The 57,299-nt window shown below is 68.5% G+C and carries 48 protein-coding genes (1 of these 48 only partly in view); 25 read left to right on the forward strand and 23 right to left on the reverse strand.

Going from position 1 to position 57,299, the window contains the following annotated elements:
- Window positions 1-3 carry the 3' portion of a DMT family transporter gene (locus tag BLS85_RS13935; RefSeq protein ID WP_218128433.1) on the forward strand. The gene continues 321 nt to the left of window position 1, outside the view, so only the last 3 of its 324 coding nucleotides appear in the window; the start codon falls outside the window, past its left edge; the stop codon is at window positions 1-3.
- 51 nt (window positions 4-54) lie between these two features.
- Window positions 55-333, forward strand: coding sequence for a hypothetical protein (locus BLS85_RS13940; protein ID WP_092787346.1), 279 nt, complete (start codon window positions 55-57; stop codon window positions 331-333).
- Window positions 334-336: 3 nt separating this feature from the next.
- Here BLS85_RS13940 and rfaD read toward each other — a convergent pair whose 3' ends face one another.
- A complete protein-coding gene (gene rfaD, locus BLS85_RS13945) occupies window positions 337-1,326 on the reverse strand; it encodes an ADP-glyceromanno-heptose 6-epimerase (RefSeq protein WP_092787347.1) in 990 nt (329 codons plus the stop codon).
- A 101-nt stretch (window positions 1,327-1,427) separates the two neighbouring features.
- Here rfaD and BLS85_RS13950 point away from each other — a divergent pair, with 101 nt between their 5' ends.
- The 3 genes from BLS85_RS13950 (at window position 1,428) to dksA (ending at window position 3,719) form a co-directional block, all read left to right on the forward strand.
- Window positions 1,428-1,694 carry an accessory factor UbiK family protein gene (locus tag BLS85_RS13950; RefSeq protein WP_092787348.1) on the forward strand — a complete coding sequence of 89 codons (267 nt, stop codon included), beginning with the start codon at window positions 1,428-1,430 and terminating at the stop codon, window positions 1,692-1,694.
- Window positions 1,695-1,955: 261 nt separating this feature from the next.
- Window positions 1,956-3,077, forward strand: coding sequence for a SpbR family protein (gene spbR / locus BLS85_RS13955; protein WP_092787349.1), 1,122 nt, complete (start codon window positions 1,956-1,958; stop codon window positions 3,075-3,077).
- Window positions 3,078-3,302: 225 nt separating this feature from the next.
- Window positions 3,303-3,719: an RNA polymerase-binding protein DksA gene (dksA, locus tag BLS85_RS13960; protein WP_092787350.1), complete on the forward strand. Its 417-nt coding sequence runs from the start codon at window positions 3,303-3,305 to the stop codon at window positions 3,717-3,719.
- A 43-nt stretch (window positions 3,720-3,762) separates the two neighbouring features.
- Here dksA and cobT read toward each other — a convergent pair whose 3' ends face one another.
- Window positions 3,763-4,791 (reverse strand): nicotinate-nucleotide--dimethylbenzimidazole phosphoribosyltransferase, encoded by a 1,029-nt coding sequence (gene cobT / locus BLS85_RS13965; protein ID WP_092787351.1) that lies wholly within the window; start codon window positions 4,789-4,791, stop codon window positions 3,763-3,765.
- 67 nt (window positions 4,792-4,858) lie between these two features.
- On the opposite strand from cobT, the gene cobS reads away from it, so the two are divergent.
- Both cobS and BLS85_RS13975 read left to right on the forward strand, forming a co-directional pair.
- A complete protein-coding gene (gene cobS / locus BLS85_RS13970; RefSeq protein ID WP_092787352.1) occupies window positions 4,859-5,656 on the forward strand; it encodes an adenosylcobinamide-GDP ribazoletransferase in 798 nt (265 codons plus the stop codon).
- Complete coding sequence (locus BLS85_RS13975; protein WP_092787353.1) at window positions 5,656-6,303, forward strand: histidine phosphatase family protein; 648 nt, start codon at window positions 5,656-5,658, stop codon at window positions 6,301-6,303. Before cobS ends, BLS85_RS13975 begins: the two co-directional genes overlap by 1 nt.
- Window positions 6,304-6,564: 261 nt before the next feature.
- Here BLS85_RS13975 and msrP read toward each other — a convergent pair whose 3' ends face one another.
- Window positions 6,565-7,518, reverse strand: a complete 954-nt coding sequence (gene msrP / locus BLS85_RS13980) for a protein-methionine-sulfoxide reductase catalytic subunit MsrP (RefSeq protein WP_092787354.1) — start codon at window positions 7,516-7,518, stop codon at window positions 6,565-6,567.
- 425 nt (window positions 7,519-7,943) lie between these two features.
- Between msrP and BLS85_RS13985 the strand changes: the two genes are divergently transcribed.
- Window positions 7,944-9,947, forward strand: coding sequence for a HAMP domain-containing methyl-accepting chemotaxis protein (locus tag BLS85_RS13985; protein ID WP_092787355.1), 2,004 nt, complete (start codon window positions 7,944-7,946; stop codon window positions 9,945-9,947).
- Between the two features lie 187 nt (window positions 9,948-10,134).
- Here the strand turns inward: BLS85_RS13985 and BLS85_RS13990 are convergent, their stop codons facing one another.
- The 6 genes from BLS85_RS13990 to BLS85_RS14015 form a co-directional block, all read right to left on the reverse strand.
- Window positions 10,135-10,554, reverse strand: a complete 420-nt coding sequence (locus BLS85_RS13990; protein ID WP_092787356.1) for an EVE domain-containing protein — start codon at window positions 10,552-10,554, stop codon at window positions 10,135-10,137.
- A 15-nt stretch (window positions 10,555-10,569) separates the two neighbouring features.
- A complete protein-coding gene (locus BLS85_RS13995) occupies window positions 10,570-10,857 on the reverse strand; it encodes a YciI family protein (RefSeq protein WP_092787357.1) in 288 nt (95 codons plus the stop codon).
- Between the two features lie 38 nt (window positions 10,858-10,895).
- Window positions 10,896-11,183, reverse strand: a complete 288-nt coding sequence (locus BLS85_RS14000) for a YciI family protein (RefSeq protein WP_092787358.1) — start codon at window positions 11,181-11,183, stop codon at window positions 10,896-10,898.
- 87 nt (window positions 11,184-11,270) lie between these two features.
- Window positions 11,271-12,290 (reverse strand): NAD(P)H-dependent glycerol-3-phosphate dehydrogenase, encoded by a 1,020-nt coding sequence (locus BLS85_RS14005; RefSeq protein WP_092787359.1) that lies wholly within the window; start codon window positions 12,288-12,290, stop codon window positions 11,271-11,273.
- Window positions 12,291-12,297: 7 nt separating this feature from the next.
- Window positions 12,298-12,864, reverse strand: coding sequence for a hypothetical protein (locus tag BLS85_RS14010; protein WP_092787360.1), 567 nt, complete (start codon window positions 12,862-12,864; stop codon window positions 12,298-12,300).
- 170 nt (window positions 12,865-13,034) lie between these two features.
- A complete protein-coding gene (locus BLS85_RS14015) occupies window positions 13,035-22,619 on the reverse strand; it encodes a T1SS-143 repeat domain-containing protein (RefSeq protein ID WP_092787361.1) in 9,585 nt (3,194 codons plus the stop codon).
- 598 nt (window positions 22,620-23,217) lie between these two features.
- Here BLS85_RS14015 and BLS85_RS14020 point away from each other — a divergent pair.
- Entirely contained in the window at window positions 23,218-23,919 is a 702-nt protein-coding gene (locus BLS85_RS14020) for a gamma-glutamyl-gamma-aminobutyrate hydrolase family protein (RefSeq protein ID WP_245699241.1), read from the forward strand.
- A gap of 25 nt (window positions 23,920-23,944) precedes the next feature.
- Here BLS85_RS14020 and BLS85_RS14025 read toward each other — a convergent pair whose 3' ends face one another.
- Together BLS85_RS14025 and BLS85_RS14030 are read right to left on the reverse strand one after the other, a co-directional pair.
- Complete coding sequence (locus BLS85_RS14025) at window positions 23,945-24,421, reverse strand: eCIS core domain-containing protein (RefSeq protein ID WP_092787362.1); 477 nt, start codon at window positions 24,419-24,421, stop codon at window positions 23,945-23,947.
- 101 nt (window positions 24,422-24,522) lie between these two features.
- A complete protein-coding gene (locus BLS85_RS14030) occupies window positions 24,523-26,694 on the reverse strand; it encodes a methyl-accepting chemotaxis protein (protein WP_092787363.1) in 2,172 nt (723 codons plus the stop codon).
- A 373-nt stretch (window positions 26,695-27,067) separates the two neighbouring features.
- On the opposite strand from BLS85_RS14030, the gene BLS85_RS14035 reads away from it, so the two are divergent.
- The 8 genes from BLS85_RS14035 to recN all read left to right on the forward strand — a co-directional run bounded on the left by BLS85_RS14035 (window position 27,068) and on the right by recN (window position 34,677).
- Entirely contained in the window at window positions 27,068-27,817 is a 750-nt protein-coding gene (locus BLS85_RS14035) for a YebC/PmpR family DNA-binding transcriptional regulator (protein ID WP_092787364.1), read from the forward strand.
- A 205-nt stretch (window positions 27,818-28,022) separates the two neighbouring features.
- Window positions 28,023-28,526, forward strand: a complete 504-nt coding sequence (gene ruvC, locus BLS85_RS14040) for a crossover junction endodeoxyribonuclease RuvC (protein WP_092787365.1) — start codon at window positions 28,023-28,025, stop codon at window positions 28,524-28,526.
- Entirely contained in the window at window positions 28,523-29,152 is a 630-nt protein-coding gene (gene ruvA / locus BLS85_RS14045) for a Holliday junction branch migration protein RuvA (protein ID WP_092787366.1), read from the forward strand. Before ruvC ends, ruvA begins: the two co-directional genes overlap by 4 nt.
- A gap of 95 nt (window positions 29,153-29,247) precedes the next feature.
- Window positions 29,248-29,478: a hypothetical protein gene (locus tag BLS85_RS14050; protein WP_092787367.1), complete on the forward strand. Its 231-nt coding sequence runs from the start codon at window positions 29,248-29,250 to the stop codon at window positions 29,476-29,478.
- A 36-nt stretch (window positions 29,479-29,514) separates the two neighbouring features.
- Window positions 29,515-30,213, forward strand: a complete 699-nt coding sequence (locus BLS85_RS14055; RefSeq protein ID WP_218128434.1) for an acylneuraminate cytidylyltransferase family protein — start codon at window positions 29,515-29,517, stop codon at window positions 30,211-30,213.
- A 201-nt stretch (window positions 30,214-30,414) separates the two neighbouring features.
- On the forward strand, window positions 30,415-31,632 hold the full coding sequence (locus BLS85_RS14060; RefSeq protein ID WP_092787368.1) for a TsoY family (seleno)protein: 1,218 nt from the start codon (window positions 30,415-30,417) through the stop codon (window positions 31,630-31,632).
- Between the two features lie 366 nt (window positions 31,633-31,998).
- Window positions 31,999-32,844, forward strand: coding sequence for an outer membrane protein assembly factor BamD (locus BLS85_RS14065; protein ID WP_092787369.1), 846 nt, complete (start codon window positions 31,999-32,001; stop codon window positions 32,842-32,844).
- Between the two features lie 138 nt (window positions 32,845-32,982).
- Window positions 32,983-34,677, forward strand: coding sequence for a DNA repair protein RecN (gene recN, locus BLS85_RS14070; RefSeq protein WP_092787370.1), 1,695 nt, complete (start codon window positions 32,983-32,985; stop codon window positions 34,675-34,677).
- Between the two features lie 255 nt (window positions 34,678-34,932).
- On the opposite strand, the gene BLS85_RS14075 is transcribed toward recN, so the two are convergent.
- A complete protein-coding gene (locus tag BLS85_RS14075) occupies window positions 34,933-36,093 on the reverse strand; it encodes a pyridoxal phosphate-dependent aminotransferase (protein ID WP_092787371.1) in 1,161 nt (386 codons plus the stop codon).
- 59 nt (window positions 36,094-36,152) lie between these two features.
- Complete coding sequence (locus BLS85_RS14080) at window positions 36,153-37,487, reverse strand: gamma-glutamyltransferase (protein WP_143027198.1); 1,335 nt, start codon at window positions 37,485-37,487, stop codon at window positions 36,153-36,155.
- Window positions 37,488-37,605: 118 nt separating this feature from the next.
- Between BLS85_RS14080 and BLS85_RS14085 the strand changes: the two genes are divergently transcribed.
- On the forward strand, window positions 37,606-38,964 hold the full coding sequence (locus BLS85_RS14085) for a M48 family metalloprotease (protein ID WP_245699242.1): 1,359 nt from the start codon (window positions 37,606-37,608) through the stop codon (window positions 38,962-38,964).
- Between the two features lie 76 nt (window positions 38,965-39,040).
- On the opposite strand, the gene BLS85_RS14090 is transcribed toward BLS85_RS14085, so the two are convergent.
- Together BLS85_RS14090 and BLS85_RS14095 are read right to left on the reverse strand one after the other, a co-directional pair.
- The gene (locus tag BLS85_RS14090; RefSeq protein WP_092787373.1) at window positions 39,041-39,403 is read right to left on the reverse strand and encodes a hypothetical protein; all 363 of its coding nucleotides are present in this window, start codon (window positions 39,401-39,403) and stop codon (window positions 39,041-39,043) included.
- A 126-nt stretch (window positions 39,404-39,529) separates the two neighbouring features.
- Window positions 39,530-40,270, reverse strand: a complete 741-nt coding sequence (locus BLS85_RS14095) for an aspartate/glutamate racemase family protein (protein WP_143027199.1) — start codon at window positions 40,268-40,270, stop codon at window positions 39,530-39,532.
- A 260-nt stretch (window positions 40,271-40,530) separates the two neighbouring features.
- Here BLS85_RS14095 and BLS85_RS14100 point away from each other — a divergent pair, with 260 nt between their 5' ends.
- The 3 genes from BLS85_RS14100 (at window position 40,531) to BLS85_RS14110 (ending at window position 43,768) form a co-directional block, all read left to right on the forward strand.
- On the forward strand, window positions 40,531-41,541 hold the full coding sequence (locus BLS85_RS14100) for a TRAP transporter substrate-binding protein (RefSeq protein WP_092787375.1): 1,011 nt from the start codon (window positions 40,531-40,533) through the stop codon (window positions 41,539-41,541).
- A gap of 518 nt (window positions 41,542-42,059) precedes the next feature.
- A complete protein-coding gene (locus tag BLS85_RS14105) occupies window positions 42,060-43,364 on the forward strand; it encodes a sulfite oxidase (protein WP_092787376.1) in 1,305 nt (434 codons plus the stop codon).
- Between the two features lie 53 nt (window positions 43,365-43,417).
- On the forward strand, window positions 43,418-43,768 hold the full coding sequence (locus tag BLS85_RS14110; protein WP_092787377.1) for a c-type cytochrome: 351 nt from the start codon (window positions 43,418-43,420) through the stop codon (window positions 43,766-43,768).
- Between the two features lie 90 nt (window positions 43,769-43,858).
- On the opposite strand, the gene BLS85_RS14115 is transcribed toward BLS85_RS14110, so the two are convergent.
- Together BLS85_RS14115 and BLS85_RS14120 are read right to left on the reverse strand one after the other, a co-directional pair.
- Window positions 43,859-44,809, reverse strand: a complete 951-nt coding sequence (locus BLS85_RS14115; RefSeq protein WP_092787378.1) for an AEC family transporter — start codon at window positions 44,807-44,809, stop codon at window positions 43,859-43,861.
- Window positions 44,810-44,856: 47 nt separating this feature from the next.
- A complete protein-coding gene (locus BLS85_RS14120; protein WP_092787379.1) occupies window positions 44,857-45,318 on the reverse strand; it encodes a PaaI family thioesterase in 462 nt (153 codons plus the stop codon).
- A 153-nt stretch (window positions 45,319-45,471) separates the two neighbouring features.
- On the opposite strand from BLS85_RS14120, the gene BLS85_RS14125 reads away from it, so the two are divergent.
- A complete protein-coding gene (locus BLS85_RS14125; protein WP_281242551.1) occupies window positions 45,472-46,014 on the forward strand; it encodes a TetR/AcrR family transcriptional regulator in 543 nt (180 codons plus the stop codon).
- 46 nt (window positions 46,015-46,060) lie between these two features.
- Here the strand turns inward: BLS85_RS14125 and BLS85_RS14130 are convergent, their stop codons facing one another.
- The 4 genes from BLS85_RS14130 to mfd form a co-directional block, all read right to left on the reverse strand.
- Complete coding sequence (locus tag BLS85_RS14130) at window positions 46,061-47,095, reverse strand: glycosyltransferase (RefSeq protein ID WP_092787381.1); 1,035 nt, start codon at window positions 47,093-47,095, stop codon at window positions 46,061-46,063.
- Window positions 47,096-47,142: 47 nt separating this feature from the next.
- The gene (locus BLS85_RS14135) at window positions 47,143-48,417 is read right to left on the reverse strand and encodes a hypothetical protein (RefSeq protein WP_092787382.1); all 1,275 of its coding nucleotides are present in this window, start codon (window positions 48,415-48,417) and stop codon (window positions 47,143-47,145) included.
- Window positions 48,414-49,532, reverse strand: a complete 1,119-nt coding sequence (locus tag BLS85_RS14140; protein ID WP_092787383.1) for an NAD(P)/FAD-dependent oxidoreductase — start codon at window positions 49,530-49,532, stop codon at window positions 48,414-48,416. The genes BLS85_RS14135 and BLS85_RS14140 overlap by 4 nt, the downstream gene beginning before the upstream one ends.
- A gap of 131 nt (window positions 49,533-49,663) precedes the next feature.
- Window positions 49,664-53,107 carry a transcription-repair coupling factor gene (gene mfd / locus BLS85_RS14145; protein WP_092787405.1) on the reverse strand — a complete coding sequence of 1,148 codons (3,444 nt, stop codon included), beginning with the start codon at window positions 53,105-53,107 and terminating at the stop codon, window positions 49,664-49,666.
- A 381-nt stretch (window positions 53,108-53,488) separates the two neighbouring features.
- Between mfd and BLS85_RS14150 the strand changes: the two genes are divergently transcribed.
- A complete protein-coding gene (locus BLS85_RS14150) occupies window positions 53,489-53,899 on the forward strand; it encodes a hypothetical protein (RefSeq protein ID WP_092787384.1) in 411 nt (136 codons plus the stop codon).
- 22 nt (window positions 53,900-53,921) lie between these two features.
- Here the strand turns inward: BLS85_RS14150 and BLS85_RS14155 are convergent, their stop codons facing one another.
- Together BLS85_RS14155 and BLS85_RS14160 are read right to left on the reverse strand one after the other, a co-directional pair.
- Entirely contained in the window at window positions 53,922-54,308 is a 387-nt protein-coding gene (locus BLS85_RS14155; protein WP_092787385.1) for an ArsR/SmtB family transcription factor, read from the reverse strand.
- Window positions 54,309-54,438: 130 nt separating this feature from the next.
- Window positions 54,439-54,912: a flagellar assembly protein FliX gene (locus BLS85_RS14160; protein ID WP_092787386.1), complete on the reverse strand. Its 474-nt coding sequence runs from the start codon at window positions 54,910-54,912 to the stop codon at window positions 54,439-54,441.
- A 476-nt stretch (window positions 54,913-55,388) separates the two neighbouring features.
- Here BLS85_RS14160 and BLS85_RS14165 point away from each other — a divergent pair, with 476 nt between their 5' ends.
- Together BLS85_RS14165 and BLS85_RS14170 are read left to right on the forward strand one after the other, a co-directional pair.
- Complete coding sequence (locus BLS85_RS14165; protein ID WP_176793750.1) at window positions 55,389-56,546, forward strand: flagellar basal body P-ring protein FlgI; 1,158 nt, start codon at window positions 55,389-55,391, stop codon at window positions 56,544-56,546.
- 26 nt (window positions 56,547-56,572) lie between these two features.
- Window positions 56,573-56,917 (forward strand): rod-binding protein, encoded by a 345-nt coding sequence (locus BLS85_RS14170; protein WP_245699243.1) that lies wholly within the window; start codon window positions 56,573-56,575, stop codon window positions 56,915-56,917.
- The last annotated feature ends 382 nt before the right edge of the window (window positions 56,918-57,299 follow it).

Raw genomic sequence — 57,299 nt, forward strand, 5'->3', positions numbered from 1 at the left:
TGACCCGCCCTCTCCCGGTTCGTCCGGGTGGATGCGCTCGCACGGAACCGGGCCATGCGCGAAGAGGATAAAGACGAGAGCGTCACCGGCAAGGGCGCCACGCGGAGCAAACACTGGCTGCGGCCGTCGCGCCTGACCGTCATCGCGGTTTTGTTCTTCGCTGGCATCGGGCTGATTCTGGCGGCCGTCTGGATGCTGGGCGACGTGATCGTGTTCGCCGGGCGCGGCATGTCGATCCTGCTGCTGGGCATGGCCTTCATCATCGCCCTGAACGTCACCGCCATCGTGCTGATGTTGGTGTTGTTGCGCACGCTCAAGGGCCGGGATGAGTGATCCTCACCGATACGGATCGGCCGCGTTTTCCAGAAACTCCGTCACGTACCGCGACACGCCTTCCTCCAACGGCGTGAACGGCCGGTCGTAGCCGGCGGCGCGCAGACGGCCCATCTCCGCCTGGGTGAAGTACTGGTATTTGTCGCGGATGGCCTCCGGCGTATCCCGCCAGGCGAAGGAGGGCTCGCGCCCGAGCGCCCGATAGACCTCCGATGCCAGATCCAGGAAGCTGCGCGCCTGCCCGGTGCCCAGGTTGAACAGGCCGCTGACCCGGGGGGTCTCCAGCAGCCACAGGACCACGTCCACGACATCATCGATCCACACGAAATCGCGCGACTGGCCGCCGTCCGGCACGTCCGGCCGGTGCGAGCGGAACAGAGCAAAGGCCTCGCCGCTCTTGGCCACCGGATGAACCTGGGCGACCACGCTCATCTGCCCGGCCTTGTGGTATTCGTTGGGGCCGAACACGTTGAAGAACTTCAGGCCCACCCACTGCGGCGGCGCGTGCCGGCCGGCGTCAAGATCCTCACGCACCCGCCGGTCGAACAGGTGCTTCGACCAGCCATATGGATTGAGCGGGCGCAGTCGAGCCAGTGCGTCGGCCGAAAAGTCATCGTCGAAGCCGGCGGCGCCGTCCCCATAGGTGGCGGCCGAACTGGCGTAGATCAGACGCGACTGATTGCGCGCGCACCACGTCCACAAATCAACCGACAGGCGGAAGTTGTTCGCCATGATGCGATCAACGTCGGTTTCCGTCGTGGCCGAGATCGCCCCCATGTGGATGATCGCCTGCACCGCGCCCCGGTGCCGGTCCAGCCATGCTGGCAAATCCTCCGGCCGGATGACGTCATGCAGGGCGCGACCGGCAATGTTGCGCCACTTGGCGCCGTCACGCAGACGATCACACACCACCACGCGGCCAAGGCCGCGCGCCTCCAGGCCCGCCACGATATTCGATCCGATGAAGCCGGCCCCGCCGGTGACCACGTACATGTCCTGAGAAGGCCCCTGCCGCCGCCCGGTTGTCAAGGGTCCGTCTTCCCCCCATATTGCCGACATCGCCCAACCAACCGCGTTACAAGGGAGACATCGTGATGACCACCCAGGGCCCCAGGATTCTCGACGACATGAGCCGGCTGGCCGGCGGCGCCATGGGCGCGCTGGGCGGGCTGCGGGGCGAGATCGAGGAGATGGTGCGCCAGCGCGTCGAGCGGATGGCGCACGACCTTGATCTGGTCACCCGGGAGGATTTCGAGGCGGTGCGCGAAATGGCCGCCGAAGCGCGGGCCGAGAACGAGGCCTTGAGCGCCCGTCTCCACGCCCTGGAGGAGCGGCTTGGGACGGGCGGCACGGGCGCCTGACCCGGCGCGCCGCCCCCGGCGTTCTGGTCCGTTCCAAGCCATCCCAAGGCGTTCACGCACGCCACGGAAGCCGGTTCGTCCGCTTGCGCTCCCGGAGCGCTCCAATGGCTATACAAACGCGTCGGCACGGATTACGCTTCCGTGCCGTGGTCGTCCTGGGTGTTCATCCGGCCGGGACGCCCCCTTCTCCGGGCCGGAGGGACGGAGCGGGGACCGGGCGCCGGACGGGTGAGCCGGCGGCGGAGCGTGGAGCACAGGGCGATGACCGACCAGAAATTGTCGATTGAAGACGTCAATCGTTTGTTGAGTGATCCGTCTGAGCAGACACGGGCTCAGACCGCGGAAAAGCTGGCGCGTCAGTTCCAGGATACCTCCCTGACCGACGCCGAACGCCGCATGGCCGAGGATATTCTGCGTCTGATGGCACGCGACGCTGTCGCCCGCGTGCGCCAGGCGCTGTCGGAGAACCTGAAGGACAACCCGCTGGTTCCCCATGACCTCGCCAAGACGCTGGCCAACGACATCGACGAAGTCGCCATTCCCATTCTGGAATTCTCGGAGGTTCTGACCCCCGAGGATCTGATCGAGATCGTGCGCAGCCACGACCCCTCGAAGCAGACCGCCATCGCCAAACGCAAGGTGGTCCAGGCCGTCGTGGCCGACGCCCTGGTCGAGGATGGGGCCGAAAGCGCCGTGACCGTGCTGGCCGGGAACGCCGGCGCCGAGTTGACCGAAGATTCCATGCTGCGCATCGTGGACCGCTTCGGCGACAGCGAGGCGGTGCAGGACGAACTCATCAAGCGCGATGTGCTGCCCATCACCATCGCCGAGAAACTGGTCAATCAGGCGTCGGAAAGCCTGCGAGAACGCCTGCTGGAGCGCCATCCCCTCTCGCCGGAGAAGGCCGCCGACCTGGTGCTGCACTCGCGCGAGCGGGCCACCATCGGCCTGTCGGCCGGCTCGTCGGAGGAGAGCGTCCTCCGCTTGGTGCGCCAGTTGCGCCAGAACAACCGCCTGACCCCCTCGATCATCGTACGCGCCGCCTGCATGGGCGATTTCATCTTCATAGAATGCGCCATGGCGGAACTGGCGGGTGTGCCGCTGGAGAACGCCCGCATTCTGATCCATGACTCCGGGGACCTGGGCCTGACCGGGATTTTCGAACGCGCGGGGCTGCCCGACAACATTTTCCCGGCGCTCAAGGCCGCCGTCGCCGTCTTCCGTCAGACCTCCTACGACGGCCTGGAGAACGACCGCGAGCGTTTCAGCCGCCGCATGATCGAACGGGTGCTGACCCAGTACGGGGACCTTGGGGTCGAGTTCGAGTCCGACGATCTGGAATATCTGCTGGGGCGCATGGGCCAGTTGCCGGCGGTATTGTAGCACCGTTCGACGATCTGCCTGATTCTATTGGTTTCCTTCTCCGCGACACCTTTTTGCGGTGGCGTGGCCCGGCTTCTCATCCCGAATTCCGACATTTCGCCCGCGAATCCACCGAACCGCTTGCGACCCGGCAAGCGCGCGCCTATAGTCCCGCCCGTCATGGGGAGGGACGGGCCCGCGTCAAGGGGGCTTTGGGAATGCACCAAGAAGGGTTCGAGGCGGAGAATGAGCGTTACGCTGCCGCCGGATTATCGGCCGAGTGAAGACGAAGACTTTATGAACGACTTTCAGCGGGAGTATTTCCGCATCAAGTTGCTGAAGTGGCGTTCTGAGCTGATTAGGGAGGCCGAAGAAACGCTGGAGCACTTGCAGGACGGCGGGATGCAAGAATCGGACCTTGCCGACCGGGCCTCCGCCGAGATGGACCGGGCGCTGGAATTGCGCACCCGCGACCGTGCCCGCAAGCTGATCTCCAAGATCGACGCCGCCCTGCAACGGGTGGAAGAAGGCAGCTACGGCTACTGCGAGGAAACCCAGGAGCCGATCAGCCTGCGCCGCTTGGAGGCCCGCCCCATCGCCACCCTGAGCCTGGAGGCCCAGGAACGCCACGAGCGCCGCGAACGCACCCACCGCATGGAATAGCCGGGCGCCGCTCGGCAGCTCTCATGATGGCGGGGCGGCGGGCTCACCCCCCGGTCACCCCCGCGTCGGCGAAGGTGGCCATGCCCGCGTGACAGGCCACCGCGCCCCGCACCACTCCCAGGGCGGCGGCCGCGCCGCTGCCCTCGCCCAGGCGCAGGCCCAGGTCGAGCAGCGGCTCCTTGTCCAGCAGGGCCAGCAGACGGCGGTGTCCGGGCTCCCGTGAGACGTGGCCGGCCATGGCGTGATCCAGCCCGCCCGGCGTCAAGCGGTGCCAGACGGCGGCGGCGGCACAGCAGATGAAGCCGTCCAGCAACACCGGCACCCGCGTCCGCCGCGCCGCCAGAATCCCGCCGGCCATGGCCGCCAGCTCGCGCCCGCCGACCCGGCGCAGGGCCTCCAGCGGATCGGCAAGGGCGGTGCCGTGATGGGCCATGGCGGCCTCGACCACGGCGCGCTTGCGGCCCAACCCGGCGTCGTCCACCCCGGTGCCGCGTCCCACCCAGTCCGCCGCCGTGCCGCCGAACAGAGCCAGCGCCAGCGCGGCGGCGGCGGTGGTGTTGGCGATGCCCATTTCCCCGACGATCAGCAGGTCGGTGTCCGTCAGGTCGAGCGTCAGGCCGGCGTTGACCGCCCCCAGCAGGTCCTCGTCCGTCATCGCCGGCGCGGAGTCGAACGGCGCCGTGGGGCGCTCCAGGTCGAGCGCGATCACGTCGAGGTCGGCGCCGCCGGCCCGGCACAGTTGATTGATGGCCGCACCGCCGGCCCGGAAGTTGGCCACCATCTGCACGGTGACCTCCGGCGGAAAGGCGGAGACCCCCTGACTGGCAATGCCGTGGTTGCCAGCGAAGACGACGCAACGCGTCCGCTCCAGGCGCGGCGGGTGCCGGCCCTGCCACGCCGCCATCCAGGCCGCGATGTCCTCCAACCGCCCCAGCGAGCCGGCCGGCTTGGTCAGCGTCGGCTCACGCGCCGCCGCCGCCGCCGCCGCGTCGTCGTCGGGACCGGGCAGGTCGCGCGCCAGCGCGCGCAGGGCGTCGAGGGAGGAGGCGGGCGGCAGCACGGACTTGGGCATGGTGTTTCCCTGGTGTTTTCGGTAAAGAGCCCCTGCCATACCTGATCGCAGACGAGAAATCACCCCCATGGAACTCGATCCGGACGCCCCGACCGCCCGCAAAGACGGGCCGCGCCGACGCTTCGACGAGATCAGTCTGGCGCTGGTGTTCCTGACCCGCCTGCCCGGCGTGCGCACCGACTGGTCCCGGCCGCTGATGAGCGCCGCGTGGGCCTTTCCGGTGGCCGGCGCGGTGGTGGGACTGGTCGGCGGCGGCGTGGCGGCCCTGCTGGCGACCCTGGGCGCGCCGCCGCTGCTGGCCGCGACCTTGGGTGTCGCGGCGGCGGTGTTGTTCACCGGCGCGCTGCACGAGGACGGGCTGGCCGACACCGCCGACGGCATCGGCAGCGGCCGCGACCGGGCGCGCTCGCTGGAGATCCTGCGGGATTCGCGCATCGGTGCCTATGGTGTGCTGGCGCTGATCGTCTCCTCCCTGGCCCGGGTGACGGCGCTGGCGGCGCTGCTGGAGGCGGGAGCGTGGACGGCGGCCCTGCCCGCCTTCGTGCTGGCGGCGGCGCTGGGGCGCGGCGCCGGCCCGGCGGTCATGGCCGCGCTGCCGCCGGCCCGCGACGACGGCGTGGGTGCCGCCGCCGGCCGACCCGCGCCGGCGGGCGTGGCCGTGGCGCTGGTGCTGCCGCTGTTGGCCGGGCTGCTTGTGGGCGGCTGGCCGGCGCTGCCGCTGGCCCTGGCGCCGCTGGTGTGGCTGGGGTGGCTGGCCCTGCGCCGTCTCGGCGGCACCACGGGCGACGTGGTCGGCGCCGCCATCCTGCTGACCGAGACCACGGCTCTCGCCCTGCTGGCCATGGCGTGGGGAGGCGCCGCCTGATGATCTCCGTCGCCGCGTCCGACACCGCCGCCACGCGCTGGTGGCTGCTGCGTCATGCCCCGGTGCCCGACCCGGAGGGGCGCATTCTCGGCCGGATCGACGCCGACGCCCATACCGGCGATACCGAGGACCTGGAGGCGCTGGCCCGGCTGCTGCCGCCGCGCGCGGTGCTGCTGACCACGCCGCTGCGCCGCACCGGCCAGACCGCGCGGGCGCTGGCGGCGGCCGGGCTGCGGCTGCCGCGCGCGGTGGAGGTGGCGGAGCTTCAAGAGCAGTCCTTCGGCGCCTGGGAGGGCGAGACCTGGGGTGGGCTGGCCAGCCGGGAGCCGCCCGACCCGGCGCTGGCGGCATTCTGGGAGGACCCCGCCCACCAAGTGCCGCCGGATGGCGAGAGCTTCGCCGCCGTCACCGCCCGCGTCGGCGCCGCGCTGGACCGCCTCAGCCGGGCGCACGCCGGGCGCGACATCGTCGCCGTGGTCCATGCCGGCACCGTGCGCGCGGCCCTGGCCGTGGCGCTGGATGTGGACCCGGCGACGGCTTTGCGCTTCGCCGTCGAGCCGCTGTCCCTGACCCGGCTGGACCGGCTGGACGTCTCGCCCGGCCCCGTCTGGCGGGTGGGATGCGTCAACACGCTGATGACGGTCTGATTCGAAACCCGGTTGATGGGTTCGCCTGCGTCGGCCGCCGTCCCGTAGGTTGGGGTGAGGTGCGAGGCACAGACCCCCAACGGATCCGACCCCCAAAACCGAATGGCGTTGGGGTTCGCTCCGCTCACCCCAACCTACGAGCAAATCCCGAGCGATCCGGAACGGATCGCGACGACGATTTGCTTTAAAAGCAAAACGTTAGAGCCTGTTCGCCGGATTGCGAACGATTCAACCGGTTTGAGCGTGATGCCCGCTCCGCGTCTAATACTGCCGCGTCAGGTCCATGCCGCTGTACAGGGACGCCACCTGATCGGCGTAGCCGTTGAACATCAGCGTCTCGCGCCGGCCCCATTCGCCGATGCGGCGTTCCCGGGCCTGACTCCAACGCGGGTGGTCCACGGTGGGATTCACGTTGGCATAGAACCCATATTCGTAGGGTTGGGACATGTTCCAGGCCGTCGGCGGCTGCTCCTGGGTGAAGGCGATCCGCACGATCGACTTGATCGACTTGAATCCGTACTTCCACGGCACGATCAGGCGCAGCGGCGCCCCGTTCTGGTTGGGCAGCGCGCGGCCGTACAGGCCGACGACCATGAGGGTCAGGGGGTGCATGGCCTCGTCGATGCGCAGGCCCTCGCGGTAGGGCCAGTCCAGCACGCTGCGGCGCTGGCCGGGCATCTGCGAGGCATCGTGAAGGGTCTCGAAGGCGACGTACTTGGCGTTGCCGGTGGGTTCAAACCGGTCCAGCACCGCCGCCAGCGGAATACCGACCCAGGGGATGACCATCGACCACGCCTCGACGCAGCGCAGCCGGTAGATGCGCTCCTCCAGCCGGTGGCTGTCGATCAGGTCGGCCGCGCCCAGGGTGCCGGGTTTGGCGCATTCGCCCTCCACCCGGATCTCCCACGGCGAGGTCGACATCTGACCGGCATAGCGGGCCGGGTCTTCCTTCTGCGTGCCGAATTCATAGAAGTTGTTGTAGGCGGTGATGTCCTCGAAGCTGTTGGGGTCCTCGTCGGTGGACAAAGGGCTTGCGGCCACATCCGCCAGCGGCGCGAAGTCCTCGGGCGCCGCCGCCCCAGCGGGACGGCCGGCCAGCCCGGCAAGGGCCAACGCGCCGGCGCCGACCATCAGGCGGCGGCGGTCCAGATAAACAGCTTCCGGCGTGATCTCCGACGGGCGCGGGTCGGCGGTTGAGCGGGTCCGGATCAGCATGGCGGCGGGCCTCTCCTGGAGGGTGATGGGAGCTGGGAGCTGGGGCCGGCTTGGCGCGACCCATCGCGGGAGCTTGATTGTCGGTTTGGAATGTGTCCATTTTGCGTTTAGGGTTGGCCCAGGCCATGTCATGACCGCGTGGCGCAATCCTGATCTAGTGTAAATCACAGGGATGAAAGCCACCCCGCCTTCACTGGCCGCAAACGCAGTATGAAACAGGGCTAGATGGTGCCGTTCTTGTTGACTTTTTCACGGAATATAAACCCTTTTTGAGTTGTTTGGACTGTACAGAGTCTTGCCCTTCCCGTTATAGTGAAGGGAAATGGCGTGGGGCGCCATAGTGGAGCAAACCTCGCGGTGGGCACTGCGTTTGCGAGCAATCGCATGGTTGTCGTCAATGGGTAAGGGAAAGAAAGGGGCAGCAAATGCTCAAGTCGATACGGATTGGTCCCAAGTTGTACGGTGGGTTCGGCGTTGTTTTGACCCTTCTGGTCATCCTCGGCGCGGTGACCACTATCCAGTTAAACAGTATCGGCGGCATTTTCGACGAGTATCGCAGCCTCGCTCGCTCCGCCAACGAGATCGGCCGTGTCCAGGCCAACATGCTGATGGCCCGCATGGGCGTACTGACCTTCATCAGAAAGGGCGATCAGGCGTCCATCGATGAAGTCAGAGAGCGGGCCGACGCCACGCGCGAGTTCATTGGCACAACCCGTGCGCTGATCGTCGATCCGGAAGCCTCGCAGTTGCTCGACCAGATGCGTCGCGAGGTGGACGACTACACCGCCGGGTTCAAGCAGATCACCGACCTTCATGCGGAGCGCGTTCACCTGAACGACACGCTGGTGGAAACCGGCATCGCAATCGAACGGACGCTCACCGAAATCATGCGGTCGGCCTACGACGATCAGGACGCCGAAGCCGCCTATCTGACCGGGCTCGTCTTGCGGAACCTGCTGTTGGGCCGCCTGTACGTCCAAAAGTTCCTGGAGGACAATGCAAAAGCCTCGTCCGACCGCGCCATGGTCGAACTCGGTAACTTCGACGACGACATCCAAGACCTGAACGCAGCCCTTCAGAATCCGGGCCGGCGCCAGCTCATGCAGGAGGCGATCGAGGCCAAGGAGCTCTACGCCGATGCCTTTGACAAGGTCATCACGGTCATCAACACCCGAGACGGCATCATGTCCGGCCAACTGGACGTCATCGGCCCCCGCGTCGCCCAGCAGGTCGAGGACTTCAAGCTGGAGGTCAAGGAGCAGCAGGACACCCTTGGCCCGCAGGCCATGGCCGCCATCAGCCAGACCATCACCATCACCATCGTCGTCGCCGTGATCGCCATCGTGCTGGGCGTCGCCGCCGCCTGGACCATCGGGGCCGGCATCACCAAGCCGATCCACGCCATGACCGCCGTCATGGGCCGTCTGGCCAACAAGGACTACGCCGCCGAAATCCCCGCCCAGGACCATAAGGACGAGGTCGGCGACATGGCCAAGGCGGTGCAGATCTTCAAGGACAGCATGCAGCAGGCCGACCGCATGCAGGCCGATCAACTGGAGGAGGCGCGCAAGCGCGATGAGCGCGCCAAGCGCATCGCAGCCCTGAACGACCAGTTCGACCGGGGCGTCAGCGGCATTCTGGAAGCCGTCGCCGCCGCCGCCACCCAGCTTCAGTCCACCTCCGAAAGCATGGCCTCCATCGCCGAGGAGACCAATTCCCAGGCGACCACGGTCGCAGCCGCCTCCGAGGAAGCCTCGACCAACGTGCAGACGGTGGCCTCTGCGGCTGAGGAACTGTCCTCGTCCATCAACGAGATCGGCCGTCAGGTGCAGCAGTCCAGCGACATCGCCGCCAAGGCGGCGGCGGAGGCCGACCGCACCAATAAGGTGGTCGCCGGGCTGGCCGATTCGGCGCAGAAGATCGGCGAGGTGGTCAACCTCATCACCGACATCGCCGACCAGACCAACCTGCTGGCGCTGAACGCGACCATCGAGGCGGCGCGGGCCGGCGATGCCGGCAAGGGCTTCGCCGTGGTGGCCAACGAGGTCAAGAGCCTCGCCAGCCAGACCGCCAAGGCGACCGAGGACATCGGCCGTCAGATCGGCTCGGTGCAGACCGAAACCCAGACCGCCGTCTCGGCGATCGAGGGCATCACGGAGATCATCAACAGGATTAACGAGGTGACCTCCACCATCGCCTCGGCGGTCGAGGAGCAGAACGCGGCGACCCAGGAGATCGCGCGCAACGTCCAGCAGGCCAGCCAGGGCACGACGGAAGTCTCGTCAACCATCGTTGGCGTGACCGAGGCGGCCCGCGAGGCGGGCACGGCGGCCGATAGTGTGCTCCAGGCCACCAACTCTCTGAACGAACAGTCCACCATGCTGAAGTCGATGGTGGAGAAGTTTTTGGCTGACGTCCGCGCCGCGTAAGCAAATCCCGAGCGATCCGGAACGGATCGCGACGACGATTTGCTTGGCCCCACAGCGGCGCGGCGTTCCTCACTCACCCAGTGACCGCGAAGCCGGCGTTCCCCCACGGGAGCGTCGGCTCTCGTGGATCCCGGAACGAGGGTGATCACCCCGGGCTCCAGATAAACCCATCAAGCGCGGAAGTGGATCACGGATCCTCCGACAGGCCCCCCAGACCGCACAGGATGGCCCAGGCATCGTCCGGGATCGGCATCACCGAAAGCCGGGACTGGCGGATCAACGGCAGGTCGGCCAGGCGCGGGTCAGCCTTGATGGTGGCCAGCGTCACGGGGTTCGGCAGGGGGCGCACCGCCTCGACCTCCACCATGCCGAACCGGCCGCTGGGATCGGACGGGTCCGGATGGTATTCCCGCACCACGCGAACGATGCCGACGATGCGCTTCTCATTCACCGAGTGATAGAAAAAGGCGGTGTCCCCGACGCGCATGGCCTTCATGTTGTTGGCCGCCTGATGGTTACGCACGCCGTCCCAGGGTTCGGTGCCGACGCGGACCTGATCGTCCCACGACCACGCGCCGGGTTCCGATTTCAGCAGCCAGTGAGCCACCCTGTGTCCCTCCCCCTATCCGTCCAACGGCAGGGTGTGCCGGAACGGGCAGATGGTCACCGACGCGAACACGCCCGCCCGATTGAACGGATCCGCCTGGGCAAACGCCACCACGGAGTCCCGGTCGGGAAACTCGACCACCAGCAGACTGCCGACGCTCAGCGTGCGGGCGTCGTTCTGCAAGGGTCCGACCATCACGAGACGATCGGCGTGCGCCTCCAGGTGAGTGAAGTGGGCATCGCGATGGGCCGCCCGCAGGGGCGCGCTGTTGGGCACATCGACGCAGTTGATCATCCACAGCATGCGGCAGGCTCCTGTTGTGGGCGGGGGCGGACCACCCCTCACGCGGGGGCCGGCAGAACCTGCTTGAACGGCCGGATCAGCACGGCCTCGAACAACCCGGCCTGATAGTAGGGATCGTCGCGCACGAAGGCCTCGACCGCCGCCTTATCCGGCATGTCGACCACGATCAGGCTGCCCACCATGCCCTCCCCGTCGTCGGTCATCATTGGCCCGCCGAGCTTGATCGACGCGTTGTGCGCCCTGGCGTGGGCCAGATGGGCCTCGCGGGTTTTGAGGCGCAGGTCCAGGCTGTTCGGTTTGTCCAGACAGTAGATCACGAACATCATCGGCGGGGATGCTCCGGTGCGGGGAAAGAGGATCGACGGACACCCTAGCAGCCCCGGAGACCCCCGGCCAACCCCGGACGCGGGCGCTCAGACCTCCGGTTCGGCGCGGAAGGGGCGGGACAGCAGGCCGGCGATGGCCTGATCCAGGTCGGCGCGTCCCGACAGCACGGCGTCCACCGCGCCGCTGATCGGCAGGTCGAGGCCCAGCCGCTCGCCCATCGCCACCACGGCGCGGGCGGTATGCACGCCCTCGGCCACGGAGCGGCGCTCCCCCAGCACCTCGTCCAGGGTCCGGCCCTGCCCCAGCGCCGCCCCCAGCGAGTAGTTTCGCGACTGCATGGAGGTGGCGGTCAACATCAGATCGCCCAGCCCCGACAGCCCCATCAGCGTGTCCGGCCGCCCGCCCATGGCGGCGGCCAGCCGCGACAGCTCCGCCAATCCCCGGGTGATGAGCGCGGCGCGGGCGTTGTCGCCCAGGCCGCGTCCCTCGACGATGCCGCAGGCGATGGCCAGCACGTTCTTGACCGCGCCGCCGACCTGCACGCCGGTGACGTCGTCGCTCCAGTAGGGGCGGAACGTGGGCGTGCCCAGCGCGGTCACCAGCGCCTCGCCCAAGGCCCGATCCGCGCAGGCCAGGGTGACGGCGGTGGGCAGGCCGCGCGCGACCTCGGCGGCGAAGGTGGGGCCGGAGAGCACGGCCAGGGGCGTGTCGGGCAGGGCTTCGGCCACGACCTGTCCCATCAGGGCGCCGCTCTCGGTCTCCAGGCCCTTGGCGCAGATCACGGCGGGCAGGCCGGGGCGCCAGTGCGGCGCGAGATCGGCGCAGACGCGCCGCAGGTGCTGCGCCGGGGTGACCAGAAGCACCGCGTCGGCCACGCCGACCACGGTGGCGGCATCGGTGCTCGCCGCGAGGCCCTCCGGCAGGTCGATGCCGGGCAGGAAGTCGGGGTTGGCGCGGGTCGCGGTGATGGCCGCCGCGACCTCCGGCTCGCGCGCCCACAGGTGGACCGCGCGCCCGGCGCGCCGCGCGGTGGCGGCCAGCGCCGTGCCCCAGGCGCCGGCGCCGATGACGCCGATGGTGGTGATGGTGAAGGTGGTTTCGCTCATGCCACGCCTATGAAAAACGGACAACGGTGCCCAGGTCCGGGCGCAGGATCATCAGCACGCCGAGCGCGGCACACATCAGGCCCGTGACCACGACCCAGACGATGGCCTGCACCCGCCGGCCGAAGGCGGAAAAGCCGGCGGCGCGCAGCCAACCCATCAGGCCGCCCACCACCGGCGCGGCGAAGGGAAAGCCGACCAGGGCGAAGGCCCCCAGCGCGGCCCCCCACAACAGGATCAGGGGCAGAACGCTCCACCGCAGGTGAATTTTGGGAATGCCGTACAACAGGTCGGTCAGGATCGAGGAGACGAACCCGACCATCAGCCCGGCCAGCCCGAACACGACGACGCCCTGGGTGTTCACCACCGGCCCCGGCACCACGCCGTCCACGGGCTTCGGCGCGCCGAAGGTGTCGGTGTACAGCGCCAGTGCCTGAGCCTGCCACGGAGACGGCAGGGTGACGAGCAGCGCGGCGGCCAGACCGCCCAGCACCCACCCGGCGGTGGTCAGCGCAAGCTGGCCGTGACGCGGCGGCGCCAGATAGCGCTCCTCGTCGGTCATCTCATGGATCGGCACCAGCCCCTCCCCTCGTCGCGCGTGCTCGCCGGGATATTCGGCCGGGCGGGGCCGCCATGGCAAGGGGGCGCGGACGATTTCCGGGCCGGGCGCGGCCGGCGCACCAAAAAAAGGGGCGGCTCCGAAGAGCCGCCCCGCGAGAGGTGAGCCGGATGATCCCAGGGAGGGGATCAGACGTTCGGGGTGTCGTTCGCCCCATTCTGGTTGGCGATCAGGGTTTCCAGTTCCTGCTGCGTCATGCCGTTCTCGACCGTGACGTCGAAGGATGCGTCGCTGCCGTTCTCGGCGGTGACCGTCACGGTGAAGTCGTTGGCAGTGCCGCCGGACTTCTGATCGACATCCACGTCGAACGTGTCCGCATCCGCGCCCGAGTCCAGGGCATCGAACAGGGCATCCAGGTCGATGACGTCCTTCTCGCCACCGGTCAGGAACGCAAAGTCCTCGATGATGTCCCCGTCACCGACCATGAACACATCGTTGCCTTCGCCGCCCGTCAGGGTATCGGCGCCCTCGCCGCCGTCCAGGTAGTCGTTTCCGGCGCCGCCGATCAGGGTGTCGTCGCCGGCCCCGCCTTCCAGGGTGTCGGAGCCCTCGCCGCCCTCCAGGGTGTCGTCGCCAGCCCCGCCGATCAGGTGGTCGTCGCCGTCCCCGCCGGTGAGCGTCACGCCGCCACCGTTCGAGGCCACCAGGGTGGCGGATTCCGTCGGGATCCCGGAGTTATCATCGTCAATGTCGCCGGCATAGTTGATGGTCAGGGTGGCCGTCGAGTGATCGCCGTCAGGCTGCTCGACGGTATAGGTGAACGCGATCGAGGTCCCGTCCGTGGGCGGGTTACTGTCGTCCGGAACGAACGCATAGTCGCCGGTGTCCGGGTCCACGTAGAGGTCGCCGTGGTCGTTCGCCAGGTGCAGCCAGCCGTCATAGGCCCCACCATCCGAGACCGCAGCCCCCGTGTTGATTCCGTCGCCGATGGAGGCAACGGAGGCCCCCTCCGATCCCAGGCTGTCGTTGTCGAACAGGTTGCCGGAGATCAGCAGAACCGCGGCGGCCTGGGCGAAGGTGTCCGGCGACATGCCGACATTCCTGTAGACATCGGTGGAGCCGACGGTCGTCGCCACACCCGGATAGACCGTACTGGCGGTTCCCAACACCGTCACGGTATCGCTGACCGCCGTCACCTCGCTGCTGTCGGCGGTGGTGAGGTACAGGGTGGCGTCGGCCTGGCTGCCGTCCGCATCCTCGATCACGTAGTCCACCTCGGCCGTGACATCGTCCGCGACATCCTCGCCGGCGGTGTACTCGTAGGTGCCGTCATCGTTGATGGTGACCTCACCGGCATCGCCCAGGCCCAGCGTGAACGAGGTGTGGGTCGAGTCGAAGGTATACGTGGTGCCGTCGTAGGTCACCGACACCAGCTTCGGCGCGGCCGAACCGTCCAGGTTGGGATCGTCGTTGGCGGTGACGTCACCGGTGGTGGTCGGCGGCACTGTGCTTTCCAGAACCTCGGACAGCAGGGTGTCATCGGTCACCAGGAAGACGTTGTCGTCGTCCAGGTAGTCCCCGTCCCGAGACCACGCCACCTTTCCAAGCTGGCTGGTGTCGCTGATGCCCGGTCCCACGCCGACGGCGTAGGCGTCATCGATGCTGCTCTGGTTCTGCAGGAAGTCGTACCAGGCCGCCTGCTCGGAGTCGCTGATCGCGTTCGAGTCGCCGCCATCTGTGCCAGCGGGATTGCCGTCCGACAGGAAGTACAGGTAGGTCTTGTCCGCCGCCGGAGCCGGATCGCCCGGAGTGTTGTAGTTGCTCTGAACGGCCGCCAGCGCCGAGTCATAGTCGGTGTAGGGCGCGGTGTTCACACCGTTGATGATCGAGACCGCGCCCGACCCCGAGGTCCAGTTGTAGGCCTGCGCGGTATCGTCGAACGTCACGACCTTCACGCTTTGCAGCGCATCGCCGTACGTGGCGATCAGATTCGCGATGGCCTGCTGGGCAAGGGCCAGACGCGTGGTATCCGGAGTGCCGTCGCCGTCGGTGTCGATCAGGCCGTTGCCGTAACTACCGCTGTCGCTGTCCATCGAACTCGACGTATCGAGAACGATCACAAGGTTGACCGTTTCGACCGAGGTGGTGCCTTCCGTCAGGGTCTCATAGTCATCCACCGCCGTCGGGCCGACGTCGGTATAGGTGATCGTGCCGGTCGCCTCCGTCGAGGTCTCGCCGTCGTCGTCCACCGCTGTGTACTTGAACGCGCCGGAGACGGTGGAGTCATCGGCCGGGTTGTTCGCCGCGTCGGTGCTCGGGTGGAAGTAGATGGTGGCCTGACCGCCGGACGCCGGAATGTCGGTGGTCTCGTCGATCTGGCTGGTACCGTTCGGATCGGTGCTGAAGAACCCGTCGAGGTTGGTCAGCGTCGAAGGATCAAGGTTGAAGTGGGTCACCGACCCGTCGTTGTCGGTCCCCGTCAGGGTCAGCTCGATCACCGAGCCCTGGACACCGGAGTTGGAGGTATCCTCCGCCACCGGCGGCGCGTTGTCCTCGACCACCGAGAAGGTCACGGTGTGGTTCTCGGTGTCGGCGTCGGTATCGCCATCGCTGTCCACGATGGAGAAGGTGACGCCGACGGTGCTCCCCGCCTCGACGGTGTCGGACAGATCGAAGCTCCAGGTTCCGGCATCGGTATCCCAGGTCAGGGTGCCCAGCCCCCCCGCCACGCTGCCGTCAGAGCCCACCGCGTAGTCGGTGCCGTCGATGGTGACGGTGGCCGTCACGTCGCCGGCTCCATCGGCCCCGAAGTCGGCGGAAAGGGTGCCTTCAATGGTCTCGCCAAACAGGACGTTGACGGCATCGGTGTCGTCGCCCTGCTGCTCCGTATAGGCGTCCTCGATGGTCGCCGAGATGTCGGGCTCGTCATCCACGACCGTAACGTCCACGATCGCCGTGCCGGTGCTGCCGTCAATGTCGGTGGCCACCACCTTGATGCCGGTGACGGTCAGGTCGTCGGCGTTGGGGCCATTGGAGCCATCAACACCATCCTCGTGCGGCCACGCCTCCAGCAGGGTCGCGGTGACTTTCACGGTGCCGGCCACCGTGTCCTTCTCGGTCAGGGTCAACCGGAGGGCAGGCTCGCCGTCCAGGTAGCCGATCAGGGTATCGGTGCCGGTGCCGATCCAGACCAGATGCGGCAACGGGTCGTTCTCAAGGCCGGTCTCGACCTCGATCTCTCCGGTATCGCCGAACGTGAAGCCGTCGATGGGATCGGAGCCGGCCGTGAAGGTCAGGACACCGCTGTCAGTCTCCCCATCCTCGTTCGAGCCGTCGCCGTAACCGGACCCCTCGGTATTCAGTTCAGCCTCTTCGACGGTCAGGTCCAGCGAGTCGGCCTGGGGATCGGCATACGTCACCGTCGGCCCCTCGCCGTCCTTCACGCAGAAGGTGACGGTCGCGGTGTTGGTGTCGCCGTCGCTGTCGGTCAGGGTGTACTCGACGCTTTCCTGCACGGGCGCCGGCACCGGGGTGTAGGTGATGCTGCGCAGGTAGTAGTCGCTGGAGTCGTTCTGCGTATTGGTTCCGTCCAGATACGGATCCGCCGTGAACACCAGGGTCTGGAAAGGCGTGTCGGTCACAACCTCGACGGTGCCGACATTGCCCGAAGGCAGGACAAAGGCGGCGTCGCCCACCAGATTGCCCTCGCCGTCATAGGCGTACCAGTGCCCGGTCTCGCCGGCATCCTCGGTCTGGTACAGGTTCGAGACCGTGAACGAAGCCGCGCTGGCGTCCTCGCCCAGGTTCACGATCAGACCCTGGGTCTGGTTGTCCTCGCTGCCGTTGTTGATCTGACCGGGGACCTTCGTGTTGCCGTGACCGGTCCCCTCAACCCCGATGCCGTTGTTCTCAAAGGTCACGAGACTGGCGTCACCGGTGGGCGGATTGGAGGGATCGAACTCAACGAAATCAAACGCGGTCACAGTGATGCCAGCCCAGGCCGTATCCATGTCGCCGGGTTGGCCATCTTCCTTGCCGATGGTCACGTCGTCAACGGACTGATCGACGTTGTCCTTCGGCGTGTATTCGTAGTCGCCGTTCGAGGACATCTTCAGGGTGCCGTACTGGGTCTCGACCGTCTTCGAGGACTCACCGTCCGCGAAGGAATATGTCGTCTCGACCCCATCGGCATTCATGTACGTGAACGCCGTGATCGTCCCCGGCACATCCGCGCCGACATCGTCGGCCACCAAGCCGGTGTTCATGCCGGCATTGTTCGGGCCTTCCTCGCCCGTAATGACGTTACCGGTCAGCGCGCCTTCGGTGTCTTCCACGATGCACCCGGCGACGTCATCCTCGGCCACCGGCGCGTCATCTTCCACGGTCACCGAGACATAGGCGGTGGCCGTGTCGCCATCGGTATCGGTGCCGACCACCTGGATGCCGCTGATCTCGATGTCGCCGTCACCCAGGTCGTGCTGCGCCGGATTCTTCAGGACCGCGACCACCTTGAAGGCATCGCTTTCGCCGTTCAGGACCTCGTAGTCGCCGTCGTTGGCATCGTTGCCCACGGGCACCAGCCGCACCACGAGCACGGTATTGCCGCTGGCATCCTTGGCCACCAAATGGCCGTTGCTGTTCTTCGACCAGGTCAGGGTCTCGTCGATGCCCTCCACCTGAATGCCCGAGGTGGGATCGGCGAAGGCCACCGACAGGTCGTCGCTTCCGGCGTTGAAGGTGATCTGGCCGGCATCGCGGTCCGTGCCGTTGGCGCTGTCGTCCATGTCGGCTTCCTGAACCTGCAGGCCCAGCAGCACGGTGGACGCCGGAGTGTCCTTGTCCGTTGTCGGCGCGTCGGGATCATCCGGCACGCTGTCGTCGTCACCGTTGACCGGCGTGTCATCGCCGCCCTTCTTGGTGATCTCGACCGTCGGACCTTCGCCGTCGGCGATATCGATGGTCAGGGTCGCCTGGACCGGGTCGCCGTCGGCGTCGGTCAGGGTGTAGGTGAAGGTGTCGGTCACCCCGTCGGCGTTGTCGAGATTGCTGTAGGCCTGATAGGCGTACCCGCCGCTGGCGTTGATGTAGAGCACGCCGTACTGCCCCTGGACGGTCGCCACGCCGGTGGTCGGCACGTCAACCCCGTTGACCTTGGTGACGGAGGCCAGGAAGTCGGCCCCGGGGTCGTCGTTCACGGTCACCAATCCGTAGGTCCACTCGCCCTCGACCACCGCGTCGGTGTCGTCGCCGGCACTCGGGCCGCCGTCGTTGACGGTGATGGTCAGCGGCGCCCAGCTGGTGTCGCCGTCGGCGTCGGTGACTTTGTAGCCGAAGATCAGGTTGAGCGGATCGGCCCCGCCGACCTCACCCGTGTCGGGGTGATCGAGCGGCAGGTACTGGTTGTAGGTGTAGTGGCCGTTTGGCTCGATGGTCAGGACGAACACCGGCAGAACGAACGGCGCCTGGCCGATCGTGCCGGTGAGCACGATGTTGTCGCCGATCATGGTCTTGTCGACCGTGATCTGCTGGTCCAGGGCCTCCAGGTCCACCGGGATCGGCCAACCGAAGAAGGTGTCGTCACCGTCAACCACCTGGTGACCGTCCACCCAGGGAACGACGTCGATCGCGACGGCATCACTCACACCGGCGCCGTCGCCGCCACCGCGGAACTGCAGGTCACCCTCCGCCGTCGCGAACACACCGAACGGCACGTCGGGCATGTCTTCGGTGGTCTCGGCCGACGAGGCGAAGGCCCAGGGCACATCGTCACGCACGGTCACGGTGAACTCGCCGCTGGCGGTGTCGCCGTCGTAGTCCTTGGCGATGAACCCGAAGTCCAGGTCCAGCGTGTTCTGGCCGTCACCGTCCGGATGGTCCAGCGGGCCGAGCAGTGTGAAGGTGTAGGAGCCGCTGCCGCTGCTGTCGAGCGAGATCGAGAACACCGGCTGGCCGGCGGCCATGGCCATCAGGCCGCCACCGGACTGCGGGACATAGTAGACGGGGTGCCCACCCGAGGTCAGCCCCTGGGGCAGACCGGTCAGGATCACGGAGGGGAAGGAACCCTCAGCCGGGCCGTCGGCCCCATAGTTGATGCCCAGGTTGCCGGTGACCTCCAGGCTTTCCTTGGGCTGGTACTCGTCGTTGCCGGTCGGCAGGTCGTCTTCGTTGACGTAGCCGTCCTGGGTGCAGTGGATCGTCGGCCCGTCGTCCTTGACCGTGATGGTCAGGGTACTGGTCGAGGTATCGCCGTCGCCGTCGGTCACGGTGTAGCTGAACGCCAGGTTCAGCGGGTCATCGCCCTCGGTCTGGTTCTGGTCGGGATGATCCAGCGCCTCGAACTGCTTGTACACATAGCTGCCGTCCGGCTGGACCGTCAGGGTGAAGACGAGGGTGTCGCCGGCCATGCCGCGCACCACCACGGCCCCGTTCTCGGTGGTCGTCTGCACGTCCACCGTTTCGCCGTGCGACGTCAGCGTGGTCGGCAGGCCGCCCGGCTCGCCGTCGTGCACCTGCACGCCGTTCCACAACCCGTGGTCGATGATCTGGACGTCGGTCACCTCGGCGCCGTCGGCCCCGGGCACGAAATCCAGATCGCCGTTGGCGAAGCCCACCAAACCGTACGGGTCCTCCTGGGTGCTGTTGGTCTCGGCCTTGGCCGTCGGCACGTCGTCGTTGATGACGATCTTGATGGTGCCGTCCAACGTGTCGCCATCGCGGTCGGTGGCGGTGAACGGCACGTTCAGGATGCGGGCCAGATCGGTGTACCACGCCGCGTCATGGTCGATGTTGTCGAACAGCTTGACGGTGTACTGGGGATTGGTCGGATCCTGGTTGAACGACAGGCTCATCACCAGTTCGTCGTTGTACAGGCCCGGCACCGAGGCATAGAAGAGAACGCCGCCGTTGCCGTCGGAGACGGCATACAGGTCGCGGCCTTCGGAACCCCAGTCGTTGCCGCTCAGGGTCTCGTTCAGGGCCTCGAGGTTGACCGCGAAGCGGGCGCCGCAGCAGTCGTTGCCGAACTCGACGTTCAGATCGCCGGTGAAGCTCTCCGGCCAGGGGTTGCCGTCGGGCTGTTCGGAGCCCTGGTCGTCGCCCCATTGCGGCTCGATCTCCGACTCGTTCAGATAGGCCGTCTCCGGGCCGCCTCGTTCAGTGAAGTCGGGCCGGGAGTCGACGCGGACCGTGACTTCCTTCTCGGTGGTCGCCCACTCGTCGCGGATGTCGTCGCTGTCGTTCCAGGGCCACCAGTCGGTCGGCACGTCGTTGTCGACGTCGATCTCCCGGGCGATACCGGTCACGGTCACATCGACGTCGCCGTACCAGTCGGCCGGGCCCTTGAACATCAGGTCGTCGCCGTACTGGTTCATCACCTCTTCGGAGATCCAGTAGGCGCCGTTCTGGTACCAAGCCCCGTCAAGAGACGTCAGCGCCACGAAGTGCCCGTTTTGCATGTAGCCCAGGATCATCGGGCCTTCCGGCGAATCGTAGGCGTCGATGCAGCCGTCGCCTGGCTTGACGCACAGCTCGATCTTGACCCAGTGCGCCTCCGAGCCGTCCTGGTCCGGGAAGTCCACATCAATCGTCGGCAGGTCGATGATCTGCTTGCCGCACCAGTAGCCCTGGGCGTCCTCTTCCACTTCGTAGACGGCGGTCTGGTTCCACCACGGACCCTCATGATAGAATTTGCCGTGGTCGCCCTCGCGGCAGCTTTTGGTGATGCTGATGTCGGGTGCGTCGGCCACCGCCTTGATGTCGTAGTGGTAGCTGGCCTCGGACACGGCGGTGTTGTTGTCGTCGGTCAGCTCGTCGTCGGTGGCGTGATCCACCGTGGTGACCTCGACGTTCATGGTGAAGTCGTCGTCGGAGTGCTGCGGCAGATGCACGTTCAGGCCGTGCAGGCTGAGGTCAAGCACCCGGGCGTCGTCACCGCTGACCTCCACCCACTCTTCGGTCTCACTGTCGTACAGCGAATACGAGAAGTTATCGAAGGTGATCGAGCCGTCCTCGCCGACGGTGACATCCGCGATGATCCACTGGCCCATGGGCGATCCGCCGGCGACGATGCCCCACAGCATCACCGTCTGCGGGCCGCCCTGCTCGGGCGCGACCCGCGTCGACTGGGGGCTTTGACCGGAGCCGCCGGTGAGCTTTTCGAAGCCGAACCACACCGAGGCGCCGTCATCGAGATCGAGATCGGCGAAACTGAGCACCACCTGGCTGATCCCCTCGGAGCCGTCCTTGTCCGGGGTGCCGGTGATGAAGCCCACGCCGAAGACCGGGCAGCCGTCCCGGTACTCGCCCTTGAAGTGGCTGTAGCGGGCGTTGTCCTCATTGTAGCTGGTCACGAAGTGCGGGTCGCCGTTGTCGTAGTCGGCACCGGAGACGTAGCCGTCCTCGTTGAAGTCGTCCGACCACTCATGGTCGCCGTCGCGGTACGGCTCGAACGGGCCTTCCTTGAACTCCGCCTTGTCGGCCACGGCGTCGAGAATCGCCGTGCCTTCGCCGGTGATGACGGCGAGATCGCCGGAGTCCGGATCGTAGATCGTCGCGCTCACGGAGAACGGCACGTCGGTGTCGCCGTTCTGCGGCGGGATCAGGTAGATGTTGCCGATGTCCTCGACGGAGACGATGAACTCGCCGTCGGCGTTGGGCACGACCAACTGCGCGCCCTCGGTCCCGGGCTCGCCGATGACCATCAGCCAGCCTTCGTAGCCGTCCTCGCCGATGCTGGTGCGGATGGTGTCCAGATTGATGGTGCCGTCCCCGCTTTCGAAATCGGCGGGCGTCGGATAGTCGGCCTGATCGCCGGCGAAGAACGCGGCCGCCGGCGCGACGGTCAGGGTGCTGCCCGGCGCAAAGGTTTCGTTGTCCTCCGGGGTCAGCTCCACCACCAGCCGGCCGTACGCCTTGACGTACCAACCCTCGTCGGCGTTCGGCATGCTGTCCTCGAAGACGCCGGCGTACTCACCCTGGACCCAGCTCGGCTCATAGTCGTCGCCGCCGGACTCGTTGAAGTCCCTCGGCCGCTCGTCGGGCACATCCACGTCGGTCGCGGCGGTCACGAAGCTGACCGAGAGGGTCCCCACGGCGAGATCGGGCGCCACGGACTGCGCCAGAAGGGGGCTGACGCCGGGTTCGGGCGCCTCGAACTGCTCGACCCCGGCCGGGCCGGCGAATCCGAAATCCAGATCGCCCAGCAGGTCCAGCGGATTGATGCCCTCACCGATGGCACCGATGGAATACAGATTGAACCCGGCACCACCACCGCCGGCGGCACCAGGGGCCGGCGTCGCGAGCGGCGTGCCCGCTCCGGGGGTGCCGGCGGCGGCCAGTCCGGCCTCCAGGTCCAGGCCGATGCTGGCCAGATAGGCCGCGTCGATCGTCACGACCGGCTGTCCAGTCGCCGCCTGCCCGGTCTCCATCAGGGCTTCCGGCACCTGCAGGACGGGCGACGGGATGGCCTCGTCAGCCGTGAACACCAGATAGTCGACAAGGCGGATGGTGCCACCCGTCTCGAACGTCACCAGCAGATCGCCGCCTTCCTGGGCAATGCCCGTGATGGCGGCGCCCTCGGCGACGCGATAGACCACGCCCGGGTCCACGGTGACGGCGGTCTCGCCTGCGGCCGGAGCGGTCAGGACGACCGCGTCCGTGATGGCCTGGGCAAGCTGTTGGGTGGCGGCATCGCTCGGCGTGCTCGCCGAAGCGGAGTCGGAAGCGGTCTCGGAGCCGGTGGAGGCGGAAGAGCGCGAGGTGCCGTTGTCAAGCATGGTCTGTCCCTCTCTCGTGTCTCGTTGGTGGACCGCGATAATCCGATCCTGCCATTCTGTTTGCCGGGCTGGCGGTTTCCTGGCAGGTCGATCGTGCCGGCGACACCGTCACGGTCTGCGTTCAGGAGAACGCACTGCATTTTTCCTGAATACGCCAGATCCACCCCGCGTGACATGCCCCATATGGTGTAAAAACGCACCTGACTGATGGCATATGCCTTTCGATGTGGAAGCGCGGAAAGACAGCCCTGCTATTCGCCGGAACGGGTACTCGCGACGGCCTTGCTCGGACTTCGCTTCAGTCAATGCGGATATTTTTGCATCATTTTTGTGGAGTTCCGGCACGGCCCCGGCCGCCCGGGCACACGCGATCCGGCCAAGCACGCCCCCTTGGTGCGGTGCGAGTCTTCCGGAAACCGGGAGGGAGGGCCAGACCGGTGATGCTTGAGCCGGCGCGCCCGATCTGTCATCACCGTCCCTACTCGAATCGGGGATGGTCGAATCGGGGATGGCGAGGCCGGGGTCGTCCGGTCCTGGAACGCGGGAAGGGTTAAGAACGGTGGGGAAGTCCAAGTCCAAATCGTTCGAACATGCACCCGTGATTGGCGTCACCGCCGACGCGGAGGACGGCGGCGGGTATTCGGCCCTGCCCTGGTATGCGCTGCGCCGCAACTACGCCGATGCCGTCGCGGAGGCTGGCGGCGTGCCGTTGATCCTGCCGCACCGGCCGGATCTGGCGGTGCACTATCTCGACCTGATCGACGGCCTGCTGGTGACCGGCGGCGCGTTCGACGTCGATCCGGCGCTGTTCGGCGCCGAAACGCGCCACGACAGCGTGGTGTTGAAGGAAGGCCGCACCGACTTTGAGATGGCCATTCTCCGGGGCGCCCTGGACCGCGATCTGCCGGTGCTGGGCATCTGCGGCGGCCAGCAATTGCTGGCGGTGGCGTTGGGCGGCACGCTGATCCAGCACATTCCGGATGAAGTCCCCAACGCGCTGGCCCACGAGCAGCCCAACCCGCGCACCGAGCCGGGCCATACGGTCACCATCCGCGCGGATACCTTGCTGGGGCGCATCACCGGCCAGACCACGGCGGCGGTCAACAGTGCCCACCATCAGGCGGTCAAGAGCGTGTCGGCGCGAGTGACCGTCAATGCCTGGACCGATGACGGCGTCATCGAGGGCATCGAGGATCCCCTGCGGCCCTTCTGCCTGGGCGTGCAATGGCATCCGGAATACGCCATCGACCCGGCGGACACCGCCATCTTTCGGGCCTTCGTGGCGGCTGCGGGGCGTTGACTCAACGCCCCCCACTCCGTCGCGGTCAGCGCGAGCCTGCGCCGCGCCCGCCGCCGGTGCGTCCCTGCTGCATCACATGCGCCAGTTCATGGGCCACCAGGGCCTGACCGGCGTGGCTGCCGGGGTTGAAGGTCCCGCTGCCGAACGTGGCATGCCCGCCCGAACTGAACGCGGCGGCGCCCAGGCTGTTGGCTGCCTGGGCGGCCTGACCGCCGCTATGGGCCGCCACGCCCGACAGGTCATAGCCGGTTGATGTCCGAAAGCCGCCACCCCGTGGCGCCTCCCGCGCGGCACCGGCCTGTCCGGGGGTGACCGGCCCACCCGGCTGCCGGTGCCCGGTCTGGAGCGTCGACCCGCGAGCCTGCTGGGCGCCACTCTGAACACCCTGGAGGAAAGGGTCCAGGGCGGCCGCCATTTTCAGGCGATCCGCCAGTTGCGTGTTGCTGAGCGCTGCCGCGCCCGGTTTTCCCTCGGCCATCGGCTTGGTCCCTTTTCGGTTCATGACCGATCATCCCGGTTATGACCGATCATCCCGGCCGACCATCAGAGTTCACCCGTTCCGCCGTCCGGTCAAGACAGATGGCGCCGCGCGGGTGCGGCCTATTACCCCGCCCGAACGCTGTCCAGGAAGCGGTTGACGGCCGTCGAGAGATCGGCGGCGCGCTGGCTGAGCTCTCCGGCGGCGGTCAGAACCTGCCGGGCCGCGCCGCCGGCCTCCTTGGCCGCGTCGGTGACACCGGCGATGGAGTGGCTGACCTCCTGCGTACCGCTGGCGGCCTCGGCGGTGTTCCGGCTGACCTCGCCGATGGCGGCGTTCTGTTCCTCCACGGCGGCGGCGACGGTGGTGGAAATCTCGCCGATCCGCCCCACGGTGTCCGCGAACCGCTCGATGGCGGTGACCGCCTGTTGAGTGTTGGACTGCACGTCGCCGATGTGCCGGCCGATCTCCTCGGTGGCACGCGCGGTCTGGCCGGCCAGGGCCTTGACCTCGTTGGCGACGACGGCGAAGCCCTTGCCGGCGTCGCCGGCGCGGGCGGCCTCGATGGTGGCGTTCAGCGCCAGCAGGTTGGTCTGGCTGGCGATGTCGTTGATGAGGCTGATGACCTCCCCGATGCGGTTGGCCGCATGATCGAGCGCCCGGACGACATCGGTGGTCTGGCCGGCCTCGACCACCGCGCCGGCGGCGGTCGACTTGGCCTGTTCGACCTGATGGGCGATCTCGTGGACCGACGCCGCCAGTTCCTCGGTGGCGGTAGCGACCGTCTGCACATTGTTCGAGGTCTGATCGGCGGTGTCGGCGACGTCAGTCGCCCGTTGACTGGTCCGTTCGGCGGTGTCGGCGAGGGAGCGGGCCGATTTTTCCATCCTGCTCGCGGCGGAGGACACGGCGGAGACGACACCGGACACCTCGCTCTCGAACCGGTCGGCCATCTCCAGCAGGCTGCGGCGCCGTGCCGCCTCGGCCTCCCGTCGCTCGCGGTCCTGGGTCGCCTTCATCTCCTCCAGGTCCCGGAAGTGCGCCTTGAAGATCTCCATGGCGTGCGACATGTCGCCCAGTTCGTCGCGGCGCTCGGTGGCCGGGATTTCCACCGTCAGGTCGGCCTCCGCCAGCCGGCCCATGGCGCCGGTCATGGCGGCGAGCGGCCGCGTGATGGTGTGCGAGAACAGCACGCCGATCACACTGACCACAGCGACGATGACAAGTCCCGCCACGCTCATGAACAGCTGTAGGTCACGGACCGGGGCCAGGACTTCCGCCACCTGCGCCTCCGCCAGGACGCCCCAGCGCACGCCCTCGAAATCCACGAAACCGTAGGCGGAGATCACCGGCTCGCCGTGATAGTTCGTCACCCGCGCGACCCCTTGCTCTCCGCTCAGGGCGGCGCGGGCCGTTTCCGTGTCGACGGTCTGAACCAGAATTGTGGATTCCTCCGAGAACCGCGAGTCACTGCGTTCCAGCATGTCCTCGCCGACGAGATAGGTTTCCCCCGTCCGGCCCAGACCGGCCTCGATCTGCATGATGACGTTGATCTGGTCGATCGGCAGCTGGAAGGCGAGCACGCCGAGGAATGCCCCTTCGCTGTCGAAAACCCCCGTGGCGATGAATCCGGCCGGGGCGTCATGGGACGGCGCGTACGGCTCAAGGTCGACGAAAGCGAGCACGTCGGGCCGGGGATCGGCCGCCACGCGCCGGTAGACGCGGGACAGGCCCGTGTCCGCCCATTCGCCGTCCACCAGGGATGTGGCGAAGTCGAGTTCCTTGAACACCGTATAGACGACGACGCCGCCCGGCGAGATCAGAAACACGTCGTAATAACCGCGCGTTCTTTGCAGGTCACGAAACCATTCATGATAGATGGCGTGCGCGTCGTCGTACTCTGTCCCATCCGCTCCCGACAGCAGTTCGTCCTTCTTTCCCACGGGATTCGGATTGCCATGGATGTACGCCTCCTGAAGCTGCGTGACGACGTCTCCGCCGGCGGCCTGATCCTCAATCCTGTCATAGGTCGTCGTGAAGTCCACCAGGGCCGTGGACACCAGCGGGTTGCGGGCGACCACATGCAGGTCGTCCCTGAGGTGCTTGAAATACACCGCCAGGGCGGCCTCGCGGGCCTCGCGGACGGCAATCAGCTTCTCCTCCGCCTGGGCGGTCAGGTCGGCGGAGGCGCGAAGATTGGCCAGGGTGCCGCTGACGGCGACCGTGACCAGCGCAACCAAGCCGATCAGGAGCGGCAGAACGATGGCAATGCGGAATGACGAGAGCACACGAGACATGATCCGACCCTCTCGATACCGGTAGGCGGACAGGGACAGCTTGCCTCGTCGGCCGCCCCGCCATCCCGCTTTGCACACCCGGCCGACAGTGCCGACAGACACGACTCCCAGGCGCGACAGCGATAGGCTGAAGACTGCTAGGCTTTACTCTTCATTATCATAAGAATTCCGCGGTGCACACAGTCTTTTCGGCACTGGGTTCCCGGAAACCATCTTGCCGGGTGGGCGGTCGTTCGGCCCTGTCCCGTCACGCGGGGTGTCGAGCACCCCGGGACCGGCGGTGTCGAGAGGTGTGCCTCTGGCATCGTCCGGGCATCTGGTGTATTCGGGATGCCATCATCGCCGCATGAACAGACAGGGATCCAGAGGGACCATGGCCGGTCATTCCCAGTTCAAGAACATCATGTACCGCAAGGGCGGTCAGGACGCGAAGCGTGCCAAGCTGTTCACCAAGCTGGCGCGCGAGATCACCGTCTCCTGCAAAACGGGCTCGCCCGATCCGGACGCCAACCCGCGCCTGCGCGCCGCCATCGCCGCCGCCAAGCAGGCCTCGATGCCCAAGGACAACATCGAGCGGGCGATGGCCAAGGCGACCTCGACCGCCGACACCGACACGCTGGAAGAACTTCGGTACGAGGGCTACGGCCCCGGGCAGGTGGCGGTGATCGTCGAATGCCTGTCCGACAACCGCAACCGCACCGCCGCCGAGGTGCGCTCCGCCTTCAACAAGAACGGCGGGACGATGGGCGAAACCAACTCGGTGGCCTTCAATTTCGAGCGCGTCGGCTATCTGCGGTATCCGGCCGGGGCCGGCGACGCCGACGCGATGCTGGAGGCGGCGATCGAGGCCGGCGCCGACGACGTCGTCAGCGACGACGAGGGCCATGATATCTACTGCCAGCCCGACGACCTGAACGCCGTGCGCGAGGCCATGACGGCGGCCCGGGGCGAGCCCGAGGCGGCGCGCCTGGACTGGCGGCCCAACAGCACCGTGCCGGTGGACGAGGACACGGCGAAAACGCTGCTGAAGTTCCTGGACGTGCTGGATGACAACGACGATGTGCAGCGCGTGGCGGCGAACTACGAGATCGCCGACGAGATCATGGAAAAGCTGAGCGCGTAGCGGGCGCCTGACCCGTAGGGCGGGTTCGCGCCGCAGGCGCAACCCGCCGTGGGCATTCCCTTGAGCAACCGGACGGCGGATTGCCCCGCGATGCGGGGCGAATCCACCCTACGGATTTCGGCGCAGGCGGCTCGGAACGCCGAGACCCGATCACCGCGCGGGCCAAAACCGACGGCCCCGGACGGGGCACCGTGAAGGACATCCCATGCGCATCCTGGGGCTGGATCCGGGCCTGCGGGTCACCGGCTGGGGCATCGTGGAGGCCGTCGGCAACCGGCTGTCCCACGTCGCCGACGGCGTGGTGACCAGCGACGACGGCGCCGCCTTGTCCGACCGGCTGGCGCAGCTTCATGACGGGGTGATGGCCATTATCGAGCGCTTCGATCCGGTCGAGGCGGCGGTGGAGGAGACCTTTGTCAACCGCAATCCGCTCAGCACCCTGAAGCTCGGGCAGGCGCGCGGCGTGGTAATGCTGGCCCCGGCGCGGTGCGGGCTGCCGGTGGCCGAGTACACCCCCAACGCGGTCAAGAAGGCCGTGGTCGGGCGCGGCCACGCCGAGAAGGCACAGGTCGGGCTGATGGTGCGCACGCTGCTGCCGGGCGCGGCGCCGGAGCGGCCGGACGCCGCCGACGCGCTCGCGGTGGCCATCTGCCACGCCCATTTGCGAACCGGTCTGGCGGCCCTGACCGGCGGAGGGACCCGACGATGATCGCCAGGCTTCGGGGGATCGTGGACAGCGTGGACGCCGACGGCGCGGTGATCGACGTCCACGGCGTCGGCTATCTGGTGTTCTGCTCGGGCCGCACGCTGGCGCGGCTGCCGGCGCCGGGCGGCGAGACCGCCCTGGTCATCGAGACCCATGTGCGCGAGGACCACATCCACCTGTACGGCTTCACCGACACCCTGGAGCGGGATTGCTTCCGCCTGCTGGGCACGGTGCAGGGCGTGGGCGCCCGGGTGGCGCTGGCCATCCTGTCCGTGGTGGCGGCGGAGGACCTGGGCCGCGTGCTGGCGGCGCAGGACAAGGCAGCGCTGGGCCGGGCGTCGGGCGTCGGCCCGAAGCTGGCGACCCGCATCGTCGCCGAGTTGAAGGACAAGGCGGCGAGCCTGGGCGCGCTCCCCGTCGCGCGCCCGGTGGGCGTGACCCTGGAGGGTGCCGCGCCGGCCCCGGCGGGCGGCGGCGTGGTGGACGACGCCACCTCCGCCCTGGTCAACCTGGGCTACGCCCGCGCCGAGGCCTGGACCGCCGCCTCATCGGCCGCGACGGCCCTGGGCGATACGGCGACGGTGGAAGGCGTGCTGGGCGAAGCGCTGCGGGTGTTGGGGCGGGGATAAGCTTCCCCCCACACACTTCGTTGGTATGCAAATTCCGTCGTGTCCCGGCGGCGGACGGCGCTATACTGCCGCCCTCGTACCAAGGGGGGGATGACATGGCTGATTTTTTGTCCTTTTTGCTGATTGTCGCGCTGTTCGTCGCGATTCTGGTGTTCACCGCCCGCAAGCGCAAAAAGAGGGGGCACAGCCGGGGCCGTGGGTGGCGCAACACCTCGTCGGCCTCCTCCGGCAACAGGGATGATGATCGGGATGATCGCGACGACCGCGACGACGATGACGGCGGAGGCGACAGCGGTGGGGACGACGGCGGTGGCGGCGACGACTGAGCACCCGTCCGCCCGCGCCGGGACGTGGCGCCGCCCATGACGGAGCCCACCGCTGGCCTGTCCCCTGTGACCGCCATCGTGCCGCTGCGCGGCTCCAGCCAGCGCGTACCGGGCAAGAACCGCCGGCCGCTGGCCGGGCGGCCGCTGTTCCATCATATCCTGTCGGCGCTGCGCGCGGTGCCGGAGATCGACACCGTCGCGGTCAACAGTGACGACGAGGCGATTCTGGAGGAGGCGCGGCGTTTCTTCCCGGGCGTGGTGACGATCCGCCGCCCGGAGGCGCTGTCGGCCCCCGAAACCTCCATGAACGCGGTGCTGCTGGAGGCGCTGGATCATGTGCCTTCCGGCGGCCTGATCCTTCAGACCCATGCCACTAACCCGTTCCTGTCGCCGGCCAGCCTGAGCGCGGCCATTGCCGCCTTCCGTGCCGTCTGGCCCCGGCACGACAGCCTGTTTTCCGTCACCCGCCGACAGGTGCGGCTGTGGGACGGCGACGCCCGCCCCGTCAACCACGATCCAACACGTCTGCTGCCGACCCAGGACCTGCCGCCCCTGTACGAGGAAAACTCGTGCCTCTACCTGTTCACGGTCGATATGCTGCGGGCGCGCGGCACGCGGATCGGCGCCCGCCCGTTGCTGTGGCCGACGCCGCCGCTGGAGTCCCTGGACATCGACGAGGAGGACGACTTCACCCTGGCCGAGGCCCTGGCGGCGTGGCGGTCAATACCCCCTTGAATGCGTCGCTGCCCTAGAAACCGCAATGCGCCCCTGTCCCTGCGGCGGCGCTCTTCATGGCCCAAGATGACGCGACGGACCTGAGGGACCTCTTCGCCGACCGGCGTTATATTAGAAAATGATAATTCTCATTGCGGCCGGCGGGCCGCCCGGGGTTTGTGTGCGTCATCGTTTCGGACCCATGTCGAAGGAGGCCCGACCATGGCGCAGTCCCGCTGTCATGCCGCCACCGCCTATTCCCCTCTGTACTTCCTGGCCGCGCTGGGCAACGGCGGGCTGGCGGTGTCGTTCTTCATCTATCTCATGTTCCTGCTGCCGCGCCCCAACACCCCGATTCCGGTGTTCGAGGACGTGGCGGCGGCCCTGGGTCGGCTGGATGCCGTCGCGGCGTTGGTGGCCGTGGCGCTGGCCGGCATCGTCTGGTTCGCGATCCGCCATGTCCAGTTGATGATCTGGAACCTGCGGGCCTGCGCGGCGGAACGGCGCGGTCCGCGCGGCACCTGCGCCCCGCCCGGCGCCGCCGAGGTCACCATGATGGCCGCGCCGCTGGCCGGCGCGATGTCCATCAACGTCATGTTCGTGCTGGGCGCGCTGTTCGTGCCCGGCCTGTGGTCGGTGGTCGAGTGGCTGTTCCCCGGCGCGCTGGCCGGCTTCGCGGTGATGGGATATTTCGCGCTGCGCATCCTGACGCGCTATCTGGCCCGCATGCTGGTCGAGGGCGGCTATAAGGGCGCCGAGACGGCCGGCCTGGGCCAGCTCATCGCCACCTTCGCGCTGGTCATGGTGGCGGTGGGCTTCGCCGCCCCGGCGGCCATGTCGCAGACCCCGGCCTGGGTGGTGACCGGGTTCCTGGGCTCCGTGTTCTTCCTGTCGGCGGCCGGGATCCTGGGACTGGCGTGGCTGGTGATGGGCCTGCGCGACATCAAGGAACACGGCATCGCGCCCGAGGCCGCGCCCTCGCTGTGGATCGTCATCCCGGTGCTGACGGTGGCCGGCATCGCCGGCGTGCGCCTGACCCACGGCATGGGCCTGCTGTGGCCGGAGGCGGTTGGCGACGGTGCCTGGCTGCCGGCGATGGCGGTGATCCTGTCGGTGCAGGTGCTGTTCGGCCTGCTGGGCTGGGCGGTGATGCGCCGCCTGGACTACTTCCGTCAGTACCTGGGCGGCGCCCGCCTGAGCGCCGGCTCCTATACGCTGATCTGCCCCGGCGTGGCGCTGATGGTGTTCGGCATGTTCTTCATCCACATGGGTCTGGTGGACGGCGGCCTGGTGGCGCCGTATGGCCCGGTCCATCTTGCCCTGATCTTGCCCCTGGCCGTGCTCCAGGCGATCACCATCCGGACCACGGTCCGGCTGGACAGACTGCACTTCGGCCGCCGCACCGAGACCCCGGCCGGCGCGGCCACGGAGACCGGATGAGAGCCGCATCAGGACAGCAGAACAATCGGGCGAATGCACTGTTGACGGAATGCGAACCGTCGTAGGGTGGGTTCGCGCCGAAGGCGCACCCCGCCGCATCACCGCCACACGGCGGATTGCCCCGCTTCGCGAGTCGAATCCGCCCGACCTTCATGAAAGATGGTGGGGCGTTCCGTCCCAAGGCACACGATCCCCACGCCTTTATTGCCACGTCTTTGCGACCACACACCGTTTCACCCGATTGCCCCAATAAGGACAGCGGGTGACAGCCCGGCGGGCCATGGTATAGTGCGGGCTCCCGAGGGCACGGGCGCCCGCCGCCCGACCCTTTGTCCCGGCCGACCCCATCGGATTGCGTCCCGCCTCATGACCCGTCTGCCCGTCCCTTCGCCCCTTCGCTTGCTCACGCTGGCCCGCGCCGGTCTCGTGAGCCTGGGCATCGCCGTCGCGGCGGCCGGGTGCAGTTCCGATTCCGACCCGTTGGCCTATGAGGAGCGGCCGGTCCAGGTGCTGTACGGCGAGGCGGTGCGCCTGCTGGAGGAACAGGACTACGGCGCCGCCGCCGACGCCTTCAACGAGGTCGAACGCCAGCATCCGTATTCGGTCTGGGCCACCAAAGCCCAGATCATGGCGGCTTACAGCCACTATGAGGACAACGAATACGACGATGCGGTGATCGCGCTCGACCGCTTCATCCAGTTGCATCCCGGCCACCGCGACATCGCCTATGCCTACTACCTGAAGGCGCTCAGCTACTATGAGCAGATCACCGACGTGCGCCGTGATCAGGCCATCACCCGATTGGCCATGGAAAACCTGCGAGAGGTCGTCAACCGCTTCCCCAACACCAAATACGCCCGCGACGCCCGCCTGAAGATCGATCTGGCCCGCGATCACATGGCCGGCAAGGAAATGAGCGTCGGCCGCTTCTACCTGCGCGAAAAGCACTATCTGGCGGCCCTCAACCGCTTCAAACAGGTGGTTGAGGACTACGAGCAGACCACGCACGTCGCCGAGGCGCTGTACCGCATCGTCGAGATCAACACCATTCTCGGCATCGAGCCCGAGGCACGGAAAGTCGCCGCTGTCCTGGGGTACAACTACCCGGGCAGTGACTGGTACGTCGACGCCTACCAACTCCTCACCGGCGAACAGATCCGCGATCCGGACGAGGACACAAACTGGTACGACGGCCTGTTCGACTGGATATAGAGCAAATCCCGAGCGATCCGGAACGGATCGTGACGACGATTTGCATCAATATCAATTCAATAGAGCGCGCTGCGTGAGTCAGAGCTCACGCCACGCGCTCTCGTAGGAGCCTCGCTTCATTGTCCGCCGGAACCGCGCATGCTGGTCTCGCTGTCCATCCGTGACGTCGTGCTGATCGCGCGCCTCGACCTGTCGTTCGGCGACGGGCTGGGCGTGCTGACGGGTGAAACCGGGGCCGGAAAGTCCATCTTGCTCGACAGCCTGGGCCTCGCCCTGGGCGCGCGCGCCGACAGCGGACTGGTGCGCGTCGGCGCCGACCGGTTGTCGGTGACGGCGGCGTTCGACATTCCGCGCGATCATCCCGCCCACGGCATCGCGCGCGAGCACGACCTGGACCTCCCCGACGATCTTCTGGTCCTGCGCCGCACCGTGGGCGCCGACGGGCGCGGCCGCGCCTGGGTCAACGATCAGCCGGCGTCCGTGGCCCTGCTGCGCCGGCTCGGGGAGACGCTGGTCGAGGTCCACGGCCAGTTCGACACCCACGGCCTGCTGAACCCGACCACCCACCGCGCCATGCTGGACGCGCACGGCGGGCACGGCCGCACGCTGCTCGCCTGCCGAAGCGCCTGGGAGCACTGGCGCGCCGCCGCCCGCGCCCACGAAGCGGCCCTGCGCGACCTGGAGCAGGCCCGGGCGCACGAGGACCACCTGAGGGCCATGCTGACCGACCTGGAGGCGCTGAACCCGAAGCCGGGCGAGGACGAGGCCCTGGCCGAAAAGCGCGCCCGCCTGATGAACGGCGAGAAGCTGGCCGAGGGGCTCAACGCCGCCGTCGCCGCGCTCAGCCAGCCGGCGGATGTGGAGGCCGCCCTGCGCGCCGCCCAACGGCACCTGGAGCGGCTGGGCGACGCCGCCGGCCCCGGCGCGCGCGCCATCGCGGAGGGACTGGAGCGGGCCGCCATCGAGGTGGCGGAGGCCCGCGCGGCGCTCGACCACGCCGCCGCCGATGTCGATCTCGATCCACGCCACCTCGATCAGGTCGAGGAGCGCCTGTTCGCCCTGCGCGCGCTGGCGCGCAAGCACGGCATCGCGGTGGACGATCTGGCCGACCTGATGGCCCGCACGCGCACGAGCCTGGAGTCCCTGGAGGACGAGGGCGGCGCCGTGGCCGGGCTGGCGCGGGCCGAACAGACCGCCCGGGAGGCCTATGTCGGCGCCGCGCGGGCGCTGTCGGAGGCGCGCGCGACCGCCGCCCGCGCGCTCGACGACGCCGTGGGTCGGGAACTGCCGCCCCTGAAACTGGACAAGGCCCGCTTCGCCACCCGCCTGGAGACGCTGGACGAACGCGACTGGGGACCCGAGGGGTTGGAGCGCGTCGCCTTCCAGGTCGCCACCAACCCCGGTGCCGCCCCCGGCCCCATCCACAAGATCGCCTCCGGTGGCGAACTGGCGCGCTTCATGCTCGCGCTGAAGGTGGTGCTGGCGCGCGCCTCCACGGTCCCCACCCTTGTGTTCGACGAGGTGGACACGGGCATCGGCGGCGCCACGGCGGCGGCCGTGGGGGAACGGCTGGCGCGGTTGGCCACCGACGTTCAGGTCCTCGTGGTCACGCACTCGCCGCAGGTGGCCGCCACCGGCCGGCATCACTGGCGGGTGAAGAAGGCGGACGACGGGGATGGGTCAGCGACGCGGGTTCTGGGGCTCGGCCCCGACGAACGCCGCGAGGAGATCGCCCGCATGCTGGCCGGCGCGACGGTCACGGCGGAGGCCCGGGCCGCCGCCGAGAAACTGTTGCAGGCGGCCTCCGGCCCGCAGATGGGGTTGGACCTGTAACCGGCGCGATCCCTGTCACGACCCGTTGACGCCGCTCCATGCCGTCAGCAAATGGGACTGAATCTGTAACCGGGACGATCCCTGTCATACGAAGCCCGTTTGATCCGTTCGCAAATGCGTAGGTTGGGGTGAGCACAGCGAACCCCAACGCCATTCGGTTCTGGGGGCCGAAACGTTGGGGTTCGGTGCGTGGCCCCTCACCCCAACCTACGGAAAGACGGTCGAAGAACGCGAACCAATCAAGCGGTTTTCGTATCACGACCCGCTCGCCGCGCTCCACGCCTTCAGCCGCTTCGCCGCCTCCGCCATGTCCTCGGTCGCGCCGGCGAAGGAGAAGCGCACGAAGCGGCAGCCCTGCTCGGCGTCGAAATCCAGCCCCGGCGTCGTGGCCACCCCGGTTTCCATCAGCATCCGCCGGCAGAAGTCCTGGCTGTCGTTGGTCTGGCGCGAGACGTCGGCGTACAGGTAGAACGCGCCGTCCGCCGGGGCCAACCGGTCGAACCCGGCCGCCGGCAAGTGTTCCAGCAGCAGCGCCCGGTTGGCGGCATAGCGGGCAACATTGGCCTGAAGTTCATCCTCGCAGTCCATGGCGAACAGGCCGGCATACTGCGACAGCGTCGGCGCCGAGATGAACATGTTCTGCGCCAGACACTCCAGGGGCCGGATCATGTCCGGCGGCGCCACCAGCCAGCCCAGCCGCCACCCGGTCATCGAATAGTATTTGGAGAAGCTGTTGATGACGATGGCGGTCTCTGTCAGGCCGGCGGCGGACACGGCCGGCTCGCCGTAGACGATGCCGTGGTAGATCTCGTCGGAGATCAGGCGGATGCCCTCCCGCTCGCAATGCGCCGCCAGCGCCCGCATCTCATCGGGCGGCACCACGGTCCCGGTCGGGTTGGAGGGACTGGCGACGATCAGGCCGTCGAGCCGCTCGCCCGCCGCCTCCAGCACCGGCACGGTGGGCTGATAGCGGCTGTCCGCCCCAACCGGAAAAATGACCGGCTCAACCCCCAACGCCTTCAGGATGTGGCGATAGGCGGGATAGCCGGGCGCGGCCAGCCCCACCCGGTCGCCGGCCGCGAACGCCCCCAGAAAGGCCAACTGGAATGCCGCCGACGATCCGGTGGTGACCAGGATGCGCTCGGGCGGCACATCGGCGCCGTGTGCCTCCCGATAGTGCCGGGAAATCCGCGCCCGCAACTCCGGAATGCCCAGGGCCACCGTGTAGCCCAGCCGCTCGGTCTCGATCAGCGCCGCCAGCCGCTCCGCCGCGCCGCGCGGCAGGCCGGTGCCGGGCTGGCCGACCTCCAGGTGCAACACCCGCTCGCCCGCCGCCTCGCGGGCGGCGGCCTGACTCATGACATCCATGACGATGAAGGGGGGAACCTTGGCGCGCGCGGCGACTTTCAGAACCATGACGGAACACCATACGGAATGGGGACACTGCGGGACGCAGAGGACGGCTTTGGGATCCGTCAGGGCTCGCCGACAAGCATCGACAGGCCGGCGCCGCGCGGATCGACGGCCACGCGACAGGTTTCCGGGCTGCGCGGAATGCCATCGGGGCAGGACATCAGGGTGACCAGCGCCTTGCCCAGGCCGCCGGCCGACGCCCGGGAGACACTTTCGGCCGGCGAGCGCCCGTCCTTGAGCGCCGGCACGCCGGTCTCCAGCGCCAGATCCACGGCGCCGCCCCCGGCGGCGGCCACGCCGCCCAGGGTCACGTCCGAGTGGGTGTTGAGGCGCAGCATGATGGCAATGGCCGGGCTTTGCGAGGTCGGCAGCGGGGCGAGCACAAAGCCGAACCCAGGCAGCGGTCGGCCGGTGCCCATCGGGCGGTTCAGGGTCAAAGCGCAGGCCACCGCGCCGCCGAAACTGTCGGCCACCAGGAACCCGGTGGCGCCCCGGTCTCCCATGCCGCCGCTCATCCCGTGCGCCACGCTGTCCGCCAGATCGGGCAGCGGAGGCGGCAGGGCCGACGGCTCGCCGGCGCCGTCCGTGCCGGCCCAGCGATGGGCGAAGTCGGCGGCGCTGTCCGGCACCGGCGAAAAGGCGTCCGTGTGCGAGCGATAGTCCGTCAGACGCGCCGGCCGCCAGACCGGCCGCCAGTCCCGCAGCGTCTCGGTGTCGATCCCATACCCCCCGGCGTCGGCGGCGGCGATCAGTTCCCGGGCCACCGGGCCGGCGTGGTATTCTCCCGGACTGACCCGCGCCAGACCCAGGGCACGGGCCAGGCTGAGATTCTCCAGCCGCTGTCCCTCCACCGGCGCGACCACGCCGTGGACCGGCGCCGTCAGCCCCAACGCCCGGACCTCGGCGGCCAGCGCGCGCGAGGCCGGAAACCCGAAGCGGGCCAGCGATTCGGCCGGCGAGACCAGGGATTCCCAGCGCACCGCACCGGAGCGCGCATGCAGCGCGTACAGGCCGCGCGGCATCGCCGGCACCGCCACCGCGCCCCCAAGGCCGGGCAGGCCGGCCGCCTCACGCGGCAGGAAGTCGAGGACCTCGACCCGCGTGTCGCCGTCGTCGTCCCGATCCTGAACCAGACAGACCCCGCCCCCGCCCAGGCCGGCGGAGGTCGGCAGCGTCACCGCCAGCGTGAACCCCATGGCCACCGCTGCGTCGGCCGCCGTGCCCCCGGACGACAGGACGTCCCGGCCCACGACGGCGGCGCGCGGTTCGTCCGCCGCGACGATCCCGGCGAACCCGTCGACATAGCCCAGCACACCCGGTTGACGCTCCGCCCCGCAGGCCGAAAGAACCGAGACCACCAGCGCCGCGCCCAGCGCGCGCCAACGGCGACCGGCCACACGTTGCCCCCCCACACGTTGACCGGGGGCGGGCGAGTCACTACCGTTTTCAGAACAGGCACAGACGCGATCACGGCCGCAAGCCGTTGGCGTGTCGCCAGACGCGGGAGAGACATCGGTGTTAACGCGCATGCGGTTCCCCTGGGGTTCGATCCTGTCGTTGAGTGTCGCGGGTGTCCTTCTGGTGGCGCTCGCGACCGTCCCGGCGCGGGCCCAGACCCTGATCCGGGACGCGGAAATCGAAGGTATCATCGCCCAGTACGCCGCGCCACTGCTACGCGGCGCCGGCATACCGCCGGAGTCGGTGTCCATCCGCATGCTCGCGGACGACCGCCTGAACGCCTTCGTGGTCAAGGGGAACCGGATGTATCTGTTCACCGGTCTGATCCGGCGGGCGGAACAGCCGGATGCCCTGATCGGGGTCATTGCCCACGAGATCGGTCACATCGCCGGCGGCCATCATGTCCGCCTGGACCGCAACCTGGACACGCTGGAGACCACCTCGATCCTGGGCCTGCTGCTGGGCACGGCGGCCGGGGTTCTGACCGGCCGGCCCGACCTGGGAATGGCCGTCGGCAGCGGTGTGCAGGACATGGGCGTGCGCAACTTCCTCGCTTATTCCCGAACCCAGGAGTCCTCCGCCGATGCCTTCGCGCTGAAGGCCCTGGACCGCGAGGGCCTGCCGGCCGACGGCCTGCTTGACTTCATGCACGCGTTGGAAAACCAAACCGCCCTGTCGACGGACAGTCAGGACGCCTACCTGCGCACCCACCCGCTGACCCGTGACCGCATCCGGGCGGTCGAGGCCCATGTCGCCGGGACCTCCGGAACCGGCGCCGCCGTGCCGGCCGCGTGGATCGACCTGCACGCCCGCATGCTGGCCAAACTCAACGGGTTCCTGTTGCGTCCCAGCGAAGCCTTGCGGCTGTACGCGGATCGGGATGACCTTCCCGGACGGTACGCTCGGGCCATCGCCCACTACCGCGCCGCCGAACTGGACCCCGCCCTGAGCCTCATCGACGGCCTGATCGCCGAGGAGCCGGACAACCCCTTCTTCCACGAACTGAAGGGGCAGATGCTGTTCGAGAGCGGCCGGGTGCGGGAGGCGCTGCCGTCCCACGAGCGCGCCGTCGCGCTGGCCCCGAATGAGCCCCTGCTGCGCGTCGCCCTGGCGCACGCCCAGATCGAGAGCGGCGACGAGGCGCTTCTGGCGCCGGCCCGCGACAACCTGTCCAACGCGCTGTCCCGCGATGACGGCAACGCCTTCGCGTGGCGGCTGCTGGCCCAGGCCTATGGCCGCGCAGGCGACAGTGCCCGGGCCGACTACGCCATGGCCGAGACCGCCTTGCGATCCGGAGAGTTCGACCGCGCGCTGTTCCACGTCGGCCGCGCGGAAACCCAGATCCAGCGCGGCTCGCCCACATGGTTGCGCCTACAGGACATCCGCGTCCAGGCCGAGCGCCGCCGGGATGAATAATACGGCAAGCGGATGATTGGTTCGGTGTGTTGACGATCCAGTGTAGGGCGGCTGGCCGGACGTGCTGGGGCCGGAGTTACTGGGACAAGGCTTCGGAAATCGCCTTGAACGGGTTCAGGCTGGACAGTCCGCCACCGCCACCGCCACCGCCCCCGGCGGCGGGGTCCAGATTGGCCAACTCTTCCGGGCTCATGGTGCTGAAGTCCACCTCGGCCATCACCGTCGGCCGCTGCGTCGGCACCACCAGGGTCGCGACCAGGACCGCCGCAGCCAGCACGCCGCCCACGATCACCAGCCGACGCATGCGAGCGGCGCGGCGGGCGGCGGCGCGCTCCCCGGTTTCCGTGCGGGCGAATGTGGCCAGTTCCGCCACCTGCGGATCGGACGGCAGGCGCCGCTTCCCGAATGCCGGCTCTTTGTGTGCTGCCCGGAGGGTCATCGCCTGATGCCTCGCATTCGATCCAAAATCCGATCAAGTTGGTATCATTGTGTGCCGATCCGGGCAACAACCCAAACGTAAGGGTGGCCAAAAGTCATAGGCCCAACGGCGATGATGGGTCTGACATTAGGCTGAGGCGTGACGCAGCATGATCGGCCCTGTGATCAGCCATCTCAGGGCCATGGCCAGATCGTAGACGGGCGCCCCGGCCTCGCTGCGGACGCGCTGCCGGAACGGCCCCAGGTTGGTGCATTCCAGCACCACGGCATCCAGCTTCCCGCCCGCCTGCGTGCGCAGGCGCTGGGTGGCCAGCGCCACCTCGCCACTGGCGACGGCGGCGTCGAACGACGGACGGTCCTCCGCAATGGTCGGATAGAACACGCGCGACAGTTCCATGCCCTCGATGATGACGTCTGGATCCCAGGCCGCCCCGAAGTGCGACGCCGCCAACGCGCGCGAGTCGAGCGTCAGTACGCCGATCCGGGCACGCGGCCCATGGGCCTCGCGCAGCAGGGGCAGAAGCAGCAGCGCGCTTGTCACCACCGGCACCGAAACGGCCGCCTGGAACCGCGCCTGCAACGCGCCGAGATATCCGCAACTGGTGCCGATGACACAGGCCCCTTCCTTCTCCAGGGCGCGGGCGGCGTCCACCAGGGCATCGGCGGTGGCCTCGTCGGGCGGCTTGGGCCGCGCGACGAGGCCGACACGGGCGCCGGGCACGCGCCGGTAGATCACGCGGCCGTCAAAGGTGTCCGGATGACCGATGTCACCCGGCGCGCGCGGAAAACGGGTGTCCAACATGACGATGCCGACCAGCCCGGTCGAACGCGGGGCGGGCGATGCGGACGGCGGAACTCCAGGAACCATGGTCAAAACCCCGTGGATCGCGGCGGGCGGGTGAGGCGCATCCCATACCATGCGCCCGCCACCCGGCCCGACACAAGGATAACCCCACCCGCGACCCGCCGCGGCGCCGGGCGGTTCCGGTCGCTTCGCGGGTCGGAAGCTTTGACCAGGCCGGGAATGCTGTCTAACACTGGTCTGCGCAAGACCGACCGCGACGTTCGGTTTCTGACCGGCTCCCTCCGCCCGGAGCGGGGAGCCGCCACACAGGGAGGTTCGCCATCATGTCTCATCCGACCACCAGCCGCCGGACCCTTTTCCGTACCGCCGCGCTCGGTGCTGCCCTGACTCTTCCTCTGGGGCTGAGTGCCGGAGCCGCCCAGGCCGAGACCTGGGACATGCCGATGGCCTACGCGGCGTCGAATTATCATTCCGAGAACAACGCCGCCTTCGCCGCCGCCGTGACGGAGCGCACCGACGGTGCCCTGGAGATCAAGACCCACCCCGGCGGCTCGCTGGTGCCGGGCGGTGAGATCTTCGGCGCCGTGCGGCGCGGTATCGCGCCCATCGGCGAGCGCCTGATGTCGGCCCTGGGCAACGAGCACCCGATCTTCGAGATCGACGCCGTGCCCTTCCTGGCCACCAGCTTCGAGGAGTCGCGCAAGCTGTATGAGGCCTCCAAGGCGGCCACGGAGGACGTGCTGGCCGAGAAGGGCCTGAAGCTGCTCTATGCCGTGCCGTGGCCACCGCAGGGTCTGTACGCGATCCACGAGATCAACAGCATCGAGGACATGGAGGGCCTGAAGTTCCGCGCCTACAACGCCGCCACCTCGCAACTGGCGGAAATGATGGGCGCCATCCCCACCAAGATCGAGACCGCCGAACTGTCGCAGGCCTTTGCCACCGGCGTGGCGGAAAGCATGATCTCTTCCGGCTCCACCGGCTACGATCGCAAGATCTGGGAGTTCGTGGACTATTGGTATGATGTCCAGGCGTGGCTGCCCAAGAACATGGTGATCGTCAATCTCGACGCTTGGAACGCGCTGGACCCCCAGATCCAGGGCATCGTTGTCGAGGAGGCCGCCAAGGCCGAGGAGGCCGGCTGGGCCGAGGCGCAGCGCCTCGCCGACTGGTACAAGGAGCAACTCGCCGCCAATGGCATGACCGTCGCGCCGCCGTCGGACGAACTGAAAGCCGGCTTCCAGGAGCTGGGCGCGCAGATGACCGCCGAGTGGACCGAGCGCGCCGGCGACATGGGTCAGGCCGTGCTGGAGGCGTATGAGGGCATGGAGTAACGGGGCAACCGCCGCGTGGGCCTGAATTTCCCGGTATGGGGGAAGGGCACCGGTCGTGACGTGAACGACGCCGACCACGCCCCTCCCCCCAAAAGGAAATGGTCCGAAAACCGTTTGATCCGTTCCGGTTCGGCGTAGGCTGGCCGTCTCCTCCTCCCATCGAGGGCAGGCTGGGAAGGGGGCGAGTTGGTTTTTCCGCCGGTCGCATCTTCCGCCGTGGGGCAGTGATTCAACCCCACCCCACCATGGAAGGCGCTTGCGGCGTCGACCGTCCGAATCGAATGCTCCGGCGCCAGGTGGAAAGAAATAGGCGGAATCCGTATCAGCAGGCGTGTGACCCGGGTCCCGCTGAACCTTCGTTCCGAACGCGAGCTTGTTGCGTGTTCGAACAGATGTCGCTATCCTCTCATGGTTGACGTGCAAAGCGGGCAACCCTTTTGCTGCACTGCGGATTCCGCACCAGCGAAGGGGAACAAAAACCGATCACAAACGCACCGCAACCAGGGAGGGATTCTTTCATGAAAAAGGAACGTGGACTCCGCGAACTTTATGAACAGGACCCGATTGCCGCCGACGAGGCCGTGTTCGGTCGCCGCTCCGGTCACGACCGTCGGGGCTTTCTGAAGGGCGCCGGACTGGCCGCCATGGGCGCCGCGCTGGGCTCGACCCTGCCGTTCGGCCGCACCATGCCTGCGGGTCTCATTCCCGCCGCGCTTGCCGATTCGCTCGAGGATTTCGTCATTGAGGGCAAGAACGGCCTGACCGTTCTGAACGACAAGCCAGTAAACGCGGAAACGCCGCCCCATCTGCTGGACGACGACATCACGCCTATCAAGCACTACTTCATCCGCAACAATGGTGTGCCGCCCCAGGATATCAGCCCCGACGGCTGGCGTTTGACCGTGGACGGCGAGGTCAACGAGGCTCTCGACCTGAGCATCCAGGATCTGGCCGACCGGTTCGAGGTCGTCACCCTGCGCCTGCAGCATGAATGCGGCGGCAACGGCCGGGCCGGGTTCAATCCGCCGGCCAGTGGCAACCAGTGGACCACCGGCGCCATCGGCAACGCGGAATGGACCGGCGTGCGTATGCGCGACGTGCTCAACGCCGCCGGGATCAAGGACAGCGCTCTTTATACCGCGCACTACGGGGCTGACAGTCACCTTTCCGGCGATCCGAACAAGCGGCCGATCTCGCGCGGCGTGCCGATCTGGAAAGCGATGGACCCGCACACCCTGATCGTCTGGCAGATGAACGGACAGGACATCCACCCAATGAACGGCGCGCCGTTGCGCATTCTGTGTCCGGGCTGGCCCGGCTCGACATCGCAGAAGTGGCTGACCCGCATCCAGGTGCGTGACGTGATCCACGACGGCACCAAGATGGCGGCGCCCAGCTACAGCGTGCCGATGTATTCCGTGCAGCCCGGCGCCGAGGTGGAGACGTCGGACTTCAAGGTGATCGAGTCCATGCCGGTCAAGTCCCTCATCACGTACCCGCGAAGCGGCCACCGGCTTCCGACCGGACACCGCATCCTCCGGGTGCGCGGCCATGCCTGGTCCGGGGACGATGTGGTGACCGCCCTCGACATCAGTTACGATTTTGGCGCCACGTGGACGCGCGCCGACCTGCAGGCCCCGCCCAACCGCTACTCGTGGCAGCGCTGGGAGGCCGAGATCACGTTCCCGACCAAGGGCTACTACGAGATCTGGGCACGGGCGACCAACCACCGGGGACAGCAGCAGCCGTTCGTGCCGCCGTGGAACCCGAAGGGGTATCTCAACAACGCGATGCACCGCATCGCTGTCATGGTGCCCGCGTGATGCGGCGCCCGGATCGGACCGCCGCGCGGCCCGGTCGGGGATGGCGAGAGAAGATGGTGGCGGTGGCCTGTGCCGTTGCCGTCCTTTTCCCCGGCAGCGCCATTGCGCAACAACGGGAGACGTTGCCCGGCGACGGCGAGGGAAAATGGATCGTCGAGTCGTGGTGCAGCGCCTGCCACTCCCTCAATATGGTCGTCCAACAGGGGATGTCCCGCCGGCGCTGGGACGAAACGCTGGTGTGGATGGTCGAGAAGCAGGGCATGCCGGAACTGCCGGACGACGCCCGCGAGACGGTCCTGGACTATCTCGCGGAACACTTCGGCCAGGAGCATCGGCCCGGCGGCAGGGCCGGTTCGCCGATGTCCATCGGGACCGGGGTTCAGCCGCTGTTCCCGACACAGTAGGCAGGGCGGATCGTGGCGCTTGTTGGCGGAAGATCGTGACGGCCGATGTCTCGCGCGGGGCATCGGCCGGTGCCGTGGTGCCATGGCGGGCTATTGCAGCAGACCGGCGCTTTCGATGCCGTACAGCAACAGCGTGACCGTCACGATGGACAGCAGCGTCGTCACCAGGATGCTGGCCGAGGCCTGGTCCACCCAGGTCTCGAACTGTTGAGCCATGACGAAAACGTTGGACGCGGTCGGCAACGCCGCCAGCAGCACGGCCGTGCCCACCCACACCGGGTCGAACGGGCCGAAAAAGGTCAGCCCCGCCAGCATGATGAACGGATGGCCGAGCAGCTTCATGGGCACGATGTAGCCCAGCGCGCCCGGCACGCCCCGGGTGCGCCGGTTGGCCAGGGTGACCCCCATGGCGAACAGGGCGCACGGCGCCGCCGCCTGGGCCAGATAGTCGATCAGGCGGGCCAGGGGAGCCGGCGGTTCCCAGCCGGTGACGGCGGCGGCGACTCCCAGAAAGACCGCGACGATAAACGGATGCGTCACCACCTGACGCACCACCGTCAGCGCCAGCCGCGCCGGCGATTCGGTGTCGCGTCCGGCCAGCGCCATCATGGCCGGCGCCAGCGTGAAGTGCATGATGTTCTCGAAACAGAAGATCAGCGCCACCGGGACGGCGGCCTCCGGCCCGAACACCAGGAGGGCCAGCCCCGGCCCCATGTAGCCGATGTTGCCGTAGGCGCCGGCCAGCCCCTGGATGGTCGAGTCCGCCACCTTGCCGCGCGAAAAGAGCATTCCCAGGCCGAACGTCACGGCGGCGACCGTGAAGGTCATGCCGACGTTCGTGGCGATGAAGCTCCACTGCGTCAGTTTCTCGACGGGTGTTTCGGACAGCAGGCTGAAGAACAGGGCCGGCAGCGCGATGTAGACGACGAAGACGTTCAGCCACCCGAGTTCCGAGACCGGCAGTTTCTTGGCCCGGCCGGCGATGCCGCCGACGGCGATCAGGCCGAAGAACGGCGCGATCAGACCGATGATCTCAAGCATGCCTGCGGTCCTCAGCGTGGCGGCGGCACACGCGGCCCGTCCCCGGGCTACGTCCCGACCCGCATCATGGTCGCCTGCATCAGCGCCACGGGTTTTTCCGTGCCGTCTGTCTGTTCGGCGATGACGGAGGCCTGCACCACCACGATCTGGCGGCCGGCGCGCAGCACCTGCCCCCGGGCGCGGAAGCGGTGCCCCACGGCCGGGGCCAGCAGGTTGTGCTTGAACTCGATGCTCAGCACGTTGCTGTCGGGCGGCATGACGGTGTAGGCGGCGTATCCGGCGGCGGTGTCGGCCAGCGCGGCCGTCACCCCGGCATGCAGAAAGCCGTTCTGTTGGGTCAGGTCCTCGCGGAACGGCATGACCAGTTCGACGGCGCCAGGGGCGACATCGGTCACGCTGGCCCCAAGGGTGGCCATGAACGCCTGACTCGCGAAACTGTCACGCACACGCTGGACATAGTCCGGGCATCCGGGCGAGAACGAGGGAGGGGTGATCGGGGCCGTGTCCATGATGGGGTGCCGTCCTGGTGATCCGCGCGGCGGAGGGAAAAGTATACGCCAACGTATGGACGGACCCCGGTCCCGTCAAGACGCAAGCGGCTCACGCCGCGCCGGCCTGGAGGCGATACCCTGAGGGAAGCCAAGACACACCGCGACGCGTGGCTGGAGGCCGCCTTCGCCATGCTGGCCGAGGGGGGCGTGGACAATGTCCGCGTCGAGCCGCTGGCCCGGCGACTGAACGTGACCAAGGGTGGGTTCTATTGGCACTTCCGCGATCGCGCGGACGTGCTGGCGGTGATGCTGGAGCGCTGGCGCGATGGCCGCGTGGCGGTGATCGTCCGTCATGTGGCGCCGGGCGAGGACGAGGACGCCGAGGCCGTGCTGCGCCGCCTGCTGGACCGCTATCTGGACCATCCGAATCCCCGGGGCTCGGCCATCGAAATGGCGGTGCGCGACTGGGCGCGTCACGACCCCGCCGCCGCCGAGGCGGTGGCCGAGGTGGACCGCGCCCGCCTGGCCCACGTCACGCCGCTGTTCGAATCCCTGGGCATGGATGCCTGCGAGGCGCGGGCGCGGGCGCGCCTGTTCTACGCCTATGTGTTCGGCCAGAACCTGCTGACCCCGGGCACCGGCGACGCGGCCGAGACCACACGGGTGTCCGACCGCATCACCGCCATTCTGCTGGGCCGCGACGCGTCCGCATGATCCGGTCTTCGTCTGAATCCTGAAGGCCGCGTTGATGGATGGGAGGTCAGGCGTCGGCGGCCTTCAGCGCGTCCATGAGCGCCCGATAGCGCGCCACCACGGACGCGCGCGAGAACTCGGCCGCCACCCGTTCCAGCCCGCGCCCGGCCAGATGCGCCCCCAGGTCCCGGCTGTCCAGAACACGCCGGATCGCGCCGGCCAGCGCGGCGGCGTCGTCCTTCGGCACCAACAGGGCGTCGTCCCCGTCGCGCACCATCTCGGCCGGGCCGGCGGCATCGGCCACGACCAGAGGCTTGCCGTGCGCCCAGGCCTCGACGGTGACGGTGCCGTTCGGCTCGTAGCGCGAGGGGAACACCACCATGTCGGCGGCGCCCATCAAGGCCGTGCGGTCGGTGCGCCAGCCCAGGAAGCGCACCCGCCCGGCCACGCCCAGGCTGTCCGCCAGGGCCTCCAGTTCGGCCCGGTTCGGCCCCTCGCCGGCGATCCACAGCCACGCCGCCGGCACCTCGACCAGCGCATGCAACAGTACGTCCAACCCCTTGGCCGGGTGCAGCCGGCCCAGCGCCAGCAGCAACGGCGCGTCGTCGGGCGTGCCGTGGTCGGCGCGCGGCACCGGGACCGCCGCCGCGTCCACTTCGCAGAAGTTGGGGATGGTATGCACGCGGTGCTCGGGCCAGCCGCCGTCCAGGATATGGCGCCGGATGCCGGGGATGATGGCGATCAGGTGGTCGAAACCCCGGTAGTACTTCAGGTCGTAGTAACCGCCCAGGCGCGCGGCGCGCAGCCACGGCCCGGCCGGCAGCTTCGATGCCGCCCGGTTCATCCAGGCTAGCGCGACCGTCGCGCCGTGGTCGCGCAAATGACGGCGCAGAATGCCGGGCGTGCGAAGGTCCAGCCCGCCCCCGAACGGCGCGGTCTCGACGGTGCAGCCGGCCGCGCGCAGGGCCTCGACCCGGTGCGCGTGCGGGCGGATGACCAGCGATTGGTCCACGCCGTCGCCTTCCAGCGCGGCGGCCAACGTGGTGAAGAAGGTCTCCGCGCCCCCGTGGGCGGCGCCGGCCATGACCTGGGTAAGATGCATGGGAGGGGCTTTCGTCACAGAACAGGACACGGACGCGGTTCCGCCGCTCACTCCACCGCCATGATGGCTTCCCAGCGCTTGAACGCGTCCAGGCCGTCGATCATGACGCCGTCAAAGCCCAGGTCCATCACCGCGACGAAGTATTCCCCAAGCTGATTTTTCCACGCCGGGTCCCAGAATTCGGTGAAGTGCGCCCCGGGCCGGCCCAGCGCGGTGGCCGACAGCCAGCGCGGCGTGCCCAGGTCCCAGGACGGCTCCCAGTAATACTCGTCGGCGTTGGCGTAGCCGACGTCGAACGCCGCCATCACCAACCGACGCGCGCCCAGCTTTTTGTAGCGCAGTTCGCGGACGTGCTGCGCCGCCAGGGCCTTTTCCCCCAGTACGAAGGGGTCCAACACCAAAATGTCGTGGTTGGTCTCGCGCAGCGCCCCGATCAGCAGGCTCACGTCGCCGAACCCCGACGCATCCTCCAGCACCAGGATGGAGCGGGCCTGTTGGGGATCGGTGATGTTGTCCGCGTTCTCGCCCCAGGGGCGTTCGGTCGGAATGTCGTCGAGGCGGCCCTGGGGATCGGTATCGACATGAATCAGCAGGCCGGCGGTGCGGGCGCGGCGGCGCGCCTCGTCGGCGATGTCCGGGCTGGCGCAGTGGTCGATGGAGGCCAGAACCATGTTCAGGTCCGCCAGACGCACCAAGTCCTCGTCACTGACCGGCGGTTCGCCGCAGAACTGGCCGTCGATCACGAAGCCGTCGATGGCGGCCAGGAATCCGCTGGCCGGTTCGCCAACGCCGGCCGCCGGGCTGTCCGGGTCCAGGTTGCCCTGTCCGGCGCGGGCGATCCGGGCCGCCTCCAGCACGGCGGCGCGGCGGCTCCGGAAGGCCAGTGGCGCGCCCCCGCGCGCCAGGACGGCGAAGCCCGGCTGGCGGGCGCGGGCATAGCGCGACAGCTCCTGGACAATGGCCCGCAGTTCAGCGCGCACGTCGGGAACCAGCCAGGGCGGCAGGGACAGGATCGGCTCCCCGGGGTCCTCGGTGGCCTCGCGCGCGGCCTCGCGCGCCTCCCTCTGGCGGCGGAGCAGGTCGAGCAGGCCCGGCTGGTCGTCTCCGCCACTGGACAGGCCCTGCGGGTCCATGCCCTCCTGCTCCGGTTCCAGCCCGATGTCCCGCAATTGCTGCATCAGGCTTTGGGTCCCGGAGGGAGGCGGCGCCACCATCGCCGGCCCCTCGGCGGGCGCCGGCTCGTCGGCGGCGCGCGCGGCCCCCCCGGCCATCAGCGCAACGCCCAGGGCGAGGGGAAGAAGTCGGGAAACCATCCTGCTCATGCGGTCCACTCCGCCACGGTCTCGGCGATGGCGAGACAACTGGTCAGGCCCGGGCTCTCGATGCCGTACAGTGCCGCATAGCCGGGAACCCGCGTCTCGCGCGGGGACTGTATCACGAAATCGCGCGCGGGTTCTCCCGGAGCCTGCACCTTGGGACGGATTCCGGCATAGGCCGGGGACAGCGCGCCGTCGGGCAGCCCCGGCCAGTAGCGGCGGATGCCGTCCACGAAGAGGGCGGCACGGCCCGGGTCCACGGTGTAGTCGATGCGGTCGATCCACTCCACGTCCGGCCCGAAGCGGCCCTGCCCGCCCAGATCGCGGGTGTAGTGCAGCCCCAGGCTGGCCGGCCCGGGCACCGGATAGATCAGGCGGCGGAAGGGCGCCCGGCCGCTCAGCGCGAAATACACGCCGCGCGCCAAATGCAGCGGCGGCACCGTCTCGGGCGGCACGCCGGCGATGGCCCGGGCGACCGCCTGGGCGCCCAACCCGGCGCAGTTGACGACGCCGCGCGCGCGCAGGCGCATGGGGGCCTCGCCGCCAACGTCCAGATCCACCCCCCCGTCCACCACCCGTCCGCCCGTGACCGGGCTGCGCAGCGCCAGCGCCGCGCCCGCCGCCTCGGCGTCGCCCAGCAGGGACAGCATCAGGCCGTGACTGTCGAGGATCCCCGTCTCCGGCGACAGCAGCGCCGCCGTGCAGGCCAGGCCATCCGGCTCCAGCGCCATGGCCTCGGCGCCGGAGAGCCAGGGCAAGTCCACCCCGGCCGCCGCCGCCCGCGCCTGGACCGCGCGCAGGGCGTCGTGTTCGGCCTCGCCGCCGGCGGGGCTGGCGACGATCAGCTTGCCGCATGTGTCGTGGGCGATGCCGCGCTCGGCCAGATAGCGATAGAGCATCCGGCGGCCCCGCACGCACAGGCGCGCTTTCAGGCTGCCCTCCGGGTAGTACACGCCGGCATGGATGACTTCGCTGTTGCGCGACGAGGTGGCGGTGCCGAAGGCCTCGGCGGCCTCCAGGATGACGACCTCGCACCCGGCCAGGGCCAGCGCGCGCGCCACCGCGAGGCCCACGACGCCGGCCCCGATCACCACGCGTTCGACGGTCTCAGGGGTGGTCACGGAGGGAGCCTCGTCTTTGAACGGAGCATGACGGCGATGGAGGATGGACCCGTCCGGTCGGTGCGCGCAAAGTACCGCGCGCCCGATCCCTTGGCCAGCGGAATGCCGGGGGCGCGGCTTTCGCAAGGCGCCTACCCCGCCGCCACCCCGGCCAGATCCTTCATCAGCCGGTGCAGGCCCTGCAAACGCCGCGCGTCGTCCGCCCAGTCGCGCTTGGCGACCAGCTTGTGGTCGGGCCGGAGTTTCACGCTCGTCACGTTCTTGCCGATGAACTGCACCAGCCCGGCCGGGTTGGGGAAGTCGTTACCCCGGAAGGTGATGACCGCGCCCTTCGGCCCGGCGTCGATCTTCTCCGCGTTGGCCATACGGCACAGAACCTTGATGCGGATCACCTTCAACAGGTTCTCGACTTCGGTCGGCAGCGGGCCGAAGCGATCGATCATCTCGGCCGCCAGCGCCTCGACCTCGTCGTCCGCCGTCACGTCTCCGATGCGCCGGTACAGCGACAGCCGCACCCCCAGGTCGGGCACGTAGCCCTCGGGGATCAGGATCGGCGAGCCAAGGGTGATCTGCGGCGACCAGGTCTCCTCGGCCGCCTCCATCCCCTCGCCCGAGCGGGCGGCGGCCACCGCCTCCTCCAGCAGGTGCTGATAGAGTTCGATGCCGACCTCGCGGATATGGCCGGATTGCTCATCGCCCAGCAGGTTGCCCGCCCCGCGAATGTCCAGGTCGTGGCTGGCCAACGTGAACCCGGCCCCCAGGGTGTCGAGCGTCTGCATGACATCCAGCCGTTTCTCGGCCGCCTTGGAGAGTTTCCGGTTCGGCCGGATGGTCAGGTAGGCATAGCCGCGCGCCTTGGCCCGCCCGACGCGGCCGCGCAACTGATAGAGCTGGCCCAGCCCGAACATGTCGGCGCGGTGAATGATGATGGTGTTGACGCGCGGCATGTCGAGGCCGCTCTCGATGATGTTGGTCGCCAGCAGGATGTCATACTGCCCGTCGGCGAAGGCGGTCATGACGTCCTCAAGCTGCTTCGCCGCCATCTGGCCGTGGGCGACGGCCACCTTGACCTCGGGGACAAGAGCTTCCAGCCGCTCCGCCACCTCGTCGATGTCCTTCAGGCGCGGACAGACATAGAAGCACTGCCCGCCCCGGTAGCGCTCACGCAAAATGGCCTCGCGGATCACCACCGGATCGAACGGCAGCACGAACGTCCGCACCGCCAGCCGGTCCACCGGCGGGGTCGCGATCAGGCTCATCTCGCGCACCCCGGTCAGCGCCAGTTGCAGGGTGCGCGGGATCGGCGTGGCGGTCAGGGTCAGGACGTGGACATCGCTCTTGAGCTGTTTCAGGCGCTCCTTGTGCGCGACGCCGAAGTGCTGCTCCTCGTCGATGATCAGCAGGCCCAGGGTCTTGAAGTGAATCGACTTGGCCAGCAGGGCATGCGTGCCGACAACGACATCGAGCGTACCGCTGGCCAGTTCGGCCTTCACCGCCGTGGCCGCCTTGCCGGTGACCAGCCGCGACAGGTGGCCGACCCGCACCGGCAGGCCGGCAAAGCGTTCGCTGAACGTCTTGTAGTGTTGGCGCGCCAGCAATGTCGTCGGCACCACCACCGCCACCTGCTGGCCCGACAGCGCGGCGACGAAGGCGGCGCGCAGTGCCACCTCGGTCTTGCCGAAGCCGACGTCGCCGCAGACCAGCCGGTCCATGGGCTTGCCGTCGCCCAGGTCCTCCAGCGTTTCCCCGATGGCCCGCAACTGGTCGTCGGTCTCGACGTAGGGGAAGCGGGCGGCGAATTCGTCGTACAGGCCCTCGGGCGGCGTGTAGACCTCGGCCTTGCGGAGATGGCGGGCGGCGGCCACCTGGATCAACTGCTCCGCCATATCGCGGATGCGGTTCTTCAGCTTGGCCTTGCGCGCCTGCCAACCCACCCCGCCCAGCTTGTCGAGGTTCACCCCGGCGGTCTCGGAACCGTAGCGGGACAGGACCTCGATGTTCTCCACCGGGACGAACAGCTTGTCCTCGCCAGCGTAGATGACCCGGATGCAGTCGTGCGGCGCGCCGCCGACCGTCAGCGTCTCCAGCCCGTCATAGCGGCCGATGCCATGATCGACGTGCACCACCAGATCGCCCTCGACCAGAGTCGAGGCGTCCTGGATGAACGAGTCGGCCTTGCGCTTCTTCTTCTGCGGTCGGGCGAGGCGGTCGCCGAGTACGTCCTGTTCGGCGATGACGGCCATTTCAGGGGTCTCGAACCCCCGGTCCAAGCCCAGCGCCACCAGGGCCAGGGCGTCTTTGTGCGCCGTGGCGAGATCGGCCCAGTTTTCCACGGTTTCCACGGGCGCCGATCCGTGATCGCGGATCAGTCCGCCCAGCCGATCGCGCGAGCCTAGCGAGTGCGCCGCCAGCACCACCCGTTTCCCGGCGTGGATGCGCTCGCCGGCGTGGGCGGCGACGGCCTCGAACACGTTCTCGCCGGTGCGGGCGCGCACGTCGGCGAAGTCGCGACCGGGCCGGCCCTCCATGTCCAGGGTGTCCGGCGCCGCCTCGGCCGGGGCGTAGGGCGACAGGTCGAACACGCGGGGCGCCGCGCCCAACAAACGTGCCCAGTCCTCGTCCGTCAGGAACAGCCGCTCCGGCGGAATCGGGTTGTAGATCAGGCCGCCCTCGCCCGAGCCCGACACGGCGATGTCGCGCCGGGCGGCGTGGTATTCCTCGATCTGCTCCCAGCGCGCGGCGCGGGCGGCCTCGGCGTCGGGATCGAGGGTGACGATCGCCTCGGGCGCATAGGCCAGCAGCGTGTCCATGCCGTCGTGGAACAGCGGCAGCCAGTGTTCCATGCCGGCCATGGCCTGCCCGGCGGAGATGGTTTCGTACAGCGCGTCCTCGCGTTTCGGCGCGCCGAACAATTCGCGATAACCGGAACGGAAGCGGGCGATGGAGGCGTCGTCCAGCGTCAGTTCGCTCATGGGCTTGAGGACGACGCGGTCGGCCTCGCCGGTGGTGCGCTGGCTGACGGCGTCGAACACGCGCAGGCCGTCCACCTCGTCGCCGAACAGGTCCAGGCGCAGCGGGTCGGCGTGGCCGGGCGGGAACAGGTCCACCAGACCGCCGCGCACGGCGTACTCGCCCGGTTCCATCACCTGCTCGGCGCGCACATAACCGGTGCGGCCGAGGAAGCCGAGCAGGGCCTCCATGTCCAGGCTCTCGCCCTTGACGATGGGGAAGGCGGACCCGGCCAGCGACTCGCGCGGCGGCAGGCGCTGGGTGACGGCGTTGACGGTGGTCACGATCAACAGCGGGTCGGGCGCCGGGGCGTCGGGCGGCAGGGACGCGAGGTCCGCTAGGGTCTCGATGCGCCGCGCCAGGATGTCGGCGTGCGGCGAGACCCGGTCATACGGCACGCAGTCCCATGCCGGCAGGTCCAGCACGCGCAGGTCCGGCGCCATGAAGCGGGCGACCTCGACGAGGGTCGCCAGCCGCACGTCGTCGCGCGCCACGTGCAGCACCGGCCGGCCCTTTCGGGCGCGGGCCAGGGCGGTGAGCACATGGGCGTCGTGCCCCTCCGGCATCCCGGCCAGGGTGACGCGGCCCTTGGTTTCGTGCAGGGCCTTCTCGATCTGTCGTTTCAGCACGGGAGGCGACGTGTCCAGCGATCACGGGAGGCGGGCATAGCGCGTTCCCCGTCCGGGAGTCAAACCCGCGCCGCCGCCGCGGATGTGAATCAGATCGCTCCGATGGGGCGAAAGAACAGCGCGCGCCTGCGGTGCGCCGACCCCTTCATCCGGACGCCGCATGATGCCTCAGGGCGGGAATCGGGCGGGCCGGTGACCCGGGTCACAGACTCCTGCCACGGTTCGCGCGGAAAATAGTCATTATTCCAGGCGAAGATGCCCGGTCGGATCGGATGCAAGGTCCGGATCGACACGCCAGGACTCAGGGAGGATCGACCCATGACCCGCTTGGCCGGATACCTGACCGCAGTCGCCCTGACCGTCGGCTTGGCTGGCGCCGCCGGGGCCGCCCCAGAAACCATGCCCGGGACCATGAAGACGCCCTCCGCCGCCGACATCCCCGTTGTCTTCACATCGGAAGCGTTCGCCGCGACCCCTGAGGCGCTGTGCGACGGCGCGTTGGAAAACGTGGCCATCGGCCGTCCCGTGCCGTTCCGCGCGGCCGGGTGCCTGCGCACCTTCCTGCTGGAGGCCGACTCAGCCGCGACGGTGGCGGCACGTCCGGCGCCGGAGGCCTGCGAGGCCCTTCTGCCCAGCTTCGCCGTGGGCGCGCCGGTTCTCCTGGGCGCGGCCGTGCCGTGCGTGGAAGACTACATCCTGACCGGCCGCGATCAGGTGGCCACCCGCTGATGTGCCGGGCGCGTCGGCGCGGTCAGCCCGCGCCGGCCGGGGACGCCGCGGAAGCGCCGCACCCCTCGCCGGCGGGCTTCGGCACATCGCCGGGCGCGGCGGCCCGCGGGGCGCAATAGATCGTGTATAAGGTCCCGAGAATCGCCGCGACCTCGTCGCCCTTCAGCGAGTAATAGATGGTCTGGGCCACCCGCCGGGTGCGCACCAAGTCGTCGCGGCGCAGGCGCGCCAGATGCTGGGACAGGGCCGACTGGCTGAGGCCGACCACCCGCTCCAGTTCGCCGACCGAGCACTCGTTGCCGTGCAGCTGACACAGGATCAGCAGGCGGTATTGATTGCTCATGGCCTTGAGCAAGGTGCTGGCGCCGCGCGCCTGCTCTTGCAGTTTCTGGAGGTCGTCCTCGGTCATGCCCGCCCCGCCGCTCTCAATCCATACCCGATCCGGGCCGGGTGGACACGTACATTAGCATATTCCGAACCTGTAACAACGCGGGAATGCCATCCGGCCGACGAGCAGTTCAGCCGCGACCGGGCCGGACTCACGCGCCGGCGCGAGCCAGTTTGGCCAACTCAACCTCGGCACGCAGTTCGATTTCGTCGAGCAGGGCGTCAAGCTGGCGATCCGGTCCCTGCTCCCGCTTGGCACGGACCATGCTGGCCAGTTCCATCAGGCGGTCCTTGGGGATGGCGCCCAGCAACAGACCAAGGCGAACCTCTTCCAGACGGTCGAGCATGTCCTCGCCCCGTCGGATCAGACGGGTCTGGCGCTGTCGGCGTTGGGCGGCGTCGTCCGCCGCGCCGACCTCCTGCAGGGCCAGCAACCCATCGAGCCCGCCGACGCCTTGGGCCTCGGCAATATCGTCGGTCCCGCTTCCGCTGCCCGGAGCCTCGGTGAGGAAGCCCTTGAGCGCCCGCTCGAAATCCAGGCCGGAGGCGGCGTCTCCGGCGCGATCCGCGCGCCGGGAGCGATTTCCAGGAGCGCCACGAGACGGCCCTTCGATCTTCATGGTCATCGCGTCTACCCGTTTTGATCCCGCCGCCCGGCCGTTACACCCTAGAATGGCCGGCCCGGCCCCGCCTGTTGAACCATGCTACTGTCCAGATCCCAGAACCTGCAACCATCACGCCAGACCGATGCACCGGGTTTATAATCCTGGGATCAACAATAAATCGATCTCTTAGGACATGTAAATAACATATTAAGATTCATAGAATTTTAGAGATTCAACCACATCGGCGCCAGCCGCCGGCCCCTCGCGACCCCTGACGCGACCGCTGGGCAACATCTGCCGGCCTGCGGGCCGGACCTGCCCACCGCATCCCGGCGCGCCCCTGCACAACGCCCTGAAAGTCCTGACATTTCGCCCCGCCACCGCTGGCACGCGGTTCGCATCGACCGGGACGGCGCGGTGTCTCTGCCGCGCCCCGCCGGGGAGTCATGCCGCGTGGCGTGCGCCCCTGGATCAACGGGAGAGCCAGGATGAGGACCATGCCTGACCGTCGTTCGCCGCGCACCCGACGCGCCCACGCCGCGACCGCCCTGCTGGCCGCCGTGATGGCGCTCGGCCTTCTGGTTCTGGCCATGGCGCCGGCGGCCTGGGCCGCGTCGCGCGTCAAGGACATCGCCAGCTTCGAGGGCGTGCGCGACAACATTCTCATCGGCTACGGTCTGGTGGTCGGGCTCAACGGCACCGGCGACGACATGGACGACGACCCCTACACTCGCGAAAGCCTGATCGGCATGCTGGAGCGCATGGGCGTGAACACGCGCGACGACGACCTGTCGCCCGACAACGTCGCCGCCGTCATGGTCACCGCGACGCTGCCGCCGTTCGCCCGTCAGGGCAGCCGGATCGACGTCACCATCAGTGCTCTGGGCACCGCCAGCAATCTGCTCGGCGGAACCCTGCTGGTGACGCCGATGATGGGCGCCGACGGCGAGGTCTATGCGGTCGCCCAGGGTCAGGTTCAGGTCGGCGGCTTCGTCGCCCAGGGCGAGGCGGAGACCGTCACCAAGGGCGTCCCCACCAATGGCCGCATTCCCAACGCGGCGATCATCGAAAAGGAAATTCCGTTCACCCTGGAAGACATGGAATCGGTCAAGATCAGCCTGCGCAATCCGGACTTCACCACCGGGCGGCGGGTGGCCAATGCCATCAACACCTTCCTGGGCACCGAGGTGGCACGCCAACTCGACCCCGGCACCATCCTGGTGCGGGTGCCGCGCGAGTACCCGGGCGGCGTCGTGGCGCTGCTGACCGATGTCGAGCAACTGCGCGTCGAGCCGGACCAACTGGCCCGCGTGGTGATCGACGAGCAGACCGGCACCATCGTCATCGGCGAAAACGTGCGCGTCGATACCGTGGCCATCGCCCAGGGCAATCTGACCATCCGCGTGACGGAAACGCCGCAGGTCTCACAGCCGGCGCCGTTCTCGACCACCGGCGAAACCGAGGTGGTGCCGCGCACCGAAATCACGGTTGATGAGGAAGAGGGCAATCGGCTCACGGTCGTCAATCCCGGCGTGACGCTTCAGGATCTGGTGAACGGCCTGAACGCACTCGGGGTCGGGCCGCGTGACATGATCTCGATTCTTCAGGCCATCAAGGCCGCCGGCGCCATGCAGGCGGAAATCCAGGTGATGTAGGGACGGCAGGGGTAGGAGTGGAGACCATGGACAGCATGATCCAGGCTCAGGGCGCGATGGCCTCCCAGGCCGCTTCCGGCGGTGCCGGGCTGGCGCATGTTTCGGCGATGGCGTCGGCCGCACGGGCCGGCGACATGGACGGGGCGCGGGCGGCGGCGAAGGACTTCGAGGCCTTTTACCTGTCGCAGATGCTGCAACCAATGTTCTCCGGGCTATCCACGGCGCCGCCGTTTGGTGGCGGTCACGCCGAGAGCGTCTGGCGCTCGCTGCTGGTGGATGAATACGGCCGCCAGATCGCCCAGGGCGGCGGCGTGGGGGTCACCGACGCCGTCATGCGGACCATGCTGTCCGCCCAGGAACAATCGGCCTGATGTAGGACGTAGGGAGGATGCCAGTCATGTCATCGGACAAGCCAACCTTGAAGCCGCCGCCGACCATCGGGTCGGCGTTCGGACCACGGCCGGCGGCCCCCGATAAGGCGGGTGCGGGACCGGGTGCGTCCGCCGCCGGCACGCCGAGGCTGTCCATCGGGACCGCCCCGCCGCCGTCCGCGCGCGGCGAAAACGCCCCTCCCGCGCCGCCGTCGGCCGCCGGTGTCCGCGTCGCGCGGCCCCCCGCCGCCGCGTCGGGCGGGCTTGGCTCTCGCCCCGCGACGCCGGGGCCGGCCCCCGTCACGTCGGCGCCGGCCGCGCCGCAACCGACCGTCACGTCGGCACGGCGACCGAGCGGGCCACGCCGCGCCGCCGAGAGTGC

Source organism: Rhodospira trueperi, assembly GCF_900101965.1.
GTDB lineage: Bacteria > Pseudomonadota > Alphaproteobacteria > Rhodospirillales > Rhodospirillaceae > Rhodospira > Rhodospira trueperi.

Bases quoted from the DNA above. Each gene is read 5' to 3' on its own strand.
- BLS85_RS13940 (WP_092787346.1), top strand. From the start codon at position 55: ATGCGCGAAGAGGATAAAGACGAGAGCGTCACCGGCAAGGGCGCCACG.
- rfaD (WP_092787347.1), bottom strand. From the start codon at position 1,326: ATGTACGTGGTCACCGGCGGGGCCGGCTTCATCGGATCGAATATCGTG.
- BLS85_RS13950 (WP_092787348.1), top strand. From the start codon at position 1,428: ATGACCACCCAGGGCCCCAGGATTCTCGACGACATGAGCCGGCTGGCC.
- spbR (WP_092787349.1), top strand. From the start codon at position 1,956: ATGACCGACCAGAAATTGTCGATTGAAGACGTCAATCGTTTGTTGAGT.
- dksA (WP_092787350.1), top strand. From the start codon at position 3,303: ATGAGCGTTACGCTGCCGCCGGATTATCGGCCGAGTGAAGACGAAGAC.
- cobT (WP_092787351.1), bottom strand. From the start codon at position 4,791: ATGCCCAAGTCCGTGCTGCCGCCCGCCTCCTCCCTCGACGCCCTGCGC.
- cobS (WP_092787352.1), top strand. From the start codon at position 4,859: ATGGAACTCGATCCGGACGCCCCGACCGCCCGCAAAGACGGGCCGCGC.
- BLS85_RS13975 (WP_092787353.1), top strand. From the start codon at position 5,656: ATGATCTCCGTCGCCGCGTCCGACACCGCCGCCACGCGCTGGTGGCTG.
- msrP (WP_092787354.1), bottom strand. From the start codon at position 7,518: ATGCTGATCCGGACCCGCTCAACCGCCGACCCGCGCCCGTCGGAGATC.
- BLS85_RS13985 (WP_092787355.1), top strand. From the start codon at position 7,944: ATGCTCAAGTCGATACGGATTGGTCCCAAGTTGTACGGTGGGTTCGGC.
- BLS85_RS13995 (WP_092787357.1), bottom strand. From the start codon at position 10,857: ATGCTGTGGATGATCAACTGCGTCGATGTGCCCAACAGCGCGCCCCTG.
- BLS85_RS14000 (WP_092787358.1), bottom strand. From the start codon at position 11,183: ATGATGTTCGTGATCTACTGTCTGGACAAACCGAACAGCCTGGACCTG.
- BLS85_RS14005 (WP_092787359.1), bottom strand. From the start codon at position 12,290: ATGAGCGAAACCACCTTCACCATCACCACCATCGGCGTCATCGGCGCC.
- BLS85_RS14015 (WP_092787361.1), bottom strand. From the start codon at position 22,619: ATGCTTGACAACGGCACCTCGCGCTCTTCCGCCTCCACCGGCTCCGAG.
- BLS85_RS14025 (WP_092787362.1), bottom strand. From the start codon at position 24,421: ATGAACCGAAAAGGGACCAAGCCGATGGCCGAGGGAAAACCGGGCGCG.
- BLS85_RS14030 (WP_092787363.1), bottom strand. From the start codon at position 26,694: ATGTCTCGTGTGCTCTCGTCATTCCGCATTGCCATCGTTCTGCCGCTC.
- BLS85_RS14035 (WP_092787364.1), top strand. From the start codon at position 27,068: ATGGCCGGTCATTCCCAGTTCAAGAACATCATGTACCGCAAGGGCGGT.
- ruvC (WP_092787365.1), top strand. From the start codon at position 28,023: ATGCGCATCCTGGGGCTGGATCCGGGCCTGCGGGTCACCGGCTGGGGC.
- ruvA (WP_092787366.1), top strand. From the start codon at position 28,523: ATGATCGCCAGGCTTCGGGGGATCGTGGACAGCGTGGACGCCGACGGC.
- BLS85_RS14050 (WP_092787367.1), top strand. From the start codon at position 29,248: ATGGCTGATTTTTTGTCCTTTTTGCTGATTGTCGCGCTGTTCGTCGCG.
- BLS85_RS14055 (WP_218128434.1), top strand. From the start codon at position 29,515: ATGACGGAGCCCACCGCTGGCCTGTCCCCTGTGACCGCCATCGTGCCG.
- BLS85_RS14060 (WP_092787368.1), top strand. From the start codon at position 30,415: ATGGCGCAGTCCCGCTGTCATGCCGCCACCGCCTATTCCCCTCTGTAC.
- BLS85_RS14065 (WP_092787369.1), top strand. From the start codon at position 31,999: ATGACCCGTCTGCCCGTCCCTTCGCCCCTTCGCTTGCTCACGCTGGCC.
- recN (WP_092787370.1), top strand. From the start codon at position 32,983: ATGCTGGTCTCGCTGTCCATCCGTGACGTCGTGCTGATCGCGCGCCTC.
- BLS85_RS14075 (WP_092787371.1), bottom strand. From the start codon at position 36,093: ATGGTTCTGAAAGTCGCCGCGCGCGCCAAGGTTCCCCCCTTCATCGTC.
- BLS85_RS14090 (WP_092787373.1), bottom strand. From the start codon at position 39,403: ATGACCCTCCGGGCAGCACACAAAGAGCCGGCATTCGGGAAGCGGCGC.
- BLS85_RS14095 (WP_143027199.1), bottom strand. From the start codon at position 40,270: ATGGTTCCTGGAGTTCCGCCGTCCGCATCGCCCGCCCCGCGTTCGACC.
- BLS85_RS14100 (WP_092787375.1), top strand. From the start codon at position 40,531: ATGTCTCATCCGACCACCAGCCGCCGGACCCTTTTCCGTACCGCCGCG.
- BLS85_RS14105 (WP_092787376.1), top strand. From the start codon at position 42,060: ATGAAAAAGGAACGTGGACTCCGCGAACTTTATGAACAGGACCCGATT.
- BLS85_RS14110 (WP_092787377.1), top strand. From the start codon at position 43,418: ATGGTGGCGGTGGCCTGTGCCGTTGCCGTCCTTTTCCCCGGCAGCGCC.
- BLS85_RS14115 (WP_092787378.1), bottom strand. From the start codon at position 44,809: ATGCTTGAGATCATCGGTCTGATCGCGCCGTTCTTCGGCCTGATCGCC.
- BLS85_RS14120 (WP_092787379.1), bottom strand. From the start codon at position 45,318: ATGGACACGGCCCCGATCACCCCTCCCTCGTTCTCGCCCGGATGCCCG.
- BLS85_RS14130 (WP_092787381.1), bottom strand. From the start codon at position 47,095: ATGCATCTTACCCAGGTCATGGCCGGCGCCGCCCACGGGGGCGCGGAG.
- BLS85_RS14135 (WP_092787382.1), bottom strand. From the start codon at position 48,417: ATGAGCAGGATGGTTTCCCGACTTCTTCCCCTCGCCCTGGGCGTTGCG.
- mfd (WP_092787405.1), bottom strand. From the start codon at position 53,107: ATGCCGGAGGGGCACGACGCCCATGTGCTCACCGCCCTGGCCCGCGCC.
- BLS85_RS14150 (WP_092787384.1), top strand. From the start codon at position 53,489: ATGACCCGCTTGGCCGGATACCTGACCGCAGTCGCCCTGACCGTCGGC.
- BLS85_RS14155 (WP_092787385.1), bottom strand. From the start codon at position 54,308: ATGACCGAGGACGACCTCCAGAAACTGCAAGAGCAGGCGCGCGGCGCC.
- BLS85_RS14160 (WP_092787386.1), bottom strand. From the start codon at position 54,912: ATGACCATGAAGATCGAAGGGCCGTCTCGTGGCGCTCCTGGAAATCGC.
- BLS85_RS14165 (WP_176793750.1), top strand. From the start codon at position 55,389: ATGCCTGACCGTCGTTCGCCGCGCACCCGACGCGCCCACGCCGCGACC.
- BLS85_RS14170 (WP_245699243.1), top strand. From the start codon at position 56,573: ATGGACAGCATGATCCAGGCTCAGGGCGCGATGGCCTCCCAGGCCGCT.